Raw genomic sequence first — 57,671 nt, forward strand, 5'->3', positions numbered from 1 at the left:
AATATATTTTATGGTGCCTTTATTTTTAACAAGTTGTAAAGAGGATATCAAAGACGTTGAAATTAATTTCATTGGGACATTGATCAAAGAAATTAATGTTGATTTAGGTTATAAATGGATTGTTATATTGCCTGGTCTTGGTTGTGAAGGTTGTATTCAAGAAGGGGAGGTTTTTATGAAAGATTTTATTAATGATAAAAATATATTGTTTGTTTTAACAAAAATAGAATCCTTAAAAATTTTGAAACAAAAAATAGGTGTAAATATCCATAAGCATGATAATATATTTTTAGATAAAAAGGGTCTATTTGATATTCCAACAAAGAACAAAATTTACCCGTGTATTATCGAAATGAAAGATGGTAAAGTGGTATCATATGGCTTTCAATCTCCTGGTAATAGTCAGGCATTTAAGGAACTTAAGGCCCATATTTCAAATTAGGTTTACAAGAATTATAAAAAATAAAAATTGATAAGTAATCATATTTGATTTTTAAACCAGATCATTGCTAATAAAGTGAATTTATGAAAAAATATATAGTTAGTGGTTTTGTATTATTTAGTTTAATTTATCTTTTTTATAATATTATTACGGGTTATCCCAAAGGAATTAAAAATACATTAAACATAGCGGGTGTTAATGAAGAGGAATATATTGCCGTTTTAGATCACTTTAGTAAAAGGGATAAAGATTCTTTAAAGTTTAAAGCTGCCAAAAGTTTAATATCTAATATTCCATTTTACTCCTTTAAAAACACCTATCTTTTTTATAATAATTTAATAGATTCGCTAGAAAGAACAAGACAAAAACAGGTTAAAGAAAATTTAGAACCAAGAAAAATAAGAGACTATACCCGAGAAAATTTCTTCGAAAGCTCAAAATTAATTTCAGAAAAAAATAGAGAATTAAAAAAAAATATTAAAGATATTGATGTTTTAAACTCTAATTTTTGATTGAAAATATAGATTTGGCATTTGAAGCACATAATAAACTGCCCAATTATTTACAATCAGATTTTAGTGATTTTTTAAATTATGTTGTTCCATATAGATGTAGTAATGAGCCGTTAGAGTTTACCAAAAGAAGAGAATTATATGAAAAATATTTATGGGTTTATGATTCTTTAAAAAGTATGACTATTGAGAAAGTTATCGAAAAAATTTATAACGATTTAAATTTAGAAGGTGGGCAGAAGGTATTGACTAAATTTGAAGGAGCTTTATCTTTAACACAGGTAGAGAAACTTAAGTTTGGTAGATGTGATGATTTAGTAAATTATTTTGTTGCTTTATTAAGGTCGCTAGGTTTGGCAGCGGGTAAAGATTATACTAATCATTGGGGAAATTTTCATCATTCATCCGGACATTCTTGGGTTTTTTTAAAGACTAAGAATGAATTATTACCAATTCAGGTAAGCGTAGACGAATATTCTAATTCAGTATCCAAAGAAATTTTTAATGTTGGTAGTTTTCCAAAAATATATAGATTCAATTTCGTTAAGCTTAAGGAAGACAAAATTGAATTATTACCTCTTCAAGATGTTACTAGTGAATATAGATTAACCTCTGATATAGAAGTTCAAGATATTTTGAAACAAGGAAAGAATGAAAATTATAAATTATGTGTTTATGATAATAAAAATGAATGGGCTGTAGTTGATGAAAATTATGAATATGATAACGGAATGATTAGATTTAAGAATCTAGGTAGAGGAGTTTTATATGCAATATGCATAGAATTAAATAACTCATTAAAACCTATTAACTTCCCTTTTTATTTAGACTTCAAAGGAAGAGTAATAGAAATGAGTAATATTGAAATTATTGACAAGGATGCAATCATTACAAGGAAGTATCCACCATTTTTTCCCCATATTAATAAAAAGAAGTCAAGAATTAGTAGTCTAAATCATTGTATTATACAGGGGGCAAATACACTAGGAAAGAATTCATTTGACACAATATTTAAAATTGAAAAGTTTAATTCCACTCAGAAAATTATATTTAAGTTTAATACAACTAAAAGTTATAACTATTATAGATTACATGGTGTGGATTCGATAAAGATTCATTTAGCTGAATTTAAATTATGTGATGAAAGAGGTGAAAGCGTTACTGGAATTGAAATAGAAAAAAATAGCTTGGGTTCAAAAGGGAGGTTAAAAAGATTAATGGATGACGATCCTTTGACATACATTGATTTTAGAAATTTGGATTTAATTTTTAAAATTCCAACAGATAAGCGAGTGAGAGGTTTTAAAATTCAGGCAAGAAATGATGATAATCATATTAATGTTGGAGAATTATATGAATTAATGAATTATGATCAGGAATGGAAAACAATATTTGTAAAAAAAGCAAAAGATACGTTTCTAACTTATACTGGTTTCAAAAAGAATGGGTTATATCTTCTTAGAAATAGAACAAAAGGATACGAAGAAAATGTTTTTACTTTTAATAATGATGGTACGCAATTCTGGTTTGGAGTCTCAGATATTGGCGAATTGAACTTGCAATAAAAAACTGGACAATTAGTTGAATGAATATTCAAATAGTTCTAGGGTGTAAATATATTATTTAAATGACACTATCCATTGAAATGTGGAAAGTTTGGGATAAGATCTTAATTTAAAAGACACTATCCCGAAAAGTGTGTAAGTTAAAAATCGAGGGTTTGGCTTTTTTAAAGTTGAACCCTTTTTTCAAATATAGTCAAAAACTGGTTTAAAATAATGCCCCAGTTTCTAATGGGCATTGACCATTTTTTAGTTGCCTCTCTAAGGGCTAAAAAAGTGGACTTCATAACAGCTTCATCTGTAGGGAATGAGAGTTTGTTTTTAGTGTACTTTCTGATTTTTCCATTAAGGTTTTCAATAAGGTTGGTAGTGTAAATGATTTTTCTGATTTCGATAGGGAATTCATAGAAAGCGGTAAGTTCTTCCCAATTGTCCCTCCAGCTTTTAATAGCGTAAGAGTACTTATTTTCCCATTTTTGTGCAAAGTCATCCAGAGCTGCTTTTGCTGCACTTTTGGTAGGTGCGTCATAGATACTTTTCATGTCCTTTGTAAATTCCTTTTTGTCTTTCCAAACCACATAACGACAAGCATTTCTAATTTGATGCACCACGCAGATTTGGGTTTTAGATTCAGGAAAAACGTTTTTAATGGTATCGGTAAAGCCGTTAAGATTGTCTGTGGCCGTGATAAGCAGATCCTGAACGCCTCTGGCTTTCATATCGGTTAGTACGCTCATCCAAAATGCAGCCGATTCATTCTTACCCAACCAAAGCCCTAAGACTTCCTTTTTACCATCTCTACGTAATCCTACAGCAATGTACATGGTTTTGTTAATGACTTTTGAGTTTTCCCGAACTTTGAATACAATTCCGTCCATCCAAGTAATTAAATATACAGGTTCCAATGGTCTATTTTGCCAGGCTACAATGTCATTGGTTACCTTATCTGTGATGCGGGATATGGTGGATGTAGATACATCAAAATCGTAGACTTCACGGATTTGTTCTTCGATATCAGAATTACTCATCCCCTTAGCATAAAGGCTGATAATGACATTTTCTATGCCATCTACCATGTTAGTGCGTTTTGGAACCAACATAGGATTAAAAGAAGCTTCTCGGTCTCTAGGAACTTTAATATTAGTCTCTCCTAGAGCTGTTTTTATCTTTTTTGAAGCGTAACCGTTACGGGTATTGCTGTTATCAGATTGTTGGTGTCTATCATAATCTAGATGCGCATCAAGTTCGCCTTCGAGCATCTTTTCAATACCTCGCTTTTGGATGGATTTTAGAAAGGCGGTTAGTTCGTCTCCTGTTTTAAACTGTTTTAAAAAATCGTCGTTTAGAAAATCTTCTTTCTTCATAAGTGTATAAATTTTAAAATTAAACAAAAAAATATCGAGGGTTGCAACCCTCGATATTTTTATACTTTACACACTTAGTGAGATACTACCATTTAAAACGGAGCATATAAACCCATTCTACTTTTAAGGGTTAAAAAACAGGTTCAGCTACGGCATTGTCCTGCGTTCATGGATTGCCTTACCAAGCCATTGTAACTTTTAATTATTGAAGCGAACCTTGGCTGGCATATTGTATGCCTCTGTCAGAATGGAATATTAAGGGCTGTTTCAGGGTTGTGTTTTTAATGGCCATATTCCATGCTCTTATAATGGTTACTTCGGTAGTCAGGTCATGGTTTAATGACTAACCGACAACCTTTCTGTTAAATAGGTTGATGATTACCATAAGGTAAAGTCAACCTTGTTTGGTTTTAATATTGGCAATTTTACTTACCCTGTAATAGATTGTTAAGTATAGTACGAATAGGTTTAATTTTTAGTAGACGTATTTCGGTAAATTACCATTTTTTCAATCTGTTTCAGACTAATCTTACTTCTTTTCATAATACTGTTCCAATTTAAAATTATTATTTTAACTTTAAATCGTTCGGTTTTAAGAGTAGTTTACAGCTCATGGAATGAATTTAATCTACTGTTTCTTTCTTATTAGGGACTAAAGTTGATGAATTTTATAAATAAATATAAAAGTGTCAAAATTTGTCCTTATAGAAATTTATTTTCGAAAAAAAAAGTGACAAACAGAAAGCACAAAACTTGTAAAGGAAGTACAAGTGTTTTTTATGTCAAAGAATAAATTTATATGTTTAAACTTGTTATCGTGTATAGAGTGTTCAGCCTAGTTTATAATTTTTTAGGTTTGTGGTGGTTATTGATTGGTTTTATCTTAACATTTGCTTTTTTTTATACTCTTTTTAGTGTTTTAAATAATAAAAAAAAGGTGTATGTCAAGATTATTAAGCCGTTTTTAATAGTTTATTTCACCTTTTTTGTAGCTATAAGTTTTAAATTATTTTTTTTTGATATTTATAAAATACCTAGTTCTTCAATGGAAAACACATTATTAAATGAAGATGTTATTTTAGTAAATAAGTTGAGTTATGGTCCCAGGTTGCCTCGCTCACCGTTTGATATACCTTGGATTAACATTGCATTTTATTTTAATGACTTGGCAAGAAAGCGGATGTATGAAGATTGGTGGACTTATATACGTTTATCAGGTTTAACAAAAATAAAAAGAGGAGATGTTTTTGTGTTCAATTCCCCTTGGAAAAAGAATTTTATTATTGTTAAGAGGTGCATTGCACTACCTGGAGAAGAACTACATATAAAAAATGGTCAGATATATACAAATAATAATTTATTTGTTGAGCCAAATACAATTAAAAACAATTATAGATTTATACTCAAAGATAAAACAAAATTTGATAAAGTAATAGATTCATTTTCAGAAAACATTTATTTAAAAGAAATTGATAGTTTATATAAGGCGTCGTCTTTAACAAAAGATAAAATTACTTACTTTAAGAAAAATAAGTTAATAGATTCTGTGAAAATTGAAGTTGATAGTTTTATCCCAGATTATACGTTTATCAAATTATCAAGTATAAAATGGACATATGATAATATGGGGCCATTAATTGTACCTAGGAAAGGTATGGAAATTGTATTAAAACCTAGTACTTATGCATTATATGAAAGGGCTATTAGGAAATCGGAGGGATGTAAGATTAAGAGCCTCAATGGAGAGTATTATATGGATGGTGAAAAAATTGAAACTTATATTTTTAAAAATAATTATTATTTCATGATGGGAGACAATCGAAAGGAATCACATGACTCAAGAAGGTGGGGATTTGTGCCAGAAAAAAATATTATTGGTAAAGTACAATGTGTGTTTTATTCTAATTCAGAGAATGAGTTTAATTGGGATAGATTAATGAAGTTGGTAATTTAAAACAGAAGTTTGAATAAAAAATGGCAATTAAATTAAAATTAATCTTGATTATTATAGTATTGTTTAATGCATTTTCTTGTCAAAAAAATAAACAGGAGAGTTTAAGGTATGATGTGTTAAATAAATTTAAAAATGATGATAAAAAATATAATTCAGCTAAATTTATATTAGATAATTTTAATAATAAAGTCCATTATGAAGGAATTTTATACAACACCTATTTGGAATTAATAAATAAATATTCAAATGATTCTCTTGTTGTATTAAATGATTCCTTAAATAAAATTTATAATTCTTTTAAACACTTTATGTTAGATTATGATTTTAATCGAGTTACCGACGATTATCTTGAGTATGATATTAATATGGCGTATAATGCTATTAATAAAGTTAGCTGGAAAAATTCTATTAATAAAATGGATTTAAACTCGAGCATAGTTTCTTATAAGGTCAATAATTCGAAATTAGAATATTGGAGGGATAGTGTGTATAGTGATTTTGGGGACTTACCTTTTAAGTTTGATTCATTGATAGAAGCAACTGAATATTTAGTAAACGAAGCTACCGACCAAAAAAAAGATTTTAAGATAAAAGAAACTTTTTTTCCTGATTTACCATATTCTTCATTAAAACGTCTTAATTATGGAACCTGTAAGGAGCTAAGTGATTACATGTCATTTATATTGAGAGCTTATGCTATTCCTGTAAATAAAGATTTTACTCCTAACTATACCAATATTCATGCAGGTCATTTTTGGAATAGTATAAGAGGTGAAAATGGAAAAGTTATTCCTTTTACCGTGCCTTTGGAAGTTGATACCCTAGGTCGTTTTAAGTCAGAAAGTTATAGGTTGGGTAAGGTTTATAGAAGAACTTTTGTTGAAAATTTAAATAGTCATGCTTCTATTTTTGGAAAGAATAATTTTTTTGAAGGATTTTTGAATGATGAATTTATTAAGGATGTTACAGATGAGTATATAAAAACTTATAGTATAAGTGTACCGGTGCTTTCGAGAAATTTAGATTTTGATGTAGCTTACCTTTATGTTTTTAATAACAAGTTTTGGACTCCTTTAGCTTGGGGAACAATAAGTAGAAATAGTAATAAAGAGGAGGTGATGTTTGAAAAAGTGGGTGTGGGAAGTGTTTATTTACCTACATTAAAAATAGAGAATGGAGATTATTATTTTAATTATCCATTTATATTACGTGAAAATGGTAATATTGATATAAAAAAACCAAATAAAGATAGTTTGATTTCGTTAAATGTCTTTAGAAAATATCCATTAACAGACCGGATAAAGTTTTTTATAAATAGGATGAATGGAGGAATATTTCAATTATCAAATAATTCTGATTTTTCTAACTCTGTAGACGTTTATACTATAAAAAATTTGGATGATGAGTACTTTAAGGAAGTTAAATTTGATTTAGATAAAAAGTATCAATATATCAGATATGTTGGACCTGCTGATTCGTTCTGTAATTTATCAGAGTTAGAATTTTATTTTAATGACCAAAAGTTAGAAGGAAATATTATTGGTTCAGAAGGAACCCATCCTAAATTTAAATCAAACACTAAGGACAAAGCATTTGATGATGATGTGTTAACTTTTTATTATGCACCTGAACCAAATCATTCTTGGATAGGAATGGATTTTACAAAACCAATATCTATAAACAAAATTAAGTTCTGCCCAAGAATTTCTAATAATGTTATTATCCCAGGCAATGTATATGAACTTTTTTATTGGGATAATAGATGGGTTTCATTAGGTGTGAAAAAAGCAAAAGAAAAGGTTCTTAAATTTAATAATGTTCCATCAGGTGCTCTGTATTTTATCAAAAATCATTCAGAAGGAAAGCAAGAACGTATATTCACATATGAAAACGATAAACAAGTTTGGTGGTAAAAACTGGATGGGGCGGACAAAGTGAGCCACCCTCGGCGTGTCAAACTGAGCATAGTAAACTAAGTGCTCAAAATCGATTCATTTGTGTTTAAATTTAGTGTTATTTTTTTAATTTTTTACGCATAGATTTTCCTTTAATATCAATGCGATGAGCTGTGTGTACAAGTTTGTCTAAAATGGCATCTGCAATGGTGTGTTCTCCAATCAGTTCATGCCAGGCTTCCACAGGTAATTGTGAGGTAATAATGGTAATGTGTTTACCATGGCGATCTTCAATAATTTCCATTAATGCATGACGGTTCATATTATCCAGAGCTCTCAGACCAAAATCGTCTAAAATTAAAAGATCTTGTTTTTCTAGTTTACTAATCTGTTTTAAATAGGAACCATCTGCCTTAGCGGTTTTTAATAAGGTAAACAGTTTATTGGTATTATAATATACAACCTTGTAGCCTAGAGAACACGCTTGATGACCTATAGCAGAGTAAAATCTATAAATAATTTATCGCCGGCTTTATGTGTAAAATGCATTACAGGGGACACTTCCTTGCTCCATTCTCGACACCAGTATCTGAACTGGGATAGTTTATAGCCATTAGGATGCTTGGCATAATATTCCTGTCATAAAAGTACTTTCCTTATCAAAATAAGGAAAGTACTTTTCTAATATAACAAGCTGTTCGGGTTTGGTTTTTTGGTCCGATTTAAAAAGTCTGTCTAACTCTTCTAAGGTCATGGATGACACTTCATAGCCTGTTAACTCATATCGTTTGAAGAAATCGATGTACTTATCGATGGTATCACGTGAAATGTCAAGTTGAAGGCTTATTTTTCGCTTACTGACACCCTCACTGTAAAGTTTAAATATCTGTTTTATTTTACGCATATCTATTTGTTTATTGGCCATGATCTTTTTAGGCAAAAGATTGAAAATGCCGTACAAATAGAATCGATTTTTTAGTGGCTCAGTTTAATCCGCTGTAGGTGGCTCACTATGGCCGTTTTTTGCAATCGCTTCAAGCGGAGTAAATTTAAACGCCTCAATATGTAAGAAAATTCTGCAAAATATATATGGTTTTTCCTCAAGAGATTTGATTGTTAAATTTGTAGTTTTACAACAATTAATTTATGAATTATTTATTTATATGTCACAAAACATAGGAAATCAATTAATTTTTGTCTTTTTAATATTCACTTTAATATTTGTGCCTCAAATAAATATAGCAACATATGTCCAGTCAACAATAGTCAGTAAATTAATAGTTTTTTTATACAGTTGTTTGATTATCCTAAGTGTTTTTATTTTTAATGTTGTTTTAAGTGATCATAAGTCTATTAAACTAACCAAATTAGATATTTTACTCTTTGGTTGTTTTTGTTATTTAATTATAAACAGATATCTTATTCATTCATATTATGGCTTTTCTATTAGCTTCATTGAATTAATTGGTTTAAGCTCTTTTTATTTGGTTTTAAGGATTATAAAAATACGTAAGTTCTTTTTGATATTTCTTTTGTTATCCATATCTCTATCTGGTATTTTGCAGTCCGTTTATGGGGTAATGCAATTGATGGGAGTCTACTCTTCTAACCATTCAGGGTTTAAGGTAACTGGTAGTTTCTTTAACCCCGGACCATATGCAGGCTTTCTAGCCTCAGTTTGGCCAATATGTATGGGCCTGTATCTATTTAAAAATTCAATTGTTAAAAAGATAGAACTAAGGAATAGAAATAATTTAAGAATTTTAAATGTTTTATTAGAATACATTCCGTTAATAGGATTATTTTGTATATCTGTTGTTCTTCCTGTGACTCGGTCCAGAGGCTCTTGGGTTGCAGTCATTTTAAGCACCGTTTTTTTGCTGGAACTTAAATATTTTTATTTTAAGCGATACTTTAAATACAAGGGGAGGTTTAAATCGGGAGCTTTACTTTTTTGTTCAATAATATTAATAAGTATTGCTTCAATTTTTATTTACAATTTTAAAAAAGAATCATCAGATGGAAGGTTGTTTATATGGAAGGTGACAACTGAAATAATAAAAGATAACCCTGTCTTTGGTGTTGGTTTTGATTTGTTTAAAGCTCATTATATGAATTATCAAGCTGATTATTTCAAAAAAAATGGCGAAACATCAGAAGCGTGGGTCGCAGATAATTCTTATTATGCATTTAATGAGTTTTTACAATTTTTTATAGAAAATGGGATATTTGGTGGTATAATAATTGTCTCCATTGTGTTTGTTTTATTTGTAAAAGTTAAAGTTTCTGAAGAAAATCAAGACATATACTTTCTGTTATTGGGTGGGATAGTCGGAATTGGTGTTTTTTCGTTTTTTTCTTATTCTATGCAAATATTGCCAATTAAATTAATTTTAGTAGTCCTTTTAGCGATATTGGCAAAACTTGATAATATCAATATTGTAGTTTTAGAAAAAATAAACTATTCCTCAATAAGATTATTTAACACTTTAATTTTATTATTGGGATTTTTTGGAATTATCAATGGGTTGACTTACACAGTAAGATTAGATAATAGTTTTAAGATTTGGAAAAGGGCCTTAAATAATTATCAATATGGAAACTACAACGGAGCAATAGAAGGTTATTCAGAAATATATTTGACCTTTAACAAGAGTGGAGATTTCTTAATGAACTATGGAAAAACTCTGTCAATTGTTAATAAAAATAATGAGGCTGTTGAGGTTTTACTGGAAGCCAAAAAATATTTAAACACAACAATTATAGAAACTGCTTTAGGTGATTCATATAAAGGTATAAATCATTTTAAAAATGCTGAGTCAGCATATCAAAGAGCATTTTATATGATTCCAACTCGTTTTTATCCTCTATATTTATTGGCGAATTTATATAATGAGAATGGTGATTATACTAAAGCTAGTGCAATGGCTAGACAAATATTAAACAAAGAAATTAAGATACCTTCAATAGCGATTAATGAGATAAATGAAGAGATGAGAAAACTTTTAAATAAAAATTATTGATTTATAAAGAAGATTTAAATTTATAATAATCAATGTAATCGATTACATTGATAGCAAAAATAAAATATGATAAATTATTCTAGGCTAATAATGCATTTTTTAATGTGTACTTCTCTTTATAATTGTTCTAATATAAAATCTGATAATATAAAGGATGAGATTATTGGAAAGAAAGTATATCCCCAACGTAAAAATGAGGTAAATATAATTGTATTGAAAAATGCCATTTTCAAAAATCAAATAGTTAGTAATGGGCGTTTAGTGGCTTTAGAAAAAAGTGAACTAAAATTTAATGTAAGTGAAAAACTTGAGAGGATATATGTTAAAAATGGCGATAATGTACAAAAAGGACAATTGTTAGCAACCCTAAGCCCATTTACATATCAGCAAAAAGTAGATAAGGCTGAAATAGATTTAAAGAAAGTAACTTTAGAGTTTAAAGACTTACAAGTACGTCGTGGTTTTGATCCAAACAATGTGAATGATTCGAACAAAAAGGAATATGAAAATATAGCTATTAAATCTGGTTACAAAAATGCTCTGCATCAATTGGAGAATGCACGTTTTGATTTAAAATCTACTAAATTAAGAGCTCCTTTTAATGGTAAAATAGCTAATTTAAACCTTAAGGAATATGATCAAATTAATTCAAGTGAAGTTTTTTTAACAATAATAAACGATTCAGTGTTCGAGGTTGAATTTTTTATTATAGAATCTGAATTAAATGATATTAAAATTAGAGACATTGTAATCATAAAACCTTTTGCTAGCGATAAAAACTACGAGGGTTACATTACTTCTATAAATCCTCAGGTAGGAAAAGATGGTACTATTTTAATTAAAGCTCAAGTTAAGAATAATGGAGGATTACTTGAAGGGATGAATGTAAAAGTATTCATTGAAAAAGAAATTCCAGATCAGTATGTTGTACCAAAAGAAGCAGTAGTCTTAAGAGATAATCAAGAGGTATTATTCTTAGCAAGAAAAGGAAAAGCCTATTGGACTTATGTGCAAACTACTAATGAAAATAGTAATTCTTATACTGTAATTCCAGATTCCGAAAAAAGTAGTGCTTCTTTAAAGTCAGGAGATACCATTATTATTTCAAATAATTTGAATTTAGCGCATGATAGTGAAATTGTTATAAAATAAATATTCACAAATAAATATTGTTTAACCAAATAAATGAGAAAATGACATAAAATAATTTAATATAAAGACCTACTAATTTAAGCTGATATTATGTTTAGTAAAGTAGCATAATTTAACTAGACTTTACAAATAAAAATATTTGAATTAGATATTAATAACATGGAGCTAGCTGCATAGTCATTCAACTAATTATCCAGATTTTTGTAGGTCCATTATTGAAAATTTAACTTATAATAATTGAAGATCATTATACTAATTGTTCTGTAGTTCAAAGAGTGGAAAATATTAATCATAATAAATTTTAAATACTAACCAATTACTTTTATGGTTAAATTTTTAATACATAAACCAATAGCAGTTTTAATGACTACTCTTGGTATACTTTTTTTTGGAGCCTATGCTTTTAGTTTAATACCTGTATCCTTAATGCCAAATATAGATATTCCTGAAATTACGGTACAAGTACAGGTTGATAACATGTCCGCAAGACAATTGGAGGATGCTATTATTAAACCCTTGCGTTTTAGCTTAATGCAAGTTGGCCACTTAAATGATATACAAAGTGAAGCAAGTAATAATTTAGGAACTATTAAATTAAATTTTACACATGGCACTCATATCGATTATGCTTTTATTGAAGTCAATGAAAAAATAGATAGAGTAGTTGGTAGTTTACCTAAGATTATTAAACGACCAAAAGTTTTAAAGGCAAGCGCGACTGATATTCCTGTGTTTTATTTAACCATGACAGTTAAAGATTCGGATAACTGGTTACAACGAGATAAAGTAGACGGTAATGGTTTGTATCGTATTCCTCAAAAATTTATAGATTTTAACCGTTTTGCCAATAAAGTAATCCGTAAACGCATTGAGCAAGTTGAAGAAGTTGCCATGGTAGATATTAGTGGATTGTTATCTCCCGAAATTCTAATAATACCTGATCAAAATAAGTTAGATGCCTTAGGTATAAGTTTGGAGGAATTGGAATTGTCCATTAAAGAAAATGATTTAGATATAGGAAGCCTATTGATAAAAGATAATCAATATCAATTCGATATCCGTTTAGGGAATTCATTACGCACTATTAAAGATATTCAATCTATATATATTAACAAAATAATCATATTTATCAGCTTAAGGAATTGGCAGAGGTTTTAGAGCAACCGCAAAAACGGACAGGTTTAGTTTTGTCGGATGCTAAGGAAGCAGTAACCATGGCAATTATAAAACAAAGTGATGCAAAAATTGGCGATTTAAAGGTTGAATTAGATAAGTTAGTTGAAGCTTTAAAGAAAGATTATTCTGATATTGATTTTTCTGTTTCTAGGGATCAAACTAAGTTATTAGATTATGCTATCAATAATTTATATCAAAGTTTGGTTTGGGGGGTCTTACTCGCTTTTGTTATTATGTTTTTGTTTTTAAAAAATGTAAAATCACCTATACTTATCGTTATTTCAATTCCATTATCTGTTATTGTATGCTTACTGTTTTTTTATTTATTGGATATTTCTATTAATATTATTTCCCTATCAGGTTTGGTTTTGGGTATAGGGTTAATGATAGATAATTCTATAATAGTAATTGATAATATTACACAGTATAGGAATAGGGGGTTCGAAATCTCAAAGGCTTGTGAGTTAGGGGTTAATGAGGTTGTGAGGCCTTTGCTGAGTTCAGCATTAACCACGTGTGCTGTATTTTTACCTTTGATCTTTTTGAGTGGTATCAGTGGAGCTTTATTTTATGATCAAGCTATGGCTATAACTATTGGGTTATTTGTGTCGTTAGTGATTTCAATTACCCTATTGCCAGTGTTGTATCGTCTATTTCATGTGAGAGATAATGGTAAATTAACTCGTTTTTTGAATAAAATTAATACATTGGATTATGAGGCTTTGTATGACAAGGGATTTAAATGGGTCATGCGAAAGCAGTTCCATTCTTTAGTTATCATTATCCTTCTACTTTTTACGACAGTAATTTTATTTGAGATATTACCAAAAAAACAAATGCCAAACATTAAAAGTAATGAAACACTTTTAAAAATAGATTGGAATGAACCAATAAATGTTGACGAAAACAAGCGCAGGGTATTGGAGTTATTAGATTTAATTCAAGAAGATTTAATAAATCAAACTGCTTTAGTAGGAACACAACAGTTTTTATTTGATCGAGAGTCAGAAGCAAAAACATCTGAAACAACTATTTACCTTCAAGCAAAAACACAGAGAGATCTTATATTTATTAAATCATTATTGAATAATTTATTCGTGGAAAAATATCCAAAAATGGTATACAAATATAAAGAAGTAGATAATATATTCAGTCTTATATTTTCAAATAAAGAAGCTCCTTTGGTTGCCAGATTAAGAAATGTTGAAAACTTAGGAAATCAACAAAATGATCAATTAGAAACGTTGTGGAGCCAATTGAAAAAAAAATTAAACGGAATAGAATTAAAGCCTATAGCGTGGGAGGAGTATTTCAAGTTGAATGTTGATGCAGAAAAATTAATGGTTTATAATGTAAATTCCAATATATTATTTAACAGTCTTAAAAGTGCTTTTAACAAACTGGAGATATTGTCCATTGTGGATGATCAAACCTTTGTTCCTTTAATATTAGGAAGAAGGGCTATGAGTATTAGGGATGTTTTAAATGAAGTAACAGTAAAATCACAAGATAGTACTGTCTTTCACGTGAAAAGTTTTATTAGGGTTAATAAAGGGGTAGGTTTAAAGCGTATCATAGGTGGTAAGGAAGGTGAATATTATCCTGTTGAACTTAATGTTGAGGATGAAAATGTAAATAAAACAATGGAAAAAGTAAAGGAGGTGGTGTATAATAATCCACACTATGATGTTAATTTTTCAGGTCGTTTTTTTTCAAATCAAAAGTTAATTTCCGAGTTTAAAATGGTGTTGTTAATTTCTATAATACTGCTCTATTTTATTTTAGCTTCTCAATTCGAATCTTTTGTTTTACCTATAATTATTTTATTGGAAGTTCCTATAGATTTAGCAGGGGCATTTTTGTTTTTACAACTTTTTGGTTTAAGTATTAATTTAATGTCCATGATTGGTATAGTGGTAATGAGTGGTATTATCATTAACGATTCTATATTAAAAGTGGATACTATTGTTCAATTACAACGTAGGGGGTACCCATTAATTAAAGCCTTGTTGGTAGCTGGTCAACGGCGGTTAAAACCAATTCTTATGACTACATCAACCACAATTCTAGCCTTGGTTCCTTTGCTTTTTGCAAGTGGTTTGGGGGCAGAGTTACAAATGCCTTTGGCAGTTGCACTAATAGGAGGAATGATTTTAGGTACGCTTGTTAGTCTTTATTTTATACCATTATGTTATTATTTTTTAAGCAAGAAATTTCGATGAATACTATTAAAAAGACACAAATAATATTTTCATTTTCACTCGTTTTTATATCAGGTAAATTTGTTGCACAATCAGAAAAGGAATTTTCTGAAATAAAACAGAATATTACTTTAAACGAAGTCTTAACTATTGCTAGTAAACATTCGTTGGATGTTTATAAAGCCAAAAGAAAATATGGTATAAGTTATTGGGATTATAAATCTTTTAAAGCAAGTTTGCTCCCAAAAATTGATTTTGAAACGCGCCCATTTACTTACAGTAGCGCTTTAGTTCAGCGTTATGATTCAGAGCAAAATATAGATGTGTTTAGACAACAACAAACTATTAATAGTTACGCGGATGTTTATTTATCTCAAAATATAGGGATGTTTGGAACTAAGTTATATATGAGTTCGAGTTTTGATAGATTAGAAAACTTTGGCGAAATAGAAACTGTAAGTTATAATGTAACTCCTCTAAGGGTTGGTCTAATTCAACCAATTATGGCATTTAACACATTTAAATGGAAGGATCAAATAGCTCCATTAGAAGTTCAAAAGGCAAAACAAAATTTTATTTACGAATTGCAAGAAATTAACTTAAAAACAATTAGACTTTTTTTTGATTGGGCATTAGCAAATCAAAAAGTTAAAATTGCTAAAGAAAATAAATCTTCTGCACAAAAGTTATTCAATATTGGAAAAAAGCGATACGATTTAATTGCTATAGAACGAGACGAACTATTAAATCTTGAATTGGAGGTCTATAATTCTAGTACTAATTTGACGCAATGCATTCAAGATTTACAGAAAACTGAGAGTGAAATGAAATTATATTTAAGAGATCAATTGCCTAGTAATTTGGTTCCTGTTTTACCGGAAATGGTTTCGGATATTGTAATTAACTTAAATAAAGCGATAGGTTTAGCATATCAGAATAATCCAAATATTATAGATTTAAAATTAAAAAAAATAGAGGCATTAAGAGATTTAGATAAAGAAATTAAAGAAAATAGGTTCGATTTGTCAGTAACTGCTAGTTATGGTCTAAATCAACAAGCAGATACATTTGCCAAGGCCTATAGTAATTTTTTGAATCAACAATTAGTGGCAATTCAATTGAATATTCCAATCTTAGATTGGGGTGAACGTCATGGAAAAATAGAAATGGCAAAAATGAACAATGATGTTATAGAGGTTCAATTAGAACAAACTGAGGAAGCTTTTAAGCAAGAGGTTACATTGAAAGTTTTAGAGTTTAATCTTCAAAAAGAACTTGTAATGGGAAAACTACGAACAAGAGAAATCTCAAAAGAGTCTTACAATTTAACGCAACAGCGTTTCATTTCTGGTAATGTAGATTTTTTGAACTTGTCAGCTTCCCGAAAAGCTTGGCAATTGGCAAATGAAAACTATATAATGGCATTAAAGGATTATTGGACTTTGTATTATAATGTTCAAAAATTAACACTTTTTAACTTTATAGAAGACACAGAGTTAATTCAAGACTATACAAATTTTATAGAAGAATAAGGGTTTAAATTTTTATTTATGACATACTCAGAAAGGAAAGAAAAGGAAGGTTATTTGTTGTATCTAATTGAACAGGAAAGATTGACTGATTTAGAGAAAGTTGCTAATGGTTTTGGATGTAGTAAGAGGACAATCAAACGAATGTTGTCAGAACTTAGAGCAGAAGGCAAAAATATTATCTATTGCAGAAAAAAAAATAGATATTATATAAAAAAATAAAGAGTGACAGAATTTGTCATTGTAATATATTTGTTTTGTAAATAGGAAACCCACGAAGCGATAAGAATGATTAAAAAATATAATCACAAATTGTTTAACTAAAAAAAGCTTATGAGATAATCCCATAATACTTAGAGGAAAATCTTTAATCTTATTTATTGATTGAATAGTTTCAAAAAATGATTATTTAATCTTTCGTTAAATATATATGAGAAATTCTATATTTTACAATCTTATTTTAAGATATACTATATTCTTTTGTTAAAAGGAATTATAAAAACGTACAAAATTATTAGATTAAGTTATTCATAATTTAATATTTTAAACCAAAAAAATAGTTGTTAATAAATTTAAAATGGTTAATTTTTTATGGTAGATTATATTTTCAAAGGCATTCTAAGATACTTTAGATAATAATGCTTTATACTAGAACAGAAAATTATTGATAGGTTATGTTTTGTATTGTTTTTGCTATTTTGGAAAAAATTAATTGAGACTGTTCGTTCAAAATCGAAAATCAAAAAAATAAAAATTGAAATTCAAACTAAATTCATTCTCAATTGTTATTATTTTCGTTTGTCTTTCTATTATCGGAGCAAGCCTTATACCCATATTGACTGTTCAGTTAGTGCCATCCAGATCATTACCATCAATAGAGGTTAGTTATAGTTGGCAAAATGCTTCTGCTAAAATTATAGAACAAGAGGTTACTTCAAAATTGGAGGGTGTATTTAACACTGTTAAAGGAGTAAAAAGTATTAGCTCAAATTCTGATAAAGGAAAAGGACATATCTCAATTAAATTCAAAAAAATGTAAACATAGATGCTGTTCGATTTGAATTATCAAACTTAGTCCGTCAAACATATTCTGAACTACCAGATGGAGTAAGTTATCCATACATCTCAAAAAGTTCTTTAAGTGAAGATACATCACCACTTTTATCTTATAGTATTAATGCCAATGAAAGTCCACATTATATAAAAAAATATGTTGAAACACATATAGTTCCAAAACTGTCTAATGTTAAAGGGATTAATCGAATTAATGTCCACGGAGCGGCTCCATTCGAATGGGTTATTGAGTATAGTAGCAGTAAGGTTGAAAAATTAAAATTGACGATTAGTGAATTAGAACAAGCTATTAATGATTATTTAATAGATCGGGAATTAGGTAATGCTGTGTTTTATAACGATACTGGTAAATCTAATCATATTATGTCTTTAATGATGTCGTATAAGCCTAATGATACTATAGATTGGGGTAGAATTCCCATTAAAAAGTTAGATAATCGTATTATTTATTTGAGAGATATTGGAACAGTAAGTTTAAAAGAAGCAGAAATAACAAGTTATTATAGAATTAATGGTTTAAACACTATTAATATGATAATTTATGCGGATCAAGGCGTTAATACACTTGATCTATCAAAGAAAGTTAGGACTAGAGTTAATGCGCTTAAGAGAGAATTGGTTAATGTTTATAATATAAAGTTAACACATGACAATTCCGAATATGTAATAGGAGAATTACATAAAATACAAATGAGAACTCTGTTTTCTTTTCTAATATTATTAATTCTTATATTGATTATTAATAGAAGCTTTAAGTATTTAGCTGTTCTTTTTATAAGTATCGTCACAAACCTATTAATTTCTATTATTTTTTATTATTTATTTAGAGTAGAACTGCAATTATATTCGCTTGCAGGTTTAACTATTTCTTTTGGAATTATTATAGATAATAGTATCATCATGATAGATCATATTCGATATAAAGGAGATAAAAAGGCATTTTTGGCTATTTTGGCAGCAACATTTACAACTATAGGAGCCTTGCTCGTTGTTTTTTTGTTGGAAGAAAATCAAAGGGTTGATTTATTGGATTTTACTATTGTCATTGCAATCAATATTGGGGTGTCATTACTAATATCTTTATATTATGTGCCTTCCCTTTTAGACAAAATAAAATTATCCAAAAAGAATAAACATTTTTCAAGAAAAAGAAAGCGTCGAATTTTAAAATATTCTAAGTATTACTCAGACCTTATGTTTTGGCTTAAAAAGCCACGTTTTCAATGGTTATTTATTTTAATTTTAATAATTGGTTTTGGAATTCCTTTTAATATTTTGCCAAAAAAAATTGAGGAAGATAGTTTTTTTAATAAAATTTACAATAATAGTATTGGGGCAGAATGGTTCATTAATGATGTTAGACCAACCTTAGAAAAAGTAATGGGTGGCTCTTTAAGACTTTTTACAGAATATGTTTTCGAAAATTCATTTTATTCAGAACCAGAAAAAACAATATTAAGAGTAAAAGGGGCTATGCCAGATGGATGTTCAATAGATCAGCTAAACGAAGCCATAATCAAGATGGAAAATTATATAAGTCAATTTGAAGAGGTTGAACTATTTGAAACTAGAATATCAAGTTATAGAAATTCCAATATTAATATCTATTTTAAAGATTCTCATGAGTTTGGAAGTTTTCCATATACTTTAAAAAGCCTATTGGAATCTAAGGCCATCAGTTTAGGTGGATTGGACTGGTTAGTTAGTGGCGTAGGGAAGGGGTTTTCTAATGCTTTAGGGTCTGATTTTAAACAATATCGAATTATATTAGAAGGTTTTAATTATGATAATTTGTATGGCTACGCTGAGCAATTGAAACAGCAGCTAATTGATAGTTCCAGTTCAAGAGTAAAGAATGTGGAAATCACTAGTGGAGGTTGGAGAGATAATTCCTTATACGAATATTTTTTAGATTTTGACAATCGTAAATTAGCAATAGCTAACATTTCACAATTTCAGTTATATAATTATTTAAGAAATCAAGTAAATTCTAGTAAATTAACTTCTGTAATTGAAAATCATGAACTTCAAGATGTAAGGTTAATTTCTGATAATTATAAAAGTTTTAATGTTTGGGATTTAAACAATACACCAATTTACATTAGAAATGAACAATATAAACTCAATCAGATAGCAACCCTGGAAAAGAGCAGAACAGGAAATGTTATAAGAAAATATAACCAACAATACGGTTTGACGGTTGCTTTTGATTTTCTTGGATCATCAAAATTGGCAAATAAAATAAGAGAAAAAAATATTCAAAGTTTTCAACCAAAATTGCCATTGGGCTATAAAATTTCAGAACAGAAATTCAATAGATGGGATAAGGAGGAAAAAAAACAGTATTATTATCTTTTTATAGTGGTTTTAATTATATTTTTTATTTGTGCTATATTATTGGAATCATTAAAGCAGCCATTTGCTATTATTTGTATGATTCCAATTTCTTTTATAGGAGTATTTTTAACCTTTTATTTGTTTGATTTTAATTTTGATCAGGGCGGTTATGCTGCATTCATTTTATTGTGTGGAATAAGTGTGAATTCTGCCCTGTATATAATTAATGATTTTAATAATTTATTAGTACAATACCCTAAAAGAGATTTAAGAGTGTTGTACTTCAAGGCTTTTAATTTTAAGATAATACCAATTATGTTAACAGTTGTTTCGACAATTGTTGGATTAATACCTTTTGTTTGGAATGGACAAAAGGAAGCATTTTGGTTTTCATTTGCGGCAGGCTCTATAGGTGGCTTATTTTTTTCGTTAATAGGAATATTTATTTATTTACCATTGTTCATTTTAAAAAAAGCTAATTGAAATGATAATATGCTACTTAAAACTATAGAACCAGCTCATCGTACCACGTCCTATGGCTGTAAACCCTTTGCAGACTTGTTAAGAAGAGCCGTATGATGTGAGAGCATCACGTGCGGTTCTGTGAGAGGTTTAGGGTTAAGATCCCCATTTACCTACTCGACCTTTATGGAGTTATTCACAATCATTACTGCAAACACCGGTCAAAGTGGTCACCTGATACCGGAACAACGTGGTCAGGCTTACCGATTGAAACTGGTTACCTAAAAACATAGAACTTTTTCATTCTGTTGAAGTCCTACTTACGTTACAAAAAGCGAAAGGATGGCAAATAGAAAAACAGACATGAGTAAAGTAAGAAAAACATAGGTATTGGCTAATTCGGTTCGGATTGTGCCACTCATTTCGGTTTAATTGTGCCACCTATTTCGGTTCGATTTATGCCAACTGAAATTATTTAGGCGAAAAACGTTTCGATTTGTGCCACTTTAAGAGATCAAGTAATTACCTTATCGTTTAAAAGACCATATGGCCAACACACTTGATCCTATGGGCCTAAAACAGATTGTCAACTTAAAACAGGACGGTTATAGTAACCGCCAAATTGGAGCCACCCTTGGCATCTCCCGCAATACTGTAAACAGCTACATGCACCTGTTCAAGGGCAGCGGTTACAGCCTTAAGGAGTTGTTAAACCTAGACAACCACTCACTAGAAAAGCTTTTTACTTCTCATACTACCATAAATAATAATCGCTACGATGAATTGATGCTTTATTTTGAAAGCATAAACAAGGCTCGGAACCATCCAGGCTTTACCTTTTTACACCACTACACCAACTATAGTCAAAAGGTGAAAAAATCTTATAGCTATACCCAATTCATGGCACACTACCATCGTAAATACGCTAAGATAAAGGGTTCTATGAAACTTGAATATGAAGCAGGAAAAGAGATGTTCGTGGACTATGCTGGAAAAAAACTTCAGATTGTGGGCAAAAATACAGGAGAAATACGTCCTGTAGAGTTCTTTGTTGCCATCCTGCCCAATAGCCAGTACACCTATGTGGAGGCCTGTATGAGTCAAAAACGTGAGGATTTTATAAGTTGCTGCGAAAACGCCCTTCACTTCTACGGGGGCGTGCCCAAGGCCATCGTATCGGACAACCTAAAATCTGCTGTTACTAGATCTAGTAAATACGAAGCCCATATTAATCGTAGTTTTAAAGACTTTGCTCGTCATTATAACTGCGTGGTCAATCCGACACGCAGTTACTCTCCTCAAGATAAAGCTCTGGTAGAAAACGCGGTGCATCTGGCTTACCAACGCATTTATTACCCACTTCGGGAGATGAGCTTTTTCTCTTTGGCAGACCTAAACAAAGAGATAAGACTTCTGCTAGAGCGCTACAACAACTTGCTGTTCCAACGCAAAGAAGCTAGTCGTCTGGAACTCTTTCAAACCGTGGAGCGAGAATACTTAAAGCCATTAAGCAGTACACGCTATGAGATAAAAGAATATAAAAGGGCTATAGTTTAGAAAATAGGCTATATCTATTTTCACCAGATAAGACCTACTATAGCGTACCGTACCGCTACATCGGCAAGGAAACCACCCTGCATTATACCAAAGGCATGGTAGAGGTGCATTATAACCAGCAACGTATAGCTATACACCAACGTAGCGGTGCCAAAGGTGCATACATAACCAACAAAGACCATCTTAGTAGCTCCACAAACAATATAGCCAGTGGAGTCCCCAATACTTTAAAAACGAGGCTGCTGCTCATGGTAGTTATGTTTCAGCATGTGTCGAACAGATTATTGCCGCTTTGGATTATCCTGAAACAGGCTATAAAAGAGCTATGGGTCTATTCAACTCCATAAGTCTTATGGCTCCCACAGATTAGATAATGCTTGCAAAAGAGCCTTACAGGCTGATGCTGTAAGCTATAGCAGGATAAGCAATATCCTGAAAAACAACCTAGATCAAAGCACCCTTTTCCTGCAAGATGAAGGAGACAGAAGCTCCCACATCCCCAAACACGCGAACATCCGTGGGGCATCCAATTATAAATAAAAACAACATGAAAAAATCACTTAAATTTTAAACACATATGAATACAAATCAAACCATCGAAAAGCTCAGGAAAATGAGATTAACCGCCATGGCCGAACTCCATCACAACCACCTTAGTGACAACCGCATAGAAGGTCTTACCCCAGACCAGTATGTAGCATTGCTTACCGACCATCAGTGGGAGGACCTTCAAAACCGAAAGATAAAAAGGCTTATAACTCAAGCTACCTTTAAGCAAGGAGCCACACTAACTGATATTAATTACTCGCACAACAGAAATTTGGATCGAAATATGTTCGAGCGATTAGCTACTCTAGATTTTATACAAAAAAAGAAAAACTTGATTGTTACAGGGTCTTCTGTGGTGGGTAAAAGTTATATAGCCCAAGCCTTGAGACACCAAGTGTGTATGATGAATAAAAGGACGCTATACACTAATACTGCTAGACTGATGAAACGATTAAAGCTAAGTAGTCGTTCCTTAAAAACAGATTATCTCTTTGTTTATCAGTAAAATATATTTAAATATATTGATTTTTGAGTGCTTTAAATTGCAATAAAAAGCGTATCTTCAGTTCTAAACCTTGCAATTTTGGTAGGAAAAACAGATATGAAAAAACAGTGTGATTTGTTTCGACCCATGTTGGTCGATTTTATAAATATTCAGCATGAGCTAGTACTTTTAGCAGATAAAATAGACTGGAATTATTTTGAAAAAGAGTTTTCTGAGTTTTATTCACAGCTAGGTCGGCCATCCATGCCCATTCGTTTGATGGTCGGTTGTTTGATGCTCAAGCGGATCTACAATTTGGGAGATGAGACACTGGCCGAAGCCTGGATTAGGGACCCTTACATGCAATATTTTTGTGGGATGTCCCACTTTGAGCATAAATTTCCCTGTGACCCGAGCGATTTTGTACATTTTAGAAAACGCATCGGAGCAGATGGCGTAGAGTTAATATTCACTTATTCAGTACTAATCCACGGTAAAAAAGCACAAGAAAAACAGGTTTTATCAGACACAACGGTACAGGAAAGCAATACTACTTTTCCAACAGATGCAAAATTGGCTAAACTCGTAATTGATAAATGCAATGATTTAGCCAGACAATCAGGTATCACTCAAAGACAATCATACACTCGTGTCTCCAAGCAATTGGTTCGGGATACATTCAATTCTAAACATCCCAAACGGGCAGTAAAGGCAAAAAAAGCAGGCAAAAAATTAAAAACCATAGCTGGTAGGCTTATACGAGAACTTGAAAGAGAATTAACTCCCAATCAATTGGCACAGCATCAAGAAGAGCTAACTTTTTATTGGCAGGTGGTAAACCAACAGCGTACAGACAAGAACAAGATTTACAGTATTCACAAACCCTTTAGCAGCTGTATAGCTAAAGGAAAAGCCCATAAGCAATATGAATTTGGCAATAAGGTTGGACTACTGATAACATCCAAATCCCTAATCATTACAGCAATTAAAGCTTTTGAAGGAAACCCACATGACAGCAAAACCATTGAGCCACTTATCGAACAAGCAAAGTATAATAATTTGACCGTTCCGCAAGAAGTTGTTTATGACCGTGGCGGTAAAGGAAAAAAGCAAATCGGAGACACTAGTCTCAACCCCAGACAACAGACCTCTTAAGCGCGATACAGATTACAAACGAAAGAAAAAACGAAATAAGTTTAGACGTAGAGCAGCAATAGAACCAGTTATCGGACACCTGAAAACAGATTTTAGGATGGGGCAAAACTATCTACATGGAGCCATTTCTCCTCAAATCAACGCATTTTTAGCTGCTGCTGGATGGAATTTAAAGAAAATGATGCTTCAACTTAAAGATCAAGCTTTTTATTTGCTTCAATTTTTATTACGTTTATTAAATCCTATAAATTATATGCTAGCTTGTTAAGGAACGACTAAGTAAAGTAGACGGCACCTATCTCAAAGAACTTGGAAAACTATTAAAAGTAGACCTGCTTATCCTTGATGATTTTGGATTGCAAAGCTTCGACAATCATGACAGGGAAGCGCTTATGGATATTATCGACGAAAGACATAATAAAAACGCAACTATTATAGCATCGCAGATACCGGTATCAGCTTGGTATGATATTATTGGTGAAAGTACCATCGCCGATGCTATACTAGATCGTATCGTAAACTCATCCCACAGGATAAACCTCACTGGAGAATCCTTGAGAAAGGGAAAATTAAAAGACGACTATTAATTAAATTTAACTATTATTGTAAGATCTCTTAATGAGGCACTGTTTGACCGAAATACGTGGCATGGTCAAACCGAAATAACCATATATGGAACATAAGGCCGGAGATAAGCTTTTTATTGGTTATGCAGGAAAGAAACTATCCATTGTAAATAAACAAACAGGAGAAATAACAGAAGTTGAATTTTTTGTGGCCATAGTAGGCGCCAGCCAATATACGTATGCTGAAGCCTCTCCAAGTCAGCAAAAGTAAGACTTCATTGCTTCGGTTGAAAATGCTTTACATTTTTATGGCGGAGTACCCTAGGCCATTGTCCCAGATAATTTAAAATCAGCGGTAACAAAGAGTAGTAAATTTGAAACGACTATTAATGAAACCTTTTTAGACTTTGCAGAACACTATCAAACCGCAGTGTTACCGGCAAGATCTTATAAACCCAGAGATAAAGCTTTAGCTGAAGGCGCTGTTAGAATACTTTATCAAAGAATCTATATAGCACTTCGAAACAGGGTTTTCCACTCTTTAGAAGCACTTAATGATGCCATCTGGGATGAACTAGACAAGCATAATAACAAAAAGCTTACAAGTAGGCCATTATCGCGTTTGCAAATGTTTTGTTGGATAGTTACCCGTTTAAATTTTGGTCAACGACTAAAAGTTTGGTCTCTAAGGTTACTTTCTGGTACCTTTTTTTTGCCAGTGTTCATTTTGTGTTTTCATAAGTGACTATAATTAATGTTTAATTTTTAGTCAACCTATTTCATGAAATTTACACGGTCAAAATTGGTTGCAACACAGTACCTATGGGTAGTTGAGTGTTTTAGCATTTAACTTTACAAGTATACGCCGAACTGAAAATCCTTGAGATTTTCAGAAGTAGGTGAGAACAAGCAATCACTTATAGGAGCCAATGTTGGGCTATGGCCTTGTTGTTCTTTTTCGTAATTCATTTAAATACATTTCTTTAATTTTTTTAGAGTAAATAGGATTACCCAGTAATAATATTTTGTTTTCACTATCTGTTAAAACTGTTTTGAAATGATTCTCTTTATCCATAAACTTATTTTTTTCAATGTAATCATCATCTAAATCAAAAAAAATAGGATATGAAAAGTTCTTAATCTTATTTGTTTCAAATAAATGCATTATTAATTCAAAATTGTCATGAGATGAACAAATCAAAATAACAGGTACTTGATAACTTTTAAAAGATGTAATGATATCAGCCCATAGACTAATTTCTTCTAAACAAGTTGAACAGGATACATTGATATGTGAATAAATTTTATATTTAGAGTTTGCTATTTCTGTACTATCTACATTATAACCGGACGAGGGATGATTATACAAAGTTAAATTGCTAGGGATCATTAATTTCGTCCCAATTGTTAATTCTGTAACAGATTTTAAGTTTTTTTCTTGTTTTTTTTCGCATGAAGACATGCTTATTAAAAAGAAACTAAGCATAAAAAGTTTAAAGTTAAATTTCATCTTTTAAAATATTGATTTTAGAATACATAACATATCCCGTATTAGGGTCATAGGCGTATAATATTTTGTCATCATCTGAAACAGTTAAACATTGAATTTTTTTATCTAATACAATTTTTCTAATTGGTGTGCCATGCCAATCGTAAACATATATATGGCTAGCAAATCCACTATCTTCATTGAAGACAGGATTGCCTGAATATGCCAAATAAATAAAATTATCTGTAATGGCACTACTAATAAATGTTCGTTTTGTGTTTTCTGTAATTTTACCTGTTTTTTTAAAAACAGGGTCAATTTCTATTACATCAGGACATTGAATTGTTTTACTAATTTTACTTTTTATATCAAAAATTTTTATTTTGTCCATAAATCTATATACTACAACTGTTTTATCTCCACTAGGTTTATTATGTATGTAGGATTGATATGTATATTTGTATTTATGAATTGGAGTATCATCAGAGGTGGTTTTAATCTTCTCAAATTCATTCTTAACATATCCAGAAACCAGTTCAATTTGTTGGATTTCATAAGGAGATTTATTAGAGCCAACAGCAAAATAATTTTGATCATTTATAAAATCAATTTTATAAAAAGATTCATTGACTGGATATTCATTAAAAGAAAAGGCGTTATTGCTCAGTGCTTTATCAATATCAGTCATTAATATTTTTTTTAAAACAATATCATAAAGCCATAATTTATTTTCTTTTACACCAGTAGCTATTCCTGCTATAGCCTCACCAGGTCCTCTACCCCCATTCAAATAACCGTCGGAAAGTTCATTTTTTTTAATAGAATAATTGTAGAAAAAGAAATCCTTATTGCCATCTGGATTGAAAATTATCATAGTTGAGTCTATCAAATGCATCATACCTACTACCCCTTTATTAAATTCAAATAAATTTTTAAAAGAAATATTGTCAGTTTTTGAGAAATGTGATGATGAAATTGAATTTTTATTTTCATTTTTACATGATACTAAGATTAAAAAAGTTAGAAATATAATTGTAAACATTTTTAACATCTTACTATTCACTATTGAAATTTTTAAATTATTCATACTTATCTGTTTTATATTTGAGAGTAGATGGCTTTTGAAATAAGCCATCTACTTTTAAGTTTAATAAATTTTTATTCTTACTAAACATTACAAGAATCCGCGTATGGTACAGTTGTTTCTACGCACCTTTGTACGACAATAAGATTACTGCAGGTATCTTCCCAATTACCTGTATATCGACAACCATTAACTGGGCCGTCTTCTGCATTTGCAACGTTCAAGGCTATTAAGCTTGATAAGTCAGTATCACCTTTAGTAATTGAATTCGAATTAAAAAATAAAGATAAGGCTATAGCAATAACCCCTAAGCTTGTTAAAATTTTTGATTTCATTTGTGAAATTTTTAATTGATATCGAGAGAACTTTGCTCTCTTATAATAAGTTTATGTTATTTTTTCAGTCCAGCGAGGAGTTTTACTTTTGTAAAACAAACAGAATTGTATCCGCTAATCTCAAATAACAAAGATTACCTCTAGGTGTTTGAATTTACCGTTTATATCATAGGCTTTTTATAGTTATAGATTTATAGTGAATTTCTAATTATAATTTTTTTGTAAAAAAAACATATCACAGGGGCAAATTCTGTCACTTTGCTATTTATTTAGAAGATATTTTTTACTTTTTCTACAATATTTGATATTATAACTTTATAGTCTTGATTTTTTTAACATTCGCTTAATGGTTCTAAAGCTACAGTTATAATCTGTAGATACTTTCTCTAAATCATTTAGTCTTTTTTGTTCGATTAAATACAACAAATAACTTTCCTTTTCTTTTCGTTCTGAGTATGTTGGATGGGGCGGAAAACCTAACCACTGGCAACGGATAAATAGAACCATGTCCTTTATGGCTCTCAGCCAATGCTGGCTAAAGAGTTATTAAAAATTAGCTATGCTCACTTTTATTCGCTGTCGACGGTATACAATACCGGTTTTTTTGCAGTTAATAAACTGACGTATATTTTAGGGTTTTTATACTTACTTTATTCCTCATCGAGTGGCTCTAAATTATCGATTTTGTAATCTCATTTAAAAAGGTAAAAATTCGGTTGGTATTTTTACTTGTGGATCATATGTTGAAATTATTAATGAAAATAATATTTGTAAATTATATTGGTCTATAAGGGCATTAATTTTATATTTGCAGGCTGAAAGTCATTTTGACAAGATTATAATCATATATAAGTTCACAAGTCGTCAACAGGATGAGTGAAAAGTGGTTAGTTTCAGATTATATAAGAGCTAAAGAAAGAAGGTTCGGATTCCGTCCAGACCGCAATATTGCTAAAAGCTCCAATAACTTGGAGCTTTTTTTATGGCATTCATCGAAATGTTAACCGCAATAACTACACGGCCTTTCCGCTTATAGTTTTGTAAACTTCTTCAAAAATTTCTGGTCTGTCGGCAAGTACAATTAAGGTGTCTAAACCTTCAATTACTGTAGATCCGTTAGGAGTAATATAGCTGTCATCTCGCTTTATCATTGCTATAATGGCATTTTTCGGGAACCCTAATTCAACAATCTTTTTATCGACAGCATAACAGCCGGACGTAATTTTTATTTCTTTCATTTCTGCTTTCGGATTTTCTGTTAGAAGTAAATCGGTAGCAGATAATTTTTTCTCTTCTTCAGGTAAGGCAACATTTAACCATTTGGCGACTACAGAAAGTGTGGTACCTTGAATAAGTATAGAAGTCACCGAAATAAAGAAAACAATATTAAAAATCATATTTGCCTTATCTATCCCTGCTAATAACGGATACGTTGCAAATACTATAGGAACTGCACCTCTTAAACCTACCCATGAAATGTAAAACCGGCGGCGTAATTTCATCTTAAAAAAAGCTAGGCTTATAAATATACTTACAGGGCGAGCAACAAAAATTAAAAATAAAGAAATGAGTAACCCTATACCAATATACGGTACTACTTGAGTTGGAAATACAAGTAAACCTAAGGTTAAGAAAAGTACGATTTGCATGAGCCAGGCTAAACCATCGTACATTTTTAAAATTGTTTTTTTGTGAATTAAATCTTGGTTTCCTAAATATACCGAGCAAATATAAATGGCAAGAAATCCATTTCCTCCTACAAAATCGGTAGCCGAAAATGTAATAAACATTAAGGCAATAACCAAGACAGGATATAGTCCTTCAAAATCTAATTTTATTTTGTTTATAATATACTTACTCAGTTTTCCGAAGGAGAACCCTGCAATTCCACCAACCAACATTTGCTGTAAAAAAATTGGAATTATAGATAGTAAATCTTGGTCTTGATTGGTAACCAAGGTTAAACACGAAATAGTAAGTACGTAAGCCATAGGGTCGTTACTACCGCTTTCTAATTCTAATGTTGGTCTAAGATTGTTTTTTAAAGCTAAACTTTTTGATCGTAATATAGAAAATACGGCTGCTGCATCTGTAGACGATACGATAGCACCTAGCAGCAAACTTTCGTAAATAGTAAAATCGGTAACCAACCAAACAAATAGACCTAAAGTTACCGCGGTAAGCAAAACACCTAAAGTAGACAATACAATTCCCTCTTTAAGTATGGGTTTTACGGCGTTCCAATTGGTGTCTAATCCTCCAGAAAATAGTATAAAATTTAAAGCAACAACACCTATAAATTGTGCCAGTTTTGGATCGTCGAACATTATACCTCCAATCCCGTCTGAACCCGCTAGCATTCCTATTCCTAAGAATAAAATTAAAGTAGGAACACCAAGTTTGTAAGAGGTTTTACCAGCAAAAATACTTATAAGAAGAAGTAAGGAGCCTACCAATAATATATTTTCAATAGTTAAATTCATAGAGGGAATTTTTGGATTTAATGTGTATAAAGATATGAATAATAGCTTGTAATGATATGTTTAAAATAGGGGTATAGTTGAAAAGTAATACCGTAAAACTAAAAATAAAATTATAGTTAGATGGCAGCTTAAGCTTTTTAGTCCATAGATTTAAGCAGAGAAAAAATACATTGCATAATCTAGCGTTATAGCATTATATAAGTTTTGTTTGAAAGTTGATGGTACTTTCCTAGTTTTACAGAACGCATAAATTACAATTATAGCATTGAAAAAGAAAACACAAAGTAAAAAGCGAAATTGGTTGTCGGTCTTGCTGAAACTAATGGTATTGGGAATTTTATTAGTACTACTTTTTATAGGAAGTATCTATGTAGGCTTATGGGGGGAAATTCCAACTAAAACAGATTTAACCGACTTAAAGCAAGCAGAGGCAAGCGTTATTCTCGATCATAACAAAGAATTACTAGGAAAGTATTTTGTATTCGATAGACAAATTATAACGTTTAACGATTTACCAAAATATCTTGTAGATGGTTTAGTAGCTACCGAAGATGCTCGATTTTATGAGCATGGCGGTATCGATTATCGCAGTTTTTTTAGAGTTTTTTTTAAAAGTCTTCTGCTTCAAGACGATTCTTCCGGTGGTGGGAGTACCATTACGCAGCAGTTAGCTAAAAATCTCTTCGGAAGAAAACAGTATGTTGTATTATCCTTACCAATAAATAAAATAAAGGAAATGATTGTTGCATCGCGTATTGAAGATGTTTACGATAAGAACGATATTATTGCCTTGTACTTAAATACGGTTCCGTTTAGTGAAAATACTTTCGGGATAGAAAGTGCTGCTCAGCGTTTTTTTAATACTAGCACTAAAGATTTAACTCTGTCTGAAGCCTCAACTTTGGTCGGCACCTTAAAAGCCAATCATAGCTATAATCCGCGATTGTTTCCAGAACGCAGTCAATTACGTCGCGATGTAGTTTTGCAACAAATGGTGAAATATGGTTATTTAGATGAAACCACACGATTAAGTATTAGTAACCAACCAGTAGAAGTAGATTATCATAAATTTACGTATAACGAAGGGTTAGCACCTTATTTTCGAGAGCATGTGCGTCAAAACGTATCGAAGATTTTAGATAGCATTAATGAAGCAACTAATAATAAATACGATTTGTATAAGGATGGTTTGAAAATTACCACGACTATCGATATTCAAATGCAAGACTATGCCGAAAAGGGAATGCTTAAACATATGGAGCATCTGCAAAGCCAGTATGAAAAGGCCTATGGCAAAAATGCACCATGGTTAAAAAATGAAGCTTTAATTACAGAATTAATAAAAAAAACACCAACCTACAAGCGTCTAGCGAAAGGAAAGTTAACCGAAGCCCAGATTTTAGATTCTTTAAAGATTAAGAAAAAGCAACCTGTTTTTACTTATGATGGCGATACTATTGTATCGATCTCTGCGATAGATAGTTTAAAACATTATTTGAAATTTTTAAATGCCGGTTTTGTAGCTTTAAATCCTAATTCAGGAGCTATTAAAGCTTATGTTGGAGGCATAAATTTCGAGCATTTTAAATACGATCACGTCTCTATGGGGAAACGCCAGGTGGGTTCTACATTTAAACCTTTTGTGTATACTACAGCGCTCGAATCAGGAATGGATCCGTGTACTTATATTTCTGTTAAAGAAGTAAAATATACGAACGAGGAAGGGTGGACACCTTCTAATGCATCTAATGAAGAAGTAGATCCTTATATGAATTATTCATTAGAAAAAGCATTGAGCCATTCTGTAAATACTATAGCCGTAAAAGTATTGGAAAAAGTGGGGATTCCCGCAGTTATTAAGCAGGCACGTAACATGGGCGTAACTTCAGAATTGCCAGAAGTGCCTTCATTAGCATTAGGAACAGCCGAATTGTCTCTTATAGAACTCACTGCGGCGTATACCAGTTATGTCAATAAAAGTGTTTCAAGTCAGCCTTATTTTATAGAAAAAATAGAGGATAAGAGCGGGAATGTGTTGTATGAATATAAATCGCCAACCCCATTAAAACCGGCATTTAGTGCAAAAACTCGCGAAACCATGATTGAATTTATGAAAGCAACCATAGATGAAGGTACTGCAAAACGCATGCGTTACACGTATGGATTGAAAAACGATATGGCTGGGAAAACAGGAACTACCCAAGATAATCGCGATGGTTGGTTTATGGCTATCACACCGCAGTTAGTAATGGGGTCTTGGGTTGGAAACGATGAGCATCGTATAGGATTTAGTAGTACAGGTATTGGTCAAGGGGCAAATTCTGCATTGCCAATAGTAGCAAATTTTGTTACAGCATTAAATAAAAATAATGATTTTAATACAGTTACTAATGCGAAGTTTCCTAAACCTTCTGCCGAAGTTTTAGAAGCTCTAGATTGTAACCCCGATAAACGAGACGGATTTTTTAAACGTCTCTTTGGAAGAAAGAAAAAAGAGAAAGCCTTTGGCGAATAATTAGTTTAATAGATTCAAAGCGCTACAAAAAGTATTATTTTAAGAGTTTAGCAATGTAAACAAGAAGCTTATGTATAAAGCAAATGAAAATAGATATAGTAAAATGCACTACAGGCGTTGTGGTAAAAGCGGTTTAGTTTTACCTCCAATTTCCTTAGGATTATGGCATAATTTTGGGCATGTAGATGTTTTAGAAACGGGAAAAAGCATGTTACATACGGCTTTCGACAACGGTATAACACATTTCGATTTGGCAAATAATTACGGCCCGCCTCCTGGAAGTGCCGAAGAAAATTTCGGAAAACTATTAAAAGATAGTTTCTTGCCGTATCGCGATGAACTTATTATTTCTACAAAAGCAGGCTATACTATGTGGCCAGGACCTTATGGCGATTGGGGATCTAAGAAATATTTGGTGTCTAGTTTAAATCAGAGCTTAAAGCGTATGGATTTAGATTATGTAGATGTGTTTTATCATCATAGGCCAGACCCTAATACGCCTTTAGAAGAAACAATGGCCGCCCTAGATTTAATAGTTCGCCAAGGCAAAGCATTGTATGTTGGTATTTCTAACTATAATGCAGAAGATACTTTAAAAGCTTCAAAACTATTAAAGGAATTAGGAACCCCATGTTTAATTCATCAACCACGTTATAGTATGTTCGACCGCTGGGTAGAAGATGGTTTGTTAGATGTTTTAGAGGAAGAAGGTATTGGTGCCATTGCATTTTCACCGTTAGCACAAGGTCTCTTAACTTCGAAGTATATTAAAGGCATTCCCGATAATTCTAGAGCGGCGCGTTCTACAGGATTTCTTCAAAAAGAAACAGTTACCGAAGCAGTTGTAAATAAAGTCGTAAAGCTTAATGAAATTGCAGCATCACGTAATCAAAGTTTGGCACAAATGGCTTTAGCATGGTTGTTAAAAGATGAACGGATTACATCTGTTTTGGTAGGAGTAAGTAGTGAAAAGCAATTATTAGATAATTTAGCAGCTTTAGATGGATTAGACTTTGCGGACGTAGAGCTAGAAGCCATTGAAACGATACTGAGTGCATAGATATTTGGCCATCTAGTTTTATACTTCTAAAACCGGCTGCGGTTAATTCATTAGAAATAAAGTTGTTAAAAAAGAAATCAGATCGGGCGTTTTTTAAAAACTTCTTTTCTATTTTTGATATTAAAACTATCAATTATGAAAACATCAGTAAAAGTATTAAGTTTCGTATTGTTTGCCTTGTTGTCTTTAAACATTCAAGCACAAACCATTAAATTGCCATCACCAGAATTTTCAACAGACCTTATGTCTGCCTTAAAACCAGGAAATGATTTAGGTTTTTCATCAGACAAAAAAGGGGCATTAGAAAAGGAGAACAAAAGTTTTGTAAACGACATTGTTAGCATTGCAGGAAGTTCGGATGATGATGAAACAAAAAAATCGAAAATATTAAACAGAAAAAAAGAACGCGACGGAGTTCTTGGTAGCGTTTTAGACGATAGTGCTTTAAAGTCGTATAAAAAGGAAATCAACAAACAAATAAGACCGCTTAAATCAAAATATAAACTAGCGAAACTTGTTTTTTAAAACGAATTAAAAAAAATCATCTTTTTAGATGATTTTTTTTTGTTCTATCACAGGATAGTTAATCTAGTTGTTCGTTTAAGGTGTTCCACCAGTATTTTTTTAGAAGTGCGATGCAAATTACCAAAATGGCAATACCAATATAAATTGGAAGCGCTTGTTGGAATATGATGTACATCGGAAGAATTACAAGAATAGTTTGAGCAATAATTCCTATACAAACGTTAAACATATCTCGCTTAAAATGAGTATTAGGTTTAAAATCAGGATGTTTTGTTTTAATTTTATCTTGAATAGGTTTCCAAAATCCCCAAGGTCGTACTTTAGTATAGAATGCTATTAGTACTGCTTCTTCTGTTGGAGGAGCACTATAAGTGCCTACTAAACAACCAATAATTGAAGAGACCAAAAGCACTGGAAAATAATATAGGTCTAAAACCCCGCCTAGAACCGATGGAAGAATTAAGGCGGGAATAATTCCAGCTACCATACCCCAGAAAAAACCCTGACCATTAAAGCGCCACCAGTGCCACTTTAAAACATTGGCAACCACATAGCTCCCAAATAAAGCAGATACAAGCCACTGCAAAATGGAATTGACGTCTTCAACAAAAAAGCCTAAGATAATACTAACAATGACCACCAAAATTCCAGAGCCATAATTCATCACTTTTATTTTTGTGGGATTGGTACTAGAAGTGTTGTATTTTAAATAAATATCGTTTATTAAATAAGCTTGTGCCGCATTAAGCGTACCTGCAAAGGTAGACATGAAAGCCGCTAAAAGTCCAGCAAGTAAAAGTCCCATAAGCCCTACTGGAGCAAATTGTTTTATTGCGGAAGGTAGAATCAGTTCAAAATCTACATTTCCTGTGGCTGTTATTAGGTCTAATTTATCATAATAAATTAAAGCTAGAGCGGCAAAACCAGCAATCATTAAATAGCGTATAGGCATTAAAATTACACTTACAAAACCACTCATTTTTGCAGCTTCGGCCGGCGATTTTGTGGATAGTATTTTTTGCATATCGTAATTTGGTGCAGGACCTGCAACACTTACCAAAATACCTTTAAAAACCATCATCATAAAGAAAATTGAAAACAAGCCATAACCATCAGATTTTATTTTGTTGTTTACCTGAGGTATAATTTCACTCCAATCCAAATCTAAGGTCCTTCCAAAAAAGGGAGACATCCAGCCATCTGGAACGTGTAATGTGTTTGCACCAATAGCATTATATCCTATATATGCAATTACCAAGGCGGAAATGGTCATAATAGCAAACTGTAAAACATCGGCCCAAACAATACCAGACATGCCGCCAAGTAACGAGTAAAACACGGCGAATAAGGTGAAAACTATACCGTAAAAATGAGGTACATATTCTGGGTTTATATGAAACGGAATATATGTGCTAACAACTTCCCAAGGAATAAAAATTTCGACGAACTTTCCTAGACCTATAAAGCCATAAGCAAGAAATCCCAAGCAACTTAATAAAGCAAAAACAACCACTATAGTATGCGATAGTTTTCCGCCTTTTCCAATTCCAAAACGCGTTTCTATCCATTCGGCACCGGTGGTTACATTCGACCGGCGTAGCCATTTAGACAAATAAACCATTAAGAAAATTTGATTAAAAACAGGCCATAACCACGGAATCCAAGCGCTTTTAATGCCATACACAAACATAAGGGTAACGAGCCAAATGGTTCCAGAAATATCAAACATTCCAGATGCATTAGATAGTCCTAACATATACCAAGGAATCGATTTTCCTCCTAAAAGATAATCACTGGTACTACGCTGAGCTCGTTTTCTAAGAATTAACCCAATAACTATAGTTGAAAGCAAATAAACTAATATGATGGATACGTCAAGTGTTTTTAACATGTTGTGGTTTGTTAGCGTAAGTTTTTAGTGGTTATGGGTTGTAATGTAATGTTTTTTATAAAGGTATTTATGGTCGTCATACAGTGTTAAATGCATGCATTCAAATGTATAGATACATTATCCAAGAGCATGGTATTATTTTGTCATTTTATTAAAATTAATAGGATTTTTTAAGACGTAATAATCATTAAGGTGTTATTTATATAAGACATTTGTAGTATTTGGGGTAAACTATTTCTATTTTACCTTTCTATTTCTCAAACAGAAAATGAAATTACAAAGTGGGTTATACTAAGAATAATTAAACGATAATGTGTAGCGAATATCATGTTAAGTTTTAGAAACGATTTTTTACGATAGCATTTTACTACATTTAATAAAAATTAAAAACCATGAATCCTTCTATAGTTTCAGTAACTTGGTTAAATAACCATATAAACGACGAAAATCTAATTGTTTTAGATTGCACCTTAAATAATCAGTTGTTAAAATTATCCTCAGATATTCAAGGTGTTCAGATTAAAAATGCTCGGTTTTTCGATATCAAAAATAAGTTTAGTGATACTGCAAATGACTTTCCTTCAGCCTATCCAACTCAAATGCAGTTTGAAGAAGAAGCGCAAACCTTAGGGATTAATAATAATAGTGTTATTGTAGTTTACGATTCTAACGGAATTTATTCTAGTCCCAGAGCTTGGTGGTTATTCAAGTCTATGGGGCATAAGGAAGTGTATGTTTTAAATGGAGGTTTACCAGAATGGTTAAAAAGTAATTTTCCAGTTGAGAAAAAATCGAAAAGGACCTATCCGAAAGGAAGTTTTAAGGCCAAATTAAACCCAGATTTTGTTAGAAGATTTGATGATGTGTTGGAAAATTTATCTTCTAAAAAGGAATTGGTAATAGATGTGCGTTCTGAAGATAGATTTAATGGCGTTGTACCCGAACCTAGAGAAGGTTTGCGAAGTGGGAAGATTGAAAATTCAATTAATTTGCCTTATACTAAAGTAATTGAAAATGGAAAATTTAAAGACGAAGAAAGTATTAAGCTGCTGTTTAAATTTTTAGAAAATGAGAGCAGAAATATAGTGTTTAGTTGTGGCTCAGGAATTACCGCTTGTGTTGTGTTCTTGGCTACAGAAGGAATATTGGCTAATAAAAAATCCGTTTACGATGGGTCTTGGACGGAGTGGGGTGAAAAAACGGATAAATAACAATTAGATGTTTTCTGAATCTTTTTGTTGGGTAGCAATCCTTTTTATGCCTAATAGATTTACTTGAATAAAAAAAGAGGCTATCTAAAAAATTTTAAAAACCCATTATTCTGAATGTATTTCAAAATCTCATCTTGACTAAAATGAATCATTATGAGAACCTGAAACAAGTTCAGGTTAACGAAAATCTAACTTTTTAGAAAGCCTCTTTTATGAGTAATAAATGCTAATTAGTTTCCTTGAATAGCATCATTTGTTTTATCTGCAGCATCTTTAACGGCTTCTTTAGTGTCTTTAGCAGCACCTTCGATTGCATGACCTGCATCATCCATTGCTTCGCCTGTTGCTTCAGCAGCGTTTTCGATAGTTTCTTCAGTTGCTTTTGCAGCATGATCTAAAGCATCAGCAGTATCATCTACAGCATCTTCAATAGCATCACCAGTTGCTTCAGCAGCATTTTCTATAGCGTCTCCAGCTTCTTCAGTTTTAGTTTTTGCATCTCTACAAGAGGTAAATGTTGTACCTAAAGCAAATACAAGAGCAGTACTTAAAATTAATTTTTTCATAATAAAAGTGTTATTGTTAATTTTTAAGAGGCCAAGTTAATAACTTCTAAGATATTTTAAGTGGTAATATGTTAAAAAAATTAACATTTTCGATAAAATACATTTTTTTTGCCCTATTTGTGTAAGTATCTGCTAATTATATCTACAGCACCTTTATTTTTTCTGACGTAATCTGAATTTTTTTCTCCTGAACTCTTCCTAAAATCGGGATTAGTAATGAGTTTATTTAAAATGTCGTTGAAATCTGCTTGATTATTTACAGAAAACATCCCTTGTTTTGCAATCATGGCTTTTGCTTCAGGAAATTTTTCATAATCATTTCCAATAATAATCGGTACACCAAAAACGGCAGCTTCAAGAGTATTATGGAGGCCTGTAGATCCCACTGCACCACCAATATATGCTAAATCGGCATAATTGTAAATTTTGGTTAGTATGCCAATTGTATCAATTATTAAAACTTGAAAATCTTTTAAATCGACAGTGTCTTTGTCAGAAAACAATGCCGTTTTTGCCTTTAAATTAGTTTTAAGCTGCTGAATTTGATTTGGTTTTATATTGTGAGGCGCAATAATGAATTTTAAATCGTGGGGAGCTTCATTATTTATAAATTGAACTAATAGCGTTTCGTCTTCTGGCCATGTACTTCCTGCTACAAGGCATAGATTGTCTTGTTTAAATTCTGCTATAAAATCTAACGTATTATCACTTTTTAATTGATTAGAAACACGATCGAAACGGGTGTCGCCAGACACACTAGTGGCGTTATAATTTATAGATTTAAGGAGTTGTTTAGAGACTTCATCCTGAGTAAAAATATGTTGGAAAGCAAAAAGGGGGTCCCGCATAAATCCACCATAAGCTTTAAAAAAGGTTTGTTCTTTTCTAAATAAGGCTGAAATTAATATGGCTTTACCATGTCTGCGTTTTAGTTCGATTAAAATATTGGGCCAGATGTCGTATTTCACAAATACCGTAAGTTCTGGATGAACCAGGTCTAAAAACGTTTTGGCATGTTTTTTTGAGTCTAACGGAAGATACACAACACAATCTGCAATGGGGGCATTTTTCCTAATTTCATAACCAGAAGGTGAAAAAAAGGATAGCACAACTTTATGGTTTGGGTATACATTTTTTATTTCGGAAAACACAGGGAGACCTTGTTCATATTCTCCTAAAGAGGCGCAATGAAACCAAAGTGTTTTATCTTGTAATGAGATGTGCTGCTTTAATATGTCGAACGTGTTTTGTCTCCCTAAAACACCTAGTTTAATTTTTGGATTAAAAACACTAAGGGCCTTAAGGGCATAATGCGCTAGAAATATGCCGGTATTATAGATAAATCTCAAATTAAAAATCTTTGTTACAAAAATAGGATTTCTTTGGCATAATTTGATTGGTAAACGTTGCTAGTTTTTGTATTTTCGTTAGCTTAATATCCTTAAAGGATGTATTAATATTCATGGTCCATATTTTTTGGAATGATGGACTTTAATTTCTTTCTTATGAAAAAAATCCAGATGGTTGATCTAAAAGGTCAATATGCTAAAATAAAGGATGTTGTGAACGATTCTATCCAAGAAGTTTTAGAAACTACAGCATTTGTAAACGGACCAATGGTTCATAGTTTTCAGAAAAATTTAGAGCACTATTTAAATGTAAAACATGTTATTCCGTGTGCTAACGGTACAGATGCTTTACAAATAGCAATGATGGGCTTAGGCTTAAAACCGGGAGATGAAGTTATTACCACCGATTTTACCTTTGCTGCAACAGTTGAGGTTATTGCATTACTACAATTAACACCTGTTCTGGTAGATGTAGAGCCGGATACGTTTAATATAAATGTTGAAGCGATTAAAAATGCAATTACACCTAAAACAAAAGCTATAGTCCCAGTACATTTATTTGGTCAATGCGCCAATATGGAGGCTATAATGGAAATTGCTAAAGCACATAATTTATATGTCATTGAAGATAATGCGCAAGCTATTGGAGCGACGTATACTTATAAAGATGGCACTAAAGTAAAAGCAGGAACCATAGGCGATGTGTCTGCAACTTCATTTTTTCCGTCTAAAAACTTAGGGTGTTACGGCGATGGTGGTGCTATTTTTACCAATAACGACGAGTTAGCACATATTATTAGAGGAATTGTAAATCACGGTATGTATGAGCGTTATCATCATGATGTGGTTGGAGTAAATTCGCGTTTAGATGCTATTCAAGCCGCCGTTTTAGAAGCTAAATTACCAAATTTAGATAGTTATAATGATGCGAGAAGAACAGCGGCAAATAAATACGATGCGGCATTTAAAGATGAGGCGAAAATAACGACTCCTTTTAGAAATGGAGCTGAAGATAATCATGTGTTTCACCAATACACGCTTAAGGTTAGTGGTGTAGATCGCGATGCCTTAGCAAAGTACTTAAATGAAAATGATATTCCTTGCGGCGTATATTATCCAATTCCGTTGCATAACCAAAAGGCGTATAAAGACTCACGTTATAACGAAGCCGATTTTAAGGTAACAAACCAATTGGTTAAGGAAGTCATTTCTTTACCAATGCACACCGAGTTAGACGATGAGCAAATAGATTTTATTACATCAAAAGTAAAGGCATTTATAAATGGATAAAATATTAGTAACGGGAGGTCTCGGATTTATTGGCTCTCATACGGTAGTTGAACTTCAAAATAAAGGATACGAAGTTATAATTATAGATAACCTTTCAAATTCATCTCGCGATGTGTTGCAAGGTATAACAGGAATTACAGGGAAAGAACCCATTTTTGTTGAACTAGATTTAAGAGATAAAAAAGGTGTTCAAGATTTTTTTAATGCGCATAGCGATATAAAAGGTGTGATTCACTTTGCAGCAAGTAAGGCTGTGGGAGAAAGCGTAGGAAACCCATTATTATATTATGAAAATAATATAAATACCTTGGTGTACGTGCTTCAAGAGTTAGATAAATTAGAGCATGCAAACTTTATTTTTAGCTCGTCTTGTACGGTTTATGGGCAAGCAGATGAATTACCAATCACGGAAAGTGCTCCTGTAAAACCTGCAGAATCACCTTATGGGAACACCAAGCAAATTGGTGAAGAAATAATAAAAGATAGCTGTAAAGTAATTCCAAATTTAAACGCTATTGCTTTACGTTATTTCAATCCTATAGGAGCCCATGAAACCGCTTTAATTGGAGAATTACCAATTGGGGTGCCTCAAAATTTAGTGCCATTTATCACACAAACCGCTGTTGGTTTACGTGAACAACTTTCTGTTTTTGGCGATGATTACCCAACTGCCGATGGGACTTGTATTCGCGATTATATACATGTTGTCGATTTGGCAAAAGCACATGTTATAGCCTTAAAACGTTTGTTAGAAGATAAAAATGACTCTAATTTTGAAGTGTTCAATTTAGGAACAGGAACAGGAAGTTCTGTATTAGAAGTTATTAATGCTTTTGAACGTGTTTCTGGCGAAAAATTAAATTATAAAATAGCTCCAAGACGAGAAGGCGATGTAATTGCTGCATATGCTAATACAGAAAAAGCAAACGATGTTTTAGGATGGAAATCTGAATTAACTTTAGATGATGCCATGAAATCTGCATGGAAGTGGGAGCAGAAAATAAGACAAAAATAATAAGTAAAATATTTCAGTGTTAATTACTAAAAAACCTTCTCTACCATAGCTTGTAAAGGAGGTTTTTTTATGCTTTTACTGTAGATTTTTACTGCTCTTTTCAACGAAATTGGGGTAGAAGATTTTTAATTTTAACTTGATTTGATTAAGAATACGCTAAAAAAGGAGTTAAAAGGCTGTCTTTTGGCTCAAATTCTTGTAGTTATGAATTCATTTGAGTAAATTCGGGTTAAATGATAAATGATATTATGAAACTGATTACCGTAAAACGGGAGACCGTAGAAGAAAAAAGATTTACTCCAAAAATGGGGGAGTTAATCGCAAAAGTAACCTATATTAAAATGCTTTTTTTGAATATACCCATTAAAACACTTCATAAGTATAGGGAAACTTATTATGGCGAAGTAAAAGATTGTGCAGATTGTGTATTACAAGCATAAACATAAAAAATCCTCTAAAATTTAATTTCTAGAGGATTTTTTTATTCAGATTGTTATGCTTTTTTCTTGGTCTTGAAATTAGAAAATAGGAGCAGTCCCATTCCTAGCATAACCGACATATCGGCGACATTAAAAACACCAGTTTTAAAGATTCCTCCAAGATCGATATGAAGAAAATCGGTTACAGATCCATACATAATACGATCGTATACATTTGCTATTCCACCTCCTATAATGCATGAAAATCCTATTACAGATAGCTTATCTAGCGTTTTGTTTTTTAAAACATAATAGGTGACATAGCCCAATACGGCAACCGGTAATATGAGTAGGAATAAGCTTTTTAATGTTGGATTTAAATTGCTTCCTAAGCTTAAAAATGCTCCAGAATTTTCCACATTAGTCAAGATAAATTTATCGCCTATTAATTCGGTAACTTTATGTGGCGTAACATTGGCACGAACAATAAATTTTGAAATTTGATCGAGTGCAATGTTTAAAACGATTAATCCAAGAATACCAGCTGTTCTTTGTATTTTCATTAGGCTTCTTTCGCTTCTAAAATTGCAGAATCTGTCTCGGCAGTTTTATCGATCTTTTTAACCAAACCTTGTAATACTTTACCAGGACCAACTTCTGTAAAATGTGTTGCCCCATCTGCAATCATATTTTGAATGGTTTGTGTCCAACGTACAGGAGCGGTTAGTTGAGAAATTAAATTCTCTTTAATTTCATTTTCATCTGTTACAGCGGTAGCGGTTACGTTTTGGTATATTGGGCATTTAGGTTTGCTAAATGTTGTGTTTTTTATGGCAGTAGCTAGTTCTTCTCGCGCAGGTTCCATCATTGGTGAGTGGAATGCACCTCCAACGGGCAATACTAAAGCACGTCTTGCTCCAGCAGTTTTTAAAGCTTCACAAGCCTTTTCTACAGCTTCAGTTTCTCCAGAAATAACTAATTGTCCAGGGTAGTTGTAATTTGCAGCAACTACTACACCGTCTATAGACGCACAAATGTCTTCCACAACCTTATCTTCTAGTCCTAAAACTGCAGCCATAGTACTTGGCGTTAATTCGCAAGCTTTTTGCATAGCTAGCGCACGTTGCGATACTAATTTTAATCCGTCTTTAAAGGTTAAAGCTCCCGCAGCGACTAAGGCAGAAAATTCTCCTAACGAATGCCCGGCTACCATTTCTGGTTTAAATTGGTCTCCTAGCGTTTTAGCTAATATCACGGAGTGTAAAAATATAGCAGGCTGTGTTACTTTTGTTTGTTTTAGGTCTTCTGCAGTACCTTCAAACATAATATCTGTAATATGAAATCCTAAAATTTCATTAGCTTGTTCAAATAAGGCTTGAGCCTCGGTAGATTTTTCATAAAGGTCTAAACCCATTCCTGAGAATTGTGCGCCTTGACCTGGAAATATATATGCGTTCATAGTTGTAAATTTAATGGTTCAAAAATAAGAATAAAAATAAGAATTTAAATGGTGGTTTCTTCACTGTTATCAATCGTTTTAATAATGCGTGCAGGATTACCAGCAATTACAACATCATCTGGAAAACTTTTAGTAACTACAGAGCCGGCACCAACTACTACATTATTGCCTAAAGTAACTCCAGGGCAAATAGTACTATGTCCGCCAACCCATACATTATTACCAATAGTGACAGGTTTGCCATATTCTTTTCCGCTATTTCTAGCTTTGGCTTCTAATGGGTGTGTAGCCGAATACACTTGAACATGTGGGCCAAACATAACATGATTTCCAATGGTTACTGGTGCGATGTCTAATATGCAACAATTGAAATTCATAAAAACATTATGGCCAACTTTAATACTGGAGCCATAATCGCAATGAAAAGGAGGTTCTATCCATAAATTATCGCCAGAATTTAACAGCTTCGTATATAAAGCATCGCGCTCCTTTTTAAAATCGTCTGATAAACTATTGGCTTTTTGAAAAAGTAAACGTGCATTATGTCGCTCTTTGGTTAATTCTGGATCTGAAGGTGAGTACATTTCACCAGCCAACATTTTTTCTTTTTCAGTCATGTGTTGTTTTTTTATAGTCCTACACTTGCTGCCTCAGCACAGCGTTCGCCGTCCATGGCAGCCGAGATAATTCCTCCGGCATAACCACCACCTTCACCACAAGGATATAAACCTTCAATTTGTGGGTGTTCTAGTTTTTCGTTTCTTGGAATACTAACTGGAGATGAGGTTCTAGATTCTACGCCTATAACATTTGCTTCAGACGTATAATAGCCTTTCATTTTTTGTCCGAACGATTCAAATCCGCGGCGCAAACTTTTTCCTATTAATTTAGGTAAAAGCGAGTGTAGGGGTACGCTTTTTATTCCCGGTTGATAAGACGTAGGGTTTAAATCTGTAGATAACCTACCTTCTACAAAATCGGTTAAACGTTGAGCGGGAGCAACTTGACTTTTGCCGCCAGCGTTAAAAGCTAAGCGCTCTAAATCTTTTTGATATTCTAAAGCTTTAAGTGCTCCAAAATGTTCGTATTTATATAAATCTTTATCGGCATTTATTTCTACAACAATCCCAGAATTTGCATAATCGTTATTTCGTTTCGACGGGGACATCCCGTTTACTACAACTTCGCCATTTGCGGTGGCTGCTGGAACAATAAATCCGCCAGGGCACATGCAAAAAGAGTACACACCACGATTATTAACTTGCTGTACTAAACTGTATGCGGCAGGAGGTAATAATTCATTGCGATCGCCACTACAGTGATATTGAATAGCGTCGATAATATGTTGTGGATGTTCTACACGAACTCCCATGGCAAATGACTTAGCTTCGATGGCAACTTTCTTTTATCGAGTAAATAAAAGATGTCTCGAGCGGAGTGACCCGTGGCAAGTATAACACGGTTTGCGGGTAATTCATCGCTATTTCGTAATTGTATGGCTGTAATTTTATTATCAGATACGGTAAAGTCTGTAACTCTAGTTTCAAAATGAACTTCGCCACCGTATTTTAAAATGGTTTCACGAATATTCTGAACTACTTTGGGCAGTTTGTTGGTGCCGATATGCGGATGCGCATCGACTAAAATTTGATCGGTTGCACCATGATACACCAAGTTTTCGAAAATACGGCGAACATCTCCACGCTTTAAACTTCGAGTATATAACTTTCCATCAGAATAGGTTCCGGCTCCACCTTCTCCGAAGCAATAATTAGAATCTTCGTTTACAAAATGCTCCTGATTTATGGCTCTTAAATCGCGGCGTCTGTCTTGTACATTTTTTCCGCGCTCTAAAACTATGGGTTTAAAGCCAAGTTCTATACAACGTAAAGCAGCGTACATTCCCGCCGGACCAAAACCGATAATATGAATAGGTTTAGCTTTTGAAACATCTGTATAGTTGAAGGTGTAAGTAGATTGCTCTGGAAGATTTTCCTTGATGTAGACAGCCACTTTATAATTAAAAAATATGGCAGGTTTGCGGGCATCGATAGATTTTCGAAGCACTTTAACTCCTGTAATATGTTCTTTGGGAATATCTAAAGTTCTTGCGGCCTTACGCAATAAACTGTCTTTATATTTTGCTTCATCATGAAGGGAAATACGCAGCTGAATCTCTTTTATCATGCTGCAAATTTAATGAAATTTGAAATGATAAAACTCGCAAAGTATACAATATCACGTATTTTAAATACGACGCTTTAAAAAGCGTCTTAAATGCGTTCGTAGGTTATAAACGAAAACTCATGATCGTTACTCTCATCTTTTGAATGAAATTTATGGTAGGTTTCTTCCCAAACAGATTTGTCTATTTCAGGGAAGAAGGTATCTGCATCAAAAGTATCGTGAACACGGGTTAATTCTATTTTGTTAGCAAAAGGTAGTGCCTGTTTGTAAATTTCGCCCCCACCAATAACATACGGATTATAATCTTCTTTAGCGGCATCTAAGGCATCTTGAAAATTATGAACCACAACCACACCTAGCGGTGCTTTGTAATTCTCTTGGTAGGTTATAACTATGTGGGTACGGTTAGGTAATGGTTTAGGGAAACTCTCGAAGGTTTTTCTCCCCATAATAATACAATGCCCTGAAGTTAACGATTTGAAGCGTTTTAAATCGTCGCTTAAATGCCATATTAGCTGGTTGTCTTTTCCTATGGCATTGTTCTCGGCCGCGGCGACAATAAGCGTAAGATTTTGCTTTCTACTCAGTTTTTTTTTTTCATCTAGAACAACAGGAGTTTCTGGTTCTAGATTAGGTAAGGTTTTTTCTAACTTGGCAATGCCTTCTCTTTGTTTAGCAACCAATTTGTCCAATTGCTCTTGTTGCCAACTAGAGCCCATAAACCGGTGAATTACAAATACATTAAAAGCATGGTAAAGTAAAATTAAGAACCAAAAGCCAACTACAGGTACAAACCAATCTACATTTAAAGGTCTAAAAGATTCTCCAATATGAAGTCCTAAATTAGCGACAATAATAGCTACAGATCCAATTAGGAATAAGATAAAATGTGTGTATAAACCTTTTTTTTGTTGAATGCGTTTTTGAGCATGTTTAATAAGCTCTAGTTGCTCCTTATCTATCTGAGGTTTATTTTTTTTATTGCCGAACATAGGTTGAAAGTGTTAGTTAAGTAAAAGTACTATATAAACTTTAATTTTTGAAACTTTTATAAAATGAAATCAAAATGAAGGAATCTTGTTTACCAATTATATTATAAAACAGCAATTTATTTTAAAACATTATGTATATATTAATTTTTTTTTAAGGAAATCATAATTCTTTGTATTAGAGACTATTATTCGTATGTTGGTTAGAATTTGTTTAGTATTTTTGTATAGATAAAAAATAAATTTTATGGCAATTTCAAAACAATATTTAAAAAGTAAACCTGTTTGTAAAGTAACTTTTGCTGTGCCAGCAGAAGCAGCAGAAGAAGTAACTGTTGTTGGATGTTTTAATGAGTGGGATGCTAAAGCAACTCCATTAAAGAAACTAAAAAGTGGTGTATTTAAAGGAACTGTAAATTTAGAGTCCGATAAATCATACGAATTTAGATATGTGGTTGATGGTGCTTTTCAGAATGAAGAAGAAGCAGATGGACAGGTATGGAATGATTATGCAGGAGCAGAGAATAGTGTGTTAAATTTATAATCGCAATTAGATATTAATATTTAATTGAATACAATAAAAAAGGCATTTCTATTTTTTAGAAATGCCTTTTTCTTTATATCGCAACCGCACCTTTTATGTGTGGATGTGGATTATAATCGACTAAAGTAAAATCTTCGAACTTGAAATCGAAGATGTCTTTAACTTCTGGGTTTATTACCATTTTTGGCAGCGGTCTAGGTGTTCTACTTAATTGTAATTTCACCTGGTCGAAATGATTGCTGTATATATGTGCGTCACCAAAAGTGTGAATAAATTCTCCTGCTTGGTAACCACAAACTTGTGCCATCATCATGGTAAATAGGGCATACGATGCAATATTAAAAGGGACACCAAGAAAGATATCTGCACTACGTTGGTACAACTGGCAAGATAATTTGCCATCGGCTACATAAAATTGAAAAAAGGCATGGCACGGAGGAAGCGCTGCTTTTCCGTTGGCCACATTTTCGCTGAACGATTTTGAAGTGTCTGGTAAAACTGAAGGATTCCATGCCGAAACCAACATGCGTCTGCTGTTTGGATTGGTTTTTAAGGTTTCAACAATTTCTTTTATTTGATCTATTTCGTCATTATTCCAATTACGCCATTGGTGCCCATAAACAGGACCTAAATCGCCATTCTCATCGGCCCATTCGTTCCAGATTTTAACGCCGTGTTCTGTTAAATAATCGATATTTGTATCGCCTTTTAAAAACCAAAGTAATTCATAAATAATAGATTTTAAATGAAGTTTCTTTGTTGTAACCATAGGAAACCCTTCACTTAAATCGAATCGCATTTGATAGCCAAAAACACTTTTTGTTCCGGTTCCTGTACGATCTCCTTTTTCATTACCGTTTTCTAAAACGTGGTTTATAAGATCTAAATATTGTTTCATAAGTCCATCTTCTGTCTTCCCATTTGGAAGAAACTTTAAAAGTTAAGTAGCGCAAAAGTAAAAAAAAAGTAGAGGTAAAAGGGCCTAATATAGATCTAAAATCTAAATAGTTTCTGGTTTAGAGAAATGTAGGTAGCGTAATTACTATTATCCAATAATCATACCTGCTATGGTGGCAGATAATAAAGAGGCAATAGTTCCCCCAATTAAAGCACGCATTCCAAATTCTGAAAGCACTTTTCTTTGTCCTGGAGCTAAAGATCCTATACCACCAATTTGAATTCCGATAGATGCAAAGTTCGCAAAACCACACAGCATATACGTGGCCATAATAATTGATTTTTCAAATTTAAAATGTATAGGGTTGGCAATGTTTTTTAATTCGGCTAATTGTATATAACCAACAAATTCACTAGCCGCGAGTTTAATTCCTAATAATTGCCCCATAAGCGCCATATCTTGTTTTGCAACACCTATAACCCACATTAATGGCGAAAAGATATATCCTAGAATAAATTCTAGCGAAAAGGCTGTGTATGGTGTGTTTTGAGCAATCCAAGCGTTTAATCCGCCTATGGTTCCTAGCTTACCAAAACCATAATTTATCATGGCAATAAAGGCCACAAATACTAATAACATAGCACCAACATTCGCGGCTAATTTTAAACCTTCGGTTGTACCATTGGCTATGGCATCTAATATGTTCGACCCAATATTTTCTTGAGAAACTTCTACTTCTGTACTAATTTCTTCTTGTTGTGGATAGAGCATTTTTGAAATAACAATCGCTCCCGGTGCGGCCATTACAGAGGCTGTTAATAAATGCTTGGCGTAAAATATTTTTAAGGCTTGGTCTTCACCACCTAAAAACCCAATATATGCCGCTAAAACACCTCCAGCCACAGTGGCCATACCTCCGACCATAACAAGCAATATTTCAGACTTAGTCATGCGCTCTAGATAGGCTTTAATCATTAAAGGTGCTTCTGTTTGACCAAGAAAAATGTTTCCAGCCACACTTAAACTTTCTGCACCAGAAATGCCTAGAAGTTTAGTTAAAATCCAAGCTAATCCTTTTACTACAATTTGTATAACACCCAGGTAAAACAATACCGAGGTTAGAGCCGAAAAGAATATAATAGTTGGTAGAATTTGAAATACAAAAATGAATCCGAAACTGTCTACATCCATCATACCGCCCAATAGAAACTGACTTCCTGCTTGGGTGAATTCTAGGATTTTTACAAATATTTTTCCAACAAATTCAAAAGTATCTTGAACAAATTCAATCTTTAAAACACCAAAAGCTAATATAATTTGAGCACTAAGTCCAGCACCAATAGTTTTCCAGTTGATAGCCTTTCTATTATGACTTAACAGGTAACAAATTAAAAGTAGAACAAGCATCCCTAAAAGTCCACGAAGCAGACTTCCGGTAGAAAATCCTTGACTGGGTATTATAGTATCTTCTTGAGCTGTTGCAATGGTGCTCGGGGAAACAGATAGTGGTGTTGTAAATTTATAAACGTTCTGTTTTTCAGAAAAAACCAAGGTAGAATCTGTAAGTTCAGAAATTTTATAATGCTGAATTCTGTCGGAAGGTGTATTGTAATAAAAAACCAACAAATTATTCTGAAGCATATAATCTCCAGAGGCATTTGTGCTGTTGGTATCTTTAAAAGCAATATCAAATTCCCCGTTTTCAAGGTGTATTGTTGCTATGGTTTTATTTGCTGTTAATGTAGAATCCTCTATTTTGGTTTGCACCTGGTCTAGTTGCCATAATTTTTCTATGCTTTGTGCATGCACAGTCGTGAACAAACAGGAGAAAATAAATGTAAAGGCAAATAAAAGGTGTTTCATACTTTTAGAGAGGGCTTTTAACGTTTCGAAATTTCATCTCGAATTTTTGCAGCTTTTTCGTAATCTTCATTCGAGACCGCTTCGGCAAGCATGGTATTCAATTCATCTAAAGTTTTTCCTTTATAGTCATCTTGACTTGGTGTCGATTCCAATTCTTCCGCAACTAAATCTTCTACTAACACGTCTGGTTGTGTTGTTTCGTTTTCGTTCTCTTTTTCTGGATTCACTTTTAAATAAATTCCAGCCTTATCTAATATGTTTTTATAGGTAAATATTGGTGCTTGAAAACGTAGGGCTAAAGCAATAGCATCGCTTGTTCTCGCATCAATAATCTCTTCGATTTTATCGCGTTCACATATTAGGCTAGAATAAAATACACCATCTACCAGTTTATGAATAATAACTTGTTTTACGGTGATATCAAATCTATCAGAAAAATTTTTGAATAAATCGTGGGTTAACGGTCGTGGGGGTCTAATTTCTTTCTCTAAAGCTATGGCAATAGATTGTGCTTCGAAAGCTCCAATAACAATTGGTAACTTTCGATCGCCATCTACTTCGTTGAGTATTAAAGCATATGCGCCATTTTGGGTTTGGCTATAAGAAATTCCCTTTATATTAAGTCTAACTAAACTCATAATTTAAAAACACAAAAGACCGTTTAAATTAGGACTTTACCAAACCTATTTTAAGTTTTTGTCAAAAAAACTAAAACTTAAAATAGGTAAACTCCTTAAAATTTTAATTCAAATTTGAAGGGGAGGAGTCGTTTAAACAGTCTTTTTTATAACTACAAGTTAATAAAAATTAAGCGTTTTGCGCTTTAAATGCTTTTAATTTTTCTGTTAATGCAGGAACAACCTCAAAAGCATCTCCTACTACACCATAATCTGCAGCTTTAAAGAAAGGTGCTTCAGGATCGGTATTGATGACTAACTTTACTTTAGAGGCGTTTATACCTGCTAAATGTTGAATGGCTCCAGAAATACCGATGGCAATATATAAGTTGGCTGCCACAGGTTTTCCTGTTTGTCCAACATGCTCTCCGTGTGGTCTCCAACCTAAATCTGACACAGGTTTAGAACATGCTGTGGCCGCATCTAAAACGTCGGCTAATTCCTCAATCATACCCCAATTTTCTGGTCCTTTTAATCCACGTCCGCCAGAAACTACAATTTCTGCATCGGCAATAGTAACCGTATTTGTGGCTTTATCTACAGCTTCTACATGTACTCCGTTTTCTGGAATTGAAGGTGAGAAATCGGTGACCTCTGCTGTGGTTGCATTCTCTTTTAAACCAACAGAATTTTTAGAAAGTCCAACTAATTTTACATCGGTACTAATACGCGTTAAATTGAACGCTTTATTTGTAAATGCTGTACGTTTTACGGTAAATGGTGATACGCTAGTAGGCGCTGCTACCACGTTTGATGCATATCCGGCTTTTAAGCCAATAGCTAGTAAAGGTGCTAAATACTTGCTGTCTGCAGTAGAGCTAACAACAACGACTTTAGAGGCTTCTTGTTCTGCTGCCTGCTTAATAACATCGGCATAGGTTTTCGCATTGAACGTATCTAATTTAGCGTCTTTTACATGTAATACTTTGGTTACTCCATAAGTTCCTAAAACCGAAGGGTCTTCAGCATTAATTGAAATTGCTGTTACTGTTGTTCCTAATTGGTCTGCAACAGCTCGGGCGTAAGAAGCAACTTCGAAAGCAACTTTTTTATATTTACCTTGTTCTGATTCTGTATATACTAAAACTGACATAATGTTTTTTGGTTTTAAATTTCAATAGAAAAATGATTGTGGTATTGAAATGAGATTAAATGACTTTCGCTTCGTTGTGAAGTAAATTAACCAATTCATCTAAATTATCTGGAGACACTAAGGTTACGGCTCCTTTAGGTGTTGGTTTTTCAAACTTAACAGACTCTGTTTCTTGAGAAGCTTCAACAGGTTCTAAAACTGTTAAAGGTTTTTTACGAGCCATCATAATTCCACGCATATTCGGGATACGTAAGTCACTCTCTTCTACCAATCCTTTTTGTGCTCCTATAACTAAAGGTAAGGTGGTGCTAACTGTTTCTTTACCACCATCAATTTCACGAATAGCTTTTACATTCGTACCATCTATTTCTAAGCTAATACATGTATTTATAAAGTTTGCATCTGTTAATCCGGCAAGCATGCCTGGTACCATACCACCGTTATAATCGATAGATTCTCTACCAGCAATAACTAAATCGTAGCTACCATCTGTAAAAACTTTTGCTAATTGCTCTGCAACAGCATAACCATCTACGGCAGGCGTGTTAACTCGAATAGCTCCATCTGCTCCAAGAGCTAAAGCCTTACGTAAAGTAGGCTCGGTTTCTGGCCCACCAACATTTACAACATCTACGGTGGCACCTTGTTTTTCTTTAAACCACATGGCACGGGTTAGCCCATATTCGTCGTTTGGGTTAATTATAAATTGAACACCGTTAGTATCAAATTTAGTATCGCCTTCAGAAAAATTGATTTTTGAAGTCGTGTCTGGAACGTGACTAATACACACTAAAATTTTCATAATATTTGTTTGTTAAATAAGTATCGATTTATCTTGGTTACGAAGTTATAGAAATTTATTTTAATTTTACTATGCATGCATAGTAAAATTGTGATTTAAATGTAGCTAAATCGACAATTTGTATGCTTTTATTTCTTGCTTTTACGATTTTACTTTAAGATTTAATGAATTAATAAGAATTCTTTTGTCGAAAGTTTTCCATTTTATTGTTATTTTTGTGCTCTTATAAAATATGATACATGAGAACAATTCAATTCAGAGAAGCGATTTGTGAAGCCATGAGTGAAGAAATGCGCAGAGATGAGAGCATTTATTTAATGGGTGAAGAAGTTGCTGAATACAATGGTGCGTACAAAGCATCAAAAGGAATGTTAGACGAGTTTGGTGCAAAGCGTGTTATTGATACACCTATTGCAGAATTAGGTTTTGCAGGTATAGCTGTAGGTTCTACTATGACTGGCAATAGGCCAATTGTAGAGTATATGACCTTCAACTTTTCATTAGTAGGAATTGATCAAATTATAAATAATGCTGCGAAAATTAGACAAATGTCTGGTGGACAATTTAAATGTCCAATCGTATTTAGAGGTCCTACGGCTTCAGCTGGTCAGTTAGGTGCTACACACTCGCAAGCATTCGAAAGTTGGTTCGCTAACACACCAGGATTAAAAGTAATTGTACCTTCTAATGTGTACGATGCAAAAGGTCTTTTAAAAGCTGCTATTCGTGATGACGATCCAGTAATTTTTATGGAAAGTGAGCAAATGTACGGTGATAAAGGAGAGGTGCCAGAAGGAGAATATGTTGTTCCAATTGGTGTTGCCGATATTAAACGTGAAGGTACAGATGTTACTATTGTGTCTTTTGGTAAAATTATTAAAGAAGCATACAAAGCTGCAGACGAGTTAGAGAAAGAAGGGATTTCTTGCGAAATTATAGATTTACGTACTGTGCGTCCAATGGACCGTGAGGCGATTTTAAAATCTGTTAAAAAAACTAACCGTTTAGTAATTTTAGAAGAAGCGTGGCCATTTGGTAACGTTGCTACAGAGATTACTTACTTAGTACAATCTCAAGCTTTCGATTATCTTGATGCTCCAATTATTAAAATAAATACAGCAGATACTCCTGCACCATATTCTCCAGTATTATTGGCAGAATGGTTACCAAATAGCAACGATGTTGTTAAAGCGGTAAAAAAGGTAATGTATAAGTAGACTGCATTTTACTACATATTTAAAACTTCATCAACATGATTTATTGCTGATGAAGTTTTTTTTTAACTATGAATTTAAAACTTAGCCTCGTATTTTTTCTCTTTGGATATTTATCCCTACTAGCACAAACCAAAGTTAGTGGTTATGTGTTCGATGAAAATAACGACCCCGTAGCATACGCAAATGTTGTTTTTAAAGGCTCCTCGCAAGGTACAATTACCAACGAGGAAGGGAAATTCTATATGGAGTCTGAGCAGACTTGGGAAGAGCTTATTATATCGTTTATAGGTTACCAAACCCAACACATCCCGCTTTCTAAAAAAATAAATTACAACCTAGAAGTTGTTTTAAAAGAAGAGGCTTCTCAGTTAGATCAAGTTGTTATTGTCTCTGGAAAGCAACCTAAAAAAAATAATCCTGCGATCGATATTTTGAGAAAAATATGGGAGCATAAACGCCACAACGGACTAAGAAAGTTCGACCATTACGAATACAGTAAATACGAGAAAATAGAATTCGATTTAAATACTATAGATAGTGCCTTAACAAAGAATAAAATATTTAAAGGCATGGAATTTATTTTTGAATCTGTAGATACTTCTAACGTAACCGGTAAAACTTACTTGCCTATTTTTATTAACGAATCTGCTAGTAATGTTTACGGAGATAATGTCAACAAAAAGGAGCGCGAAGAGTTAAAAGGAAATAAAATGTCTGGGTTTAGTAATAATCAATTCATTTTAGACTTTATAAAAGATCTGTATTCGCAGTACGACGTGTATGATAATTACTTGAAATTTTTCGAAAAAAGTTTTGTAAGCCCTCTCTCTAAAACAGGAATTAATACCTATAATTATGTCTTGGCAGACAGTGCCTTTATAGACAATAAATGGTGTTATAACATTATTTATTATCCACGAAGAAAAAACGAGTTAACTTTTAAAGGTGATTTTTGGGTGAACGATTCTACGTTCGCCATTAAGAAAATAAATATGCAGGCCTCTAAAAGTGCCAATATAAACTGGGTTAAAGACATTTATATAGAACAGGATTTTGATGTATTAAACGATTCTGTGTTTCTTATAAAACGCGATTACTTTATGTCCGATTTTTCATTTCGAAAGAAAGAAAAAGCACGCGGAGTTTATGGAAAGCGAACTACTCTCTACGATAATTATGTGTTCGATAAACCTCGAAAAGAAGATTTTTATAAGGAAGAGGTTTTTGAATATAATGAAGATACCTATAATCGAGACGATAGCTTTTGGGATGCCAATAGGATGGAAACCTTAAGTAAAGATGAAAAAGGGGTCTATAAAATGTTAGACACTTTACAAACCGTAAGTAAATTTAAAATGCTCTATGGTGCCGCAACCATATTGGCTTCCGGATATATCGAGTTGGATAAACTTAATATAGACTATGGTTCTATTTATTCAACCTTTGGTTTTAATGAAGTAGAAGGTATTAGAATTCGTGGTGGAGCGCGAACCTATTTTGGACCTAATGATCCCTGGCGATTAGAAGGGTTTTTAGCTTATGGGTTTAGAGACGAAAAAATGAAATATGGTATTTCTGGAAAATGGTTACTTAATAAAGAAAACCGATTTATAATTTCTGGAGGACATAGAAAAGATATAGAACAAATTGGGGCCAGTTTAACCACATCGACAGATGTTTTAGGTCGTAGTTTAGCTTCTTCAGCCTTATTTGCAAAAGGAACTAACGATAAATTATCAAACATAGAACTAACAAGTCTTGCTTTTGAATTAGAACCTATTAAAAATATAGTGTTTAGATTGGGTGCCGATTTTAGAACCTTAAGTTCGGCTTCACCTTCCTTTAACTTAGATTATTATACAGACGATACTTATACTGAAGTGGCTTCCGAATTAAAACAATTTGAAACGGCACTTTCGGTTACTTATTTCCCAAATAGGCGCATGACGGGCTATGGCGTGGAAAGGGCTAGAGCAAACGATAATTATGCCACGCTTTTTGCACAACTTAGTATAGGAGAAAAAAACTTGTTAGATAGTGATTTCGACTATAAGAAAATTCAGTTTTCTTATACACAACCTTGGCAATTGGGAGGATTTGGTAGGTTACTAACTACGGTAGAATCCGGTAAAACTTTTGGAGAGGTGCCTTTAGGCTTGTTAAGTGTAGTGCCGGGTAACCAAGCTTATTTTTCAATTTATAACACCTTCTCGCAATTAAATTATTACGAATTTATTACCGATACTTATGTTTCTGCACATATGGAGCATAATTTTAACGGACGTTTGTTTTCTAGAATTCCTTGGCTTAGAGATTTAAATCTAAGAGAGATTATTGGATTAAGAGGAGTTTGGGGAGAGATCTCGGATGCCAATATTGCCCTAAACGCATCTAACGTGAGTTATCGCGCACCTAGCGACAAAATATATTACGAATACAGCTTTGGAATTGGAAATATTTTTAAAGTGTTTAGAATAGATTTTAATTTTAGAGGTAATTATCTAGAAAATCCAGATGCTAGAGATTTTGGTGTAACAGGAACTTTCGGTTTTTATTTCTAAATTCTACCCTTATTTTTGATTAATTATCAATTTACAACGTTATAATTATTATTTTCAAAATCAATGTCAATTTAGGTTGTCTATAATTAAAGGGTTCATTATTTTTATGGCCACTAAAAACTTAATATATGAGCCCGTTAGGACAAGAAACCTTTGATGTATTAATAGAAATCCCGAAGGGGAGTCGAAATAAATACGAATACGATTTTAAATTACATAAAATTAGATTCGACAGAATGTTGTTTTCTTCAATGATGTACCCTGGAGATTATGGTTTTATTCCAGAAACGCTAGCCTTAGATAAGGATCCGCTAGATGTTTTAGTTTTAGGTCATCAGCCAACTTACCCAATGACGGTAATGGAAGTTCGCCCTATTGGTGTGTTCCATATGACAGATGAGAAGGGACCGGATGAAAAAATAATCTGCGTGCCTGTGTCAGATCCTATTTGGAATAATAAAGGAGATATTTCAGATTTAAATCCGCACCGTTTAAAAGAAATTGAACACTTTTTTCAGGTTTACAAAGATCTAGAAAAGAAGAAAGTTGATACAGGAGGATGGAGCGATGCTAAAACTGCTCTTAAAATTTATCACGAATGTGTACAGCGTTATAACGATAGTGAACACAAAGAAAAAGGAGATTTTAAAATCTAATTTTATCAAATAAACAAAAAAACCACTTTTAATATGATAAAAGTGGTTTTTTTATATTCTTTATTTTGGTACTTTTAATGCATTACTAATTATTAACTAATGCTAATTTGTATTAAAATATGGAATATCTAATTACCTTCTTGCCCCTATTTGGGATTCTTGCTTTAATTTTTGTCTTTGTTAAAAATACTTGGGTGTCTAAACAAGACGCTGGAGACGAAAAAATGAAAAGAATTGCAAAAAACATTGCAGATGGTGCAATGTCATTTCTAAAAGCAGAGTACAAAGTCCTCTCTATTTTTGTTGTAGCTGTTGCTATATTATTATTTGTTAAAGGAAATTCGGAAGTCGGATCTAATGGAATGGTCGCCTTATCTTTTGTTGTAGGTGCCATCTGTTCTGCTTTAGCTGGATTTATAGGTATGCGTGTGGCTACCAAAGCTAATGTAAGGACAACCCAAGCAGCTAGAACATCGTTAGGTAAAGCTTTAGAAGTAGC

At 32.6% G+C, this 57,671-nt stretch carries 47 protein-coding genes and 5 pseudogenes (2 of these 52 cut by a window edge); 31 read left to right on the top strand and 21 right to left on the bottom strand.

The window, feature by feature from the left end:
• From A9D35_RS13305 to A9D35_RS13315, 3 genes are all read left to right on the top strand, one after another.
• On the top strand, window positions 1–442 hold the 3' portion of the coding sequence (locus A9D35_RS13305) for a hypothetical protein (RefSeq protein ID WP_066223786.1). Its footprint begins 17 nt before the window's first position; only the last 442 of its 459 coding nucleotides appear in the window; its start codon lies beyond the left edge, outside the window; the stop codon is at window positions 440–442.
• Between the two features lie 83 nt (window positions 443–525).
• Window positions 526–954 carry a hypothetical protein gene (locus tag A9D35_RS13310; RefSeq protein ID WP_066223788.1) on the top strand — a complete coding sequence of 143 codons (429 nt, stop codon included), beginning with the start codon at window positions 526–528 and terminating at the stop codon, window positions 952–954.
• Window positions 951–2,519 carry a transglutaminase-like domain-containing protein gene (locus tag A9D35_RS13315; protein WP_066223790.1) on the top strand — a complete coding sequence of 523 codons (1,569 nt, stop codon included), beginning with the start codon at window positions 951–953 and terminating at the stop codon, window positions 2,517–2,519. Before A9D35_RS13310 ends, A9D35_RS13315 begins: the two co-directional genes overlap by 4 nt.
• Window positions 2,520–2,683: 164 nt before the next feature.
• On the opposite strand, the gene A9D35_RS13320 is transcribed toward A9D35_RS13315, so the two are convergent.
• Window positions 2,684–3,880, bottom strand: a complete 1,197-nt coding sequence (locus tag A9D35_RS13320; RefSeq protein ID WP_066223791.1) for an IS256 family transposase — start codon at window positions 3,878–3,880, stop codon at window positions 2,684–2,686.
• A 133-nt stretch (window positions 3,881–4,013) separates the two neighbouring features.
• A pseudogene (locus A9D35_RS19265) lies at window positions 4,014–4,313 on the bottom strand (DDE-type integrase/transposase/recombinase); the annotation flags it as partial.
• A 366-nt stretch (window positions 4,314–4,679) separates the two neighbouring features.
• Here A9D35_RS19265 and lepB point away from each other — a divergent pair.
• Entirely contained in the window at window positions 4,680–5,834 is a 1,155-nt protein-coding gene (lepB, locus tag A9D35_RS13325; RefSeq protein ID WP_066223794.1) for a signal peptidase I, read from the top strand.
• A 20-nt stretch (window positions 5,835–5,854) separates the two neighbouring features.
• Entirely contained in the window at window positions 5,855–7,747 is a 1,893-nt protein-coding gene (locus A9D35_RS13330) for a hypothetical protein (RefSeq protein ID WP_066223796.1), read from the top strand.
• A 100-nt stretch (window positions 7,748–7,847) separates the two neighbouring features.
• Here A9D35_RS13330 and A9D35_RS13335 read toward each other — a convergent pair.
• Window positions 7,848–8,231 (bottom strand): annotated as a pseudogene (locus A9D35_RS13335) (ATP-binding protein); the annotation flags it as partial.
• Window positions 8,232–8,342: 111 nt separating this feature from the next.
• Window positions 8,343–8,654 carry a helix-turn-helix domain-containing protein gene (locus A9D35_RS13340; RefSeq protein WP_066223798.1) on the bottom strand — a complete coding sequence of 104 codons (312 nt, stop codon included), beginning with the start codon at window positions 8,652–8,654 and terminating at the stop codon, window positions 8,343–8,345.
• 238 nt (window positions 8,655–8,892) lie between these two features.
• On the opposite strand from A9D35_RS13340, the gene A9D35_RS18410 reads away from it, so the two are divergent.
• The 14 genes and pseudogenes from A9D35_RS18410 (at window position 8,893) to A9D35_RS18700 (ending at window position 25,265) form a co-directional block, all read left to right on the top strand.
• A complete protein-coding gene (locus A9D35_RS18410) occupies window positions 8,893–10,752 on the top strand; it encodes an O-antigen ligase family protein (RefSeq protein ID WP_141675537.1) in 1,860 nt (619 codons plus the stop codon).
• A 66-nt stretch (window positions 10,753–10,818) separates the two neighbouring features.
• Entirely contained in the window at window positions 10,819–11,904 is a 1,086-nt protein-coding gene (locus A9D35_RS13355) for an efflux RND transporter periplasmic adaptor subunit (protein WP_083191702.1), read from the top strand.
• 324 nt (window positions 11,905–12,228) lie between these two features.
• Window positions 12,229–13,062, top strand: a complete 834-nt coding sequence (locus A9D35_RS19495) for an efflux RND transporter permease subunit (protein ID WP_083191703.1) — start codon at window positions 12,229–12,231, stop codon at window positions 13,060–13,062.
• Window positions 13,047–15,302 (top strand): efflux RND transporter permease subunit, encoded by a 2,256-nt coding sequence (locus A9D35_RS13360; RefSeq protein WP_159427061.1) that lies wholly within the window; start codon window positions 13,047–13,049, stop codon window positions 15,300–15,302. Before A9D35_RS19495 ends, A9D35_RS13360 begins: the two co-directional genes overlap by 16 nt.
• A complete protein-coding gene (locus A9D35_RS13365; RefSeq protein WP_159427062.1) occupies window positions 15,299–16,813 on the top strand; it encodes a TolC family protein in 1,515 nt (504 codons plus the stop codon). The genes A9D35_RS13360 and A9D35_RS13365 overlap by 4 nt, the downstream gene beginning before the upstream one ends.
• 18 nt (window positions 16,814–16,831) lie before the next feature.
• Window positions 16,832–17,032, top strand: coding sequence for a DeoR family transcriptional regulator (locus A9D35_RS13370; protein ID WP_066223808.1), 201 nt, complete (start codon window positions 16,832–16,834; stop codon window positions 17,030–17,032).
• Between the two features lie 613 nt (window positions 17,033–17,645).
• Window positions 17,646–20,704: pseudogene (locus A9D35_RS13375) on the top strand (efflux RND transporter permease subunit).
• Between the two features lie 525 nt (window positions 20,705–21,229).
• Window positions 21,230–22,240 (top strand): IS21 family transposase, encoded by a 1,011-nt coding sequence (istA, locus tag A9D35_RS13380; RefSeq protein WP_235817902.1) that lies wholly within the window; start codon window positions 21,230–21,232, stop codon window positions 22,238–22,240.
• Window positions 22,241–22,299: 59 nt separating this feature from the next.
• Window positions 22,300–22,587 carry a hypothetical protein gene (locus A9D35_RS19790; RefSeq protein WP_439951255.1) on the top strand — a complete coding sequence of 96 codons (288 nt, stop codon included), beginning with the start codon at window positions 22,300–22,302 and terminating at the stop codon, window positions 22,585–22,587.
• A 266-nt stretch (window positions 22,588–22,853) separates the two neighbouring features.
• Window positions 22,854–23,294: an ATP-binding protein gene (locus tag A9D35_RS13385; protein WP_235817903.1), complete on the top strand. Its 441-nt coding sequence runs from the start codon at window positions 22,854–22,856 to the stop codon at window positions 23,292–23,294.
• A gap of 78 nt (window positions 23,295–23,372) precedes the next feature.
• Window positions 23,373–24,428, top strand: a complete 1,056-nt coding sequence (locus tag A9D35_RS13390; RefSeq protein ID WP_066223811.1) for an IS5 family transposase — start codon at window positions 23,373–23,375, stop codon at window positions 24,426–24,428.
• Window positions 24,358–24,696: a transposase gene (locus A9D35_RS18580; protein ID WP_141675538.1), complete on the top strand. Its 339-nt coding sequence runs from the start codon at window positions 24,358–24,360 to the stop codon at window positions 24,694–24,696. The genes A9D35_RS13390 and A9D35_RS18580 overlap by 71 nt, the downstream gene beginning before the upstream one ends.
• A pseudogene (locus tag A9D35_RS13395) lies at window positions 24,695–25,015 on the top strand (ATP-binding protein); the annotation flags it as partial. The gene A9D35_RS18580 and the pseudogene A9D35_RS13395, both read left to right, overlap by 2 nt.
• An 85-nt stretch (window positions 25,016–25,100) precedes the next feature.
• The gene (locus tag A9D35_RS18700; protein ID WP_159427064.1) at window positions 25,101–25,265 is read left to right on the top strand and encodes a hypothetical protein; all 165 of its coding nucleotides are present in this window, start codon (window positions 25,101–25,103) and stop codon (window positions 25,263–25,265) included.
• Window positions 25,266–25,931: 666 nt separating this feature from the next.
• Here the strand turns inward: A9D35_RS18700 and A9D35_RS13405 are convergent.
• From A9D35_RS13405 to A9D35_RS13420, 4 genes are all read right to left on the bottom strand, one after another.
• Window positions 25,932–26,504: a hypothetical protein gene (locus A9D35_RS13405; RefSeq protein WP_066223816.1), complete on the bottom strand. Its 573-nt coding sequence runs from the start codon at window positions 26,502–26,504 to the stop codon at window positions 25,932–25,934.
• Window positions 26,494–27,570, bottom strand: coding sequence for a BF3164 family lipoprotein (locus tag A9D35_RS13410; protein ID WP_066223817.1), 1,077 nt, complete (start codon window positions 27,568–27,570; stop codon window positions 26,494–26,496). The genes A9D35_RS13405 and A9D35_RS13410 overlap by 11 nt, the downstream gene beginning before the upstream one ends.
• 80 nt (window positions 27,571–27,650) lie before the next feature.
• Window positions 27,651–27,902 carry a hypothetical protein gene (locus tag A9D35_RS13415; RefSeq protein WP_066223820.1) on the bottom strand — a complete coding sequence of 84 codons (252 nt, stop codon included), beginning with the start codon at window positions 27,900–27,902 and terminating at the stop codon, window positions 27,651–27,653.
• 1,013 nt (window positions 27,903–28,915) lie between these two features.
• Complete coding sequence (locus A9D35_RS13420) at window positions 28,916–30,385, bottom strand: potassium/proton antiporter (RefSeq protein ID WP_066223822.1); 1,470 nt, start codon at window positions 30,383–30,385, stop codon at window positions 28,916–28,918.
• Between the two features lie 322 nt (window positions 30,386–30,707).
• On the opposite strand from A9D35_RS13420, the gene A9D35_RS13425 reads away from it, so the two are divergent.
• The 3 genes from A9D35_RS13425 (at window position 30,708) to A9D35_RS13435 (ending at window position 34,485) form a co-directional block, all read left to right on the top strand.
• The gene (locus A9D35_RS13425; protein WP_066223824.1) at window positions 30,708–32,900 is read left to right on the top strand and encodes a transglycosylase domain-containing protein; all 2,193 of its coding nucleotides are present in this window, start codon (window positions 30,708–30,710) and stop codon (window positions 32,898–32,900) included.
• A 70-nt stretch (window positions 32,901–32,970) separates the two neighbouring features.
• Window positions 32,971–33,960, top strand: coding sequence for an L-glyceraldehyde 3-phosphate reductase (mgrA, locus tag A9D35_RS13430; protein WP_066223827.1), 990 nt, complete (start codon window positions 32,971–32,973; stop codon window positions 33,958–33,960).
• Between the two features lie 135 nt (window positions 33,961–34,095).
• Window positions 34,096–34,485 carry a hypothetical protein gene (locus tag A9D35_RS13435; protein WP_066223829.1) on the top strand — a complete coding sequence of 130 codons (390 nt, stop codon included), beginning with the start codon at window positions 34,096–34,098 and terminating at the stop codon, window positions 34,483–34,485.
• A 58-nt stretch (window positions 34,486–34,543) separates the two neighbouring features.
• Here the strand turns inward: A9D35_RS13435 and A9D35_RS13440 are convergent, their stop codons facing one another.
• Window positions 34,544–36,376 (bottom strand): sodium:solute symporter family protein, encoded by a 1,833-nt coding sequence (locus A9D35_RS13440; RefSeq protein WP_066223831.1) that lies wholly within the window; start codon window positions 36,374–36,376, stop codon window positions 34,544–34,546.
• A gap of 392 nt (window positions 36,377–36,768) precedes the next feature.
• On the opposite strand from A9D35_RS13440, the gene A9D35_RS13445 reads away from it, so the two are divergent.
• Entirely contained in the window at window positions 36,769–37,587 is an 819-nt protein-coding gene (locus A9D35_RS13445; protein WP_066223833.1) for a sulfurtransferase, read from the top strand.
• Window positions 37,588–37,817: 230 nt separating this feature from the next.
• Here A9D35_RS13445 and A9D35_RS13450 read toward each other — a convergent pair whose 3' ends face one another.
• A complete protein-coding gene (locus A9D35_RS13450) occupies window positions 37,818–38,153 on the bottom strand; it encodes a hypothetical protein (RefSeq protein ID WP_066223834.1) in 336 nt (111 codons plus the stop codon).
• Between the two features lie 113 nt (window positions 38,154–38,266).
• Entirely contained in the window at window positions 38,267–39,502 is a 1,236-nt protein-coding gene (locus A9D35_RS13455; protein WP_066223836.1) for a 3-deoxy-D-manno-octulosonic acid transferase, read from the bottom strand.
• 156 nt (window positions 39,503–39,658) lie between these two features.
• Between A9D35_RS13455 and A9D35_RS13460 the strand changes: the two genes are divergently transcribed.
• From A9D35_RS13460 to A9D35_RS13470, 3 genes are all read left to right on the top strand, one after another.
• Entirely contained in the window at window positions 39,659–40,792 is a 1,134-nt protein-coding gene (locus tag A9D35_RS13460; protein ID WP_066223838.1) for a DegT/DnrJ/EryC1/StrS family aminotransferase, read from the top strand.
• Entirely contained in the window at window positions 40,785–41,807 is a 1,023-nt protein-coding gene (gene galE, locus A9D35_RS13465) for a UDP-glucose 4-epimerase GalE (RefSeq protein WP_066223840.1), read from the top strand. Before A9D35_RS13460 ends, galE begins: the two co-directional genes overlap by 8 nt.
• Before the next feature lie 248 nt (window positions 41,808–42,055).
• Window positions 42,056–42,247, top strand: coding sequence for a hypothetical protein (locus A9D35_RS13470; protein WP_066226097.1), 192 nt, complete (start codon window positions 42,056–42,058; stop codon window positions 42,245–42,247).
• A gap of 53 nt (window positions 42,248–42,300) precedes the next feature.
• Here A9D35_RS13470 and lspA read toward each other — a convergent pair whose 3' ends face one another.
• From lspA to A9D35_RS13495, 5 genes and pseudogenes are all read right to left on the bottom strand, one after another.
• Window positions 42,301–42,789, bottom strand: a complete 489-nt coding sequence (lspA, locus tag A9D35_RS13475) for a signal peptidase II (RefSeq protein WP_066223842.1) — start codon at window positions 42,787–42,789, stop codon at window positions 42,301–42,303.
• Window positions 42,789–43,685 carry an ACP S-malonyltransferase gene (fabD, locus tag A9D35_RS13480; RefSeq protein WP_066223845.1) on the bottom strand — a complete coding sequence of 299 codons (897 nt, stop codon included), beginning with the start codon at window positions 43,683–43,685 and terminating at the stop codon, window positions 42,789–42,791. Before fabD ends, lspA begins: the two co-directional genes overlap by 1 nt.
• A 44-nt stretch (window positions 43,686–43,729) precedes the next feature.
• Entirely contained in the window at window positions 43,730–44,302 is a 573-nt protein-coding gene (locus tag A9D35_RS13485; protein ID WP_066223847.1) for a sugar O-acetyltransferase, read from the bottom strand.
• Window positions 44,303–44,313: 11 nt separating this feature from the next.
• Window positions 44,314–45,872: pseudogene (locus A9D35_RS13490) on the bottom strand (NAD(P)/FAD-dependent oxidoreductase).
• A gap of 86 nt (window positions 45,873–45,958) precedes the next feature.
• A complete protein-coding gene (locus tag A9D35_RS13495) occupies window positions 45,959–46,864 on the bottom strand; it encodes a dihydrofolate reductase (RefSeq protein ID WP_066223849.1) in 906 nt (301 codons plus the stop codon).
• A 244-nt stretch (window positions 46,865–47,108) separates the two neighbouring features.
• Here A9D35_RS13495 and A9D35_RS13500 point away from each other — a divergent pair, with 244 nt between their 5' ends.
• Window positions 47,109–47,405 carry an isoamylase early set domain-containing protein gene (locus A9D35_RS13500; protein WP_066223851.1) on the top strand — a complete coding sequence of 99 codons (297 nt, stop codon included), beginning with the start codon at window positions 47,109–47,111 and terminating at the stop codon, window positions 47,403–47,405.
• 73 nt (window positions 47,406–47,478) lie between these two features.
• Here A9D35_RS13500 and A9D35_RS13505 read toward each other — a convergent pair whose 3' ends face one another.
• The 5 genes from A9D35_RS13505 to A9D35_RS13525 all read right to left on the bottom strand — a co-directional run bounded on the left by A9D35_RS13505 (window position 47,479) and on the right by A9D35_RS13525 (window position 52,738).
• Entirely contained in the window at window positions 47,479–48,303 is an 825-nt protein-coding gene (locus A9D35_RS13505) for a thymidylate synthase (protein ID WP_066223853.1), read from the bottom strand.
• A 147-nt stretch (window positions 48,304–48,450) separates the two neighbouring features.
• Window positions 48,451–50,166, bottom strand: coding sequence for a NupC/NupG family nucleoside CNT transporter (locus A9D35_RS13510; protein WP_066223855.1), 1,716 nt, complete (start codon window positions 50,164–50,166; stop codon window positions 48,451–48,453).
• 17 nt (window positions 50,167–50,183) lie between these two features.
• Window positions 50,184–50,804 (bottom strand): bifunctional nuclease family protein, encoded by a 621-nt coding sequence (locus A9D35_RS13515; RefSeq protein WP_066223857.1) that lies wholly within the window; start codon window positions 50,802–50,804, stop codon window positions 50,184–50,186.
• 169 nt (window positions 50,805–50,973) lie between these two features.
• Complete coding sequence (locus A9D35_RS13520) at window positions 50,974–51,936, bottom strand: electron transfer flavoprotein subunit alpha/FixB family protein (RefSeq protein ID WP_066223859.1); 963 nt, start codon at window positions 51,934–51,936, stop codon at window positions 50,974–50,976.
• Between the two features lie 55 nt (window positions 51,937–51,991).
• A complete protein-coding gene (locus A9D35_RS13525; protein ID WP_066223860.1) occupies window positions 51,992–52,738 on the bottom strand; it encodes an electron transfer flavoprotein subunit beta/FixA family protein in 747 nt (248 codons plus the stop codon).
• Window positions 52,739–52,977: 239 nt separating this feature from the next.
• Here A9D35_RS13525 and A9D35_RS13530 point away from each other — a divergent pair, with 239 nt between their 5' ends.
• The 4 genes from A9D35_RS13530 to A9D35_RS13545 all read left to right on the top strand — a co-directional run.
• Window positions 52,978–53,955: a pyruvate dehydrogenase complex E1 component subunit beta gene (locus A9D35_RS13530; protein ID WP_066223862.1), complete on the top strand. Its 978-nt coding sequence runs from the start codon at window positions 52,978–52,980 to the stop codon at window positions 53,953–53,955.
• Window positions 53,956–54,023: 68 nt separating this feature from the next.
• The gene (locus A9D35_RS13535; protein WP_066223865.1) at window positions 54,024–56,516 is read left to right on the top strand and encodes a DUF5686 and carboxypeptidase-like regulatory domain-containing protein; all 2,493 of its coding nucleotides are present in this window, start codon (window positions 54,024–54,026) and stop codon (window positions 56,514–56,516) included.
• Window positions 56,517–56,644: 128 nt separating this feature from the next.
• Window positions 56,645–57,172, top strand: coding sequence for an inorganic diphosphatase (locus A9D35_RS13540; RefSeq protein WP_066223866.1), 528 nt, complete (start codon window positions 56,645–56,647; stop codon window positions 57,170–57,172).
• 119 nt (window positions 57,173–57,291) lie between these two features.
• Window positions 57,292–57,671, top strand: partial view of a sodium-translocating pyrophosphatase gene (locus tag A9D35_RS13545; protein ID WP_066223867.1) — the start only. Its footprint extends 1,960 nt past the window's final position; 380 of the gene's 2,340 nt are visible here — the first part of the coding sequence; its start codon is at window positions 57,292–57,294; the stop codon falls past the right edge of the window.

Origin of the sequence: Formosa haliotis (assembly GCF_001685485.1) — a bacterium.
In the GTDB taxonomy this organism is placed as follows: Bacteria; Bacteroidota; Bacteroidia; order Flavobacteriales; family Flavobacteriaceae; genus Formosa; species Formosa haliotis.

Bases quoted from the DNA above. Each gene is read 5' to 3' on its own strand.
- A9D35_RS13310 (WP_066223788.1), top strand. From the start codon at position 526: ATGAAAAAATATATAGTTAGTGGTTTTGTATTATTTAGTTTAATTTAT.
- istA (WP_235817902.1), top strand. From the start codon at position 21,230: ATGGCCAACACACTTGATCCTATGGGCCTAAAACAGATTGTCAACTTA.
- A9D35_RS13470 (WP_066226097.1), top strand. From the start codon at position 42,056: ATGAAACTGATTACCGTAAAACGGGAGACCGTAGAAGAAAAAAGATTT.
- A9D35_RS13520 (WP_066223859.1), bottom strand. From the start codon at position 51,936: ATGTCAGTTTTAGTATATACAGAATCAGAACAAGGTAAATATAAAAAA.
- A9D35_RS13435 (WP_066223829.1), top strand. From the start codon at position 34,096: ATGAAAACATCAGTAAAAGTATTAAGTTTCGTATTGTTTGCCTTGTTG.
- A9D35_RS13320 (WP_066223791.1), bottom strand. From the start codon at position 3,880: ATGAAGAAAGAAGATTTTCTAAACGACGATTTTTTAAAACAGTTTAAA.
- A9D35_RS13405 (WP_066223816.1), bottom strand. From the start codon at position 26,504: ATGAAATTTAACTTTAAACTTTTTATGCTTAGTTTCTTTTTAATAAGC.
- A9D35_RS13495 (WP_066223849.1), bottom strand. From the start codon at position 46,864: ATGTTCGGCAATAAAAAAAATAAACCTCAGATAGATAAGGAGCAACTA.
- A9D35_RS13515 (WP_066223857.1), bottom strand. From the start codon at position 50,804: ATGAGTTTAGTTAGACTTAATATAAAGGGAATTTCTTATAGCCAAACC.
- A9D35_RS13510 (WP_066223855.1), bottom strand. From the start codon at position 50,166: ATGAAACACCTTTTATTTGCCTTTACATTTATTTTCTCCTGTTTGTTC.
- fabD (WP_066223845.1), bottom strand. From the start codon at position 43,685: ATGAACGCATATATATTTCCAGGTCAAGGCGCACAATTCTCAGGAATG.
- A9D35_RS13440 (WP_066223831.1), bottom strand. From the start codon at position 36,376: ATGTTAAAAACACTTGACGTATCCATCATATTAGTTTATTTGCTTTCA.
- A9D35_RS18700 (WP_159427064.1), top strand. From the start codon at position 25,101: ATGGAACATAAGGCCGGAGATAAGCTTTTTATTGGTTATGCAGGAAAG.
- lepB (WP_066223794.1), top strand. From the start codon at position 4,680: ATGTTTAAACTTGTTATCGTGTATAGAGTGTTCAGCCTAGTTTATAAT.
- A9D35_RS13415 (WP_066223820.1), bottom strand. From the start codon at position 27,902: ATGAAATCAAAAATTTTAACAAGCTTAGGGGTTATTGCTATAGCCTTA.
- A9D35_RS13425 (WP_066223824.1), top strand. From the start codon at position 30,708: ATGGTATTGGGAATTTTATTAGTACTACTTTTTATAGGAAGTATCTAT.
- A9D35_RS19495 (WP_083191703.1), top strand. From the start codon at position 12,229: ATGGTTAAATTTTTAATACATAAACCAATAGCAGTTTTAATGACTACT.
- A9D35_RS13370 (WP_066223808.1), top strand. From the start codon at position 16,832: ATGACATACTCAGAAAGGAAAGAAAAGGAAGGTTATTTGTTGTATCTA.
- A9D35_RS13500 (WP_066223851.1), top strand. From the start codon at position 47,109: ATGGCAATTTCAAAACAATATTTAAAAAGTAAACCTGTTTGTAAAGTA.
- A9D35_RS18580 (WP_141675538.1), top strand. From the start codon at position 24,358: ATGACCGTGGCGGTAAAGGAAAAAAGCAAATCGGAGACACTAGTCTCA.
- A9D35_RS13420 (WP_066223822.1), bottom strand. From the start codon at position 30,385: ATGAATTTAACTATTGAAAATATATTATTGGTAGGCTCCTTACTTCTT.
- A9D35_RS13450 (WP_066223834.1), bottom strand. From the start codon at position 38,153: ATGAAAAAATTAATTTTAAGTACTGCTCTTGTATTTGCTTTAGGTACA.
- A9D35_RS13530 (WP_066223862.1), top strand. From the start codon at position 52,978: ATGAGAACAATTCAATTCAGAGAAGCGATTTGTGAAGCCATGAGTGAA.
- lspA (WP_066223842.1), bottom strand. From the start codon at position 42,789: ATGAAAATACAAAGAACAGCTGGTATTCTTGGATTAATCGTTTTAAAC.
- A9D35_RS13485 (WP_066223847.1), bottom strand. From the start codon at position 44,302: ATGACTGAAAAAGAAAAAATGTTGGCTGGTGAAATGTACTCACCTTCA.
- A9D35_RS13365 (WP_159427062.1), top strand. From the start codon at position 15,299: ATGAATACTATTAAAAAGACACAAATAATATTTTCATTTTCACTCGTT.
- A9D35_RS13355 (WP_083191702.1), top strand. From the start codon at position 10,819: ATGATAAATTATTCTAGGCTAATAATGCATTTTTTAATGTGTACTTCT.
- mgrA (WP_066223827.1), top strand. From the start codon at position 32,971: ATGTATAAAGCAAATGAAAATAGATATAGTAAAATGCACTACAGGCGT.
- galE (WP_066223840.1), top strand. From the start codon at position 40,785: ATGGATAAAATATTAGTAACGGGAGGTCTCGGATTTATTGGCTCTCAT.
- A9D35_RS13340 (WP_066223798.1), bottom strand. From the start codon at position 8,654: ATGGCCAATAAACAAATAGATATGCGTAAAATAAAACAGATATTTAAA.
- A9D35_RS13445 (WP_066223833.1), top strand. From the start codon at position 36,769: ATGAATCCTTCTATAGTTTCAGTAACTTGGTTAAATAACCATATAAAC.
- A9D35_RS18410 (WP_141675537.1), top strand. From the start codon at position 8,893: ATGTCACAAAACATAGGAAATCAATTAATTTTTGTCTTTTTAATATTC.
- A9D35_RS13410 (WP_066223817.1), bottom strand. From the start codon at position 27,570: ATGAATAATTTAAAAATTTCAATAGTGAATAGTAAGATGTTAAAAATG.
- A9D35_RS13460 (WP_066223838.1), top strand. From the start codon at position 39,659: ATGAAAAAAATCCAGATGGTTGATCTAAAAGGTCAATATGCTAAAATA.
- A9D35_RS13385 (WP_235817903.1), top strand. From the start codon at position 22,854: ATGAGATTAACCGCCATGGCCGAACTCCATCACAACCACCTTAGTGAC.
- A9D35_RS13330 (WP_066223796.1), top strand. From the start codon at position 5,855: ATGGCAATTAAATTAAAATTAATCTTGATTATTATAGTATTGTTTAAT.
- A9D35_RS13540 (WP_066223866.1), top strand. From the start codon at position 56,645: ATGAGCCCGTTAGGACAAGAAACCTTTGATGTATTAATAGAAATCCCG.
- A9D35_RS13535 (WP_066223865.1), top strand. From the start codon at position 54,024: ATGAATTTAAAACTTAGCCTCGTATTTTTTCTCTTTGGATATTTATCC.
- A9D35_RS13525 (WP_066223860.1), bottom strand. From the start codon at position 52,738: ATGAAAATTTTAGTGTGTATTAGTCACGTTCCAGACACGACTTCAAAA.
- A9D35_RS13505 (WP_066223853.1), bottom strand. From the start codon at position 48,303: ATGAAACAATATTTAGATCTTATAAACCACGTTTTAGAAAACGGTAAT.